The sequence below is a fragment of the Amycolatopsis sp. NPDC051716 genome (assembly GCF_040681595.1).
Lineage (GTDB): Bacteria > Actinomycetota > Actinomycetes > Mycobacteriales > Pseudonocardiaceae > Amycolatopsis.
The window spans coordinates 171260-228930 of the sequence record NZ_JBFAZA010000012.1 but is presented as its reverse complement, the minus strand read 5'-3'; the positions used below and the strand labels follow the sequence as shown (position 1 = coordinate 228930).

Here is a 57671-nt window from a genome sequence, read left to right as displayed (position 1 = left end):
CCGGCCGGACGATCAGCCAGGCCGCCCAGGTCGCAACGGCGAGCGTCAGGCCGGCCGCGCCGATCGCGACCGACGCGATCGCCAGGCCACGGCCGGGCCGGGTCGTGGTGGTGGCTTCCCCCGCGTCGAGCTCTGGTTCCCCCATGCCGGGAACATCCCCACAGAGCGGTCGCGCGTTACCGGAATGCCTCGGCATCGCGTGGGTCGTTCCCCGGCGCCGACGACGCCGCCAGCTCGTCGCGCGCGACGATGGCGAACGAGTCGCCGACCGGTGGACCAGGCTCGGCTTCGCCGGAGACCCACCTACCGGCGTGTTCTCCTCGGCTACCATGCCGCGCACCTGACGGTCGCGCTGCTCGTTCAAAACGGCGTGCTCGACCTCGACCAGCAGGTCGCCCGCGGCTGGCCGGAGTTCGGCGCCGCCGGCAAGAGCGGGAGCGCCCAGCAGGAGCTGCTCGCCCCGCAGCGGCCAGGCACCGCGTTCGGGGACCGTGCGCTGGTGATCGGCGCGCCGGAGCCGCTCCTGCGTCCGGGCGGGTTCGGCCACGGCGGCGTGGCCGCCTCACCGGCTTTCGCCGACCCGCGCAGCGGCCTTGCGTACGGCTACAACCCGCCGCCGGTTCGCCGTCCGGGCGGAGCCGCGCCGGAGACCGTCCGCCCAGTCCGCGCCTCGACAGCCCAGTCGTCCACACTGGACACTCCGATCCGCACCTCCGGCCGATTGTCACGGTCCGCATCCGGAGCAACACGTACCTGCAGGCGGTCCGGACGAGGTGCCCCCAGGCGCAGGTATGCACGTCCGTAGTGGACGTCGTTACAGACTTCACTCTTTAGGACGTTCCGATCGAGACGTCTAGCCTGCTCACGCACCATGGACTGACTTTCCGTAGCGAAAACTCTCCCGATCATTGCTCCGATGTGAAACTATTGGGCCGTTCGCGGGGAGAGGGCCTCGCGACAGGGGGACTCACCGTCACGGCAGCGTCCCCATGAAGATCCCCAGGGGAGAGGAGATCGACCATGTCGACGCCCACGGATGTCAAGCCCGAGGAAGCTCCGGAGCCGGTCGAGCCGACCGGGCCCACGGTCCAGTGGACCGACTCGGACGGCAAGATCCACACCGAGCACCCGGTCCACACCGAGTGCGTGGGTGGTTGCTACCAGAAGGTCACGGCCTGAGAGCAACCCGCGTGTTCAACGCCCGCCTGCTGATCTTTGACCGGTAGGCGGGCTTCTTTCTGCCATCGGCTGTGCTGTCATAAGAGGGTGCCTGTGACAAACCTGGACCCCCCGGAAGTCATCGAGTCGGTCCGCGCTCTTCAGCAAGCCGCCGCCGATGCGTCTTGCCTGGGGCGTTTCCACCAGGGGGTCAAGCACCTGCGGCGGGGGATGAGCCTGCTGGACTCGATCCACCCGGTCGCCGACCAGCACCGCACCGACTGGCTGGTCACGCGGATCAAAGTGGCCAGCACCCTGGCCGGGATGTCGTCGGAGATCACGGGAGATGTCGCGGCCGGGCTGGCCGGCCTGGATGACGTGCGGCTGCTCATCAACGCCGTGGCCGACCCGGTCCTGCGGGCCGAGCTGAACGGCGTGTTGAACCACAACTACGCCATGCGTCTCATGACGGTCGGGCGCAACGAGGAGAGTCTCGCCTCCTTCGACGCCTCGCTCGAGCACAAGGAGTTCCTGCTCACCCGGAAGGGTGATCCGGCGTCGGAGATGCGCGGCTTCGTCGTCACGCTCTATTCGCGCGGCTGGGTGCACACCAAGCTCGGCAACGTGAGCCAGGCCCGCGCGGACTTGAACCGGGCGCTGGAGCTTTCGGAAAAATACGAATTGCGGGGACAGGCCGCCGATGTCCGGCGCATCCTCGGGACGTTGTCGCTTCGGACCGGCGATGTGCCGGAAGCTCTACGGCTGTACGAGGAGAGCGAGCGGGTGTATCGCGCGCTGGATCTCGAGGCGCCCGCCCTCCTTTCGATGGAACAGGCCCAAGCCCTGCTGACCGCCGGGCTGGCCGACGAGGCGGGGAGCCACCTCGACGACCTGATCGCCCGGATGAGCGCGGAACCCAGCATCGCCAACCACCTCGGCAACGCGGAGCTGCTGCGGGCTTCGGCCGCCCTGCTGAACGACGACATCGAATTCGCCCGGCAGACGGCCTCGTCCGCTCGCCGGCTCCTGCTGCGCGTGGGCTGCCAGACCTGTGTGGCCAACGCGACCGTCCTCGGCTTGCACGCCGACGTGCGTGAGGCGGTGGCCAAGGGGACGCCACCCTCGGCACTGCCGGTGCGGGCCCTGCGGACCGCGGACAAGATGCAGCTGCCCCGCCTGGGCGAGCAGGCCGCCACCGCGCGGATGCTCGCCGTGCGGCTGGACATCCGGCGCGGCAACCTCAAGCGGGCCGTCGAGACCCTCGGAAAGGTCCCGCGCCCCGGCCAGCTGACCCCCATCGACTACCGGATGCTCCGGCGGCTCTGCCGGGCCGAACTGGCCGTGGCCCAGGGCGACCGGGTCAAGGCGCTCACCGAGATCCGGTCGGGGCTCACCGAACTGGACGCCGTCCGGGATCGGATGGGTGGGTTGGATCTCGTCTCCGGGACCGCTCTGCACGGGCAGGAGCTCGCCGATCTCGCCGTCAAGCTGGTGCTCGAGCGCCATGATGCCCGGCGGCTGTTCGTCTGGCTCGAACGGACCCGGGCCCAGACCTACCGCTACGAACCGCTCTCCGCCGGGACCGATCCCGAACTGGCCGCGCGCGTGGCCGAGGTGCGGGGGCTCGGGCAGGCCATCCAGGAGGCCCAGCACGATGGGCACCCCATCGCCGGCCTGCGGGCGAAGTACAACGAACGGCTGCGGGAAGCCCAGCGGCTCGGCTGGCACACCGGGCGGTGGGGCCGCCCGCGGCCTGTTGCCGGGCTGGCCGAGGTCGTGGCGCGGCTCGGTGAGCGGGCCATGGTCAGCTTCGCCGCTTCGGGGGACGAGCTCGTCGCCGTCGTCGTGGCCGGGGGTGAATGCCGGCTCGTGCGGCTCGGGTCCGCCGGGGCCGCCGCCGAGTCCGCGCGCGTGCTGAACGTCGACCTCGATGCCCTTGCTCCCGACAACCTGCCCGAACGGCTGGCCGAGGTCGTCATGGCCTCGGCGCACAAGCAGGCCGACAAGCTCGACGTCCAGCTCATCCAGCCCCTCGCCGACCTCATCGGCGATCGCGACCTGGTCATCGTCCCGACCGGGCCGCTCTACGCCGTGCCGTGGGGCGTGCTGCCCGGCCTGCGGGGGCGGCCCACCGTCGTCGCGCCGTCGGCGACCGCCTGGCTCGCCGCCGAGCTGACGAAGTCGTCGCGGGCGCGCAAGATCGTGCTCGTCCGCGGGCCCGGGCTGGCCGGCGCCCGTGGCGAGCTCGAGAAGCTCACCACGCACTACCGCACCGCGACGACCATGACCGGCGCCAAGGCCACCGTGAAGTCCGTGCTGCGCGCGATGGACGGCGCCAAGCTCGCGCACTTCGCCGCGCACGGCGCGCACGAGCCGGAGAACGCGTTGTTCTCCCGGCTCGAACTCGCCGACGGCGCCCTGTTCGGCCACGAGATGGCCGGGTTGCGGCAACCGCCGCGGCAGGTCGTGTTCGCCGCGTGCGAGCTCGCGATGAACCGGATCCGGCCCGGCGACGAAGCCCTCGGCTTCGCCAGCGCGCTGCTGGCCAGCGGCTCCCGGACGGTGATCGCGCCGCTTTCGCGCGTCGGCGACCTCGCCTCGGCCGCCGCGATGGACGACTACTACCGGGCGCTGGCCGTCCGGGAGAGCCCGGCGCTCGCGCTGGCCGACGCGATCGCCGTCGACCCGTTCCGCCGCCCGTTCGTCTGTCTCGGCGCCGGGTAAAACCGGCTAGGGCAGCTGGGCCGGCGGTGACCACACCAGCCGCGGGTCGGTCTGGACGAAGCTGCCGAGCAGCTGGTCGATCCGGGTCAGCACGTCGAGGTCGAGCCGGACGCCGGCGGCCTTGGCGTTCTCCGTGACCTGCTCCGGCGTGCTCGCGCCGGTCACCGCCGAGGCGACCGTCTCGTGCTGCAACGTCCACGCCAGCGCGAGCTGGGCCATCGTCAGGCCGGCGTCGTCCGCGACGCCGCGCAGCAGCTCCACCCGCTCCAGCAGTTCCGGCATGAGCAACGGCCGGGTGTGCGACGGCCCGGCCGCGCGCGAACCCGCCGGGATCCGGCCGTCCCGGTACTTGCCGGTCAGCACGCCCTGGGCGAGCGGCACCGAGGCGAACTGCCCGACGCCGATCCGCGCGCCCACCGGCATCACCTGCGCCTCGGGCACCCGCCACAGCATCGAGTAGTGCGGCTGGTTGGCGATCAGCGGCACGTCGTACCGCGCGGCGGCCTCGTGGGCCTGCAGCAGCTGTTCGGCCGTCCACTCCGACGTCCCGGCGTACCGGATCTTCCCCTGGCGCACCAGGTCCGAGAGCGCGAGGAACGTCTCCGCGACCGGGGTGTGGTAGTCGAAGCGCAGCAGCTGGTAGACGTCGACGTAGTCGGTGCGCAGCCGCCGCAGCGAGCCTTCCAGGGACGCGATCACGTGCTTGCGGCTCAAGCCCGCGTCGTTCGGGCCCGGCCCTTCCGGCCAGAACACGCCGGTGCACAGGACGAGGTCGTCGCGGCGCACGCCGGCGAACGCCGCGCCGAACGCCGCCTCCGCGCCGCCACCGTCCCACGCCGCCGCGGTGTGGAACGTCGTGACGCCGGCGTCCAGCGCCGCGGCGACGCAGCCGGGTGCGCCGTGCGTCAGCCAGTTACCGTAGGCGATCTCGCTGACGGCGAGCCCGCTCGCGCCGACCCTGCGGTATTCCACTTCAGCCTCCCACGGCCATCTCGTCGATCCACGCGTCGACCGCGCCGGCCTTGCGGGCGAAGGACTCCCGCACCGATTCGTGCGGCAGGATCAGGAATTCCTCTTCGCCGAGCCCGCGCACGACGGCTTCGGCGACGTCCTCGGGGTCGAGGAGCGGCGCCGCCGCGGCGATGGCCAGCGCGGCCGGGTGGCCGGCGGCGATCCCGGGTTCCAGCAGCGCCGTCCGGACGCCGAGCGGGCACAGCGCGCTGACCCGCACCCCGCGCGGCCGGTAGGTGATCGCCAGCCACTCGGCGAGGCCCACCGCCGCGTGCTTGGTGACCGAGTACGGCGCGTCGCCCGGGATGCCGAGCAGGCCGGCGCCCGACGCCGTGATCAGCAGGTAGCCGTCGCCGCGGGCCAGCATCGGGGGCAGCACGACCTGCGCGGCGTGGACGTGCTGCATGACGTTGATCTCCCAGGACTTCTGCCACTGTTCGTCGGCCGCGTGCACGCCGGTGCCGAACGCGGCGCCCGCGTTGGCGCAGAACAGGTCGACCGGGCCGAACTCGGCGCGCGCCGTCGCGACCAGGGCCTTCAGGTCCTTTTTGGACGTCGCGTCGGCGGCCACCGCGACGGCCCGCCCGCCCGCGGCCGCGATCTCCGCCGCCACCCGGGCGGCGCCCGCGGCGTCCACGTCGGACACGACCACCCCCGCCGCGCCTTCCGCGGCGAAGCGGCGGGCCATCGCGGCCCCGATTCCGTGTGCCGCGCCGGTCAGCACGACCACGCGTCCAGTCAGTTCCACGCGGGCTCCAGATATTTCAGCGTCGAATTGTCACTTGTGTGCGGGAAAGGTATTCGGTGGTTGCGATGTCGGTGATAAAAGTCCTGGTCAGTGCCATGATCGTGGGTTGTTCCACGGTTTTGCACGTTAGCATGACTATTGCGTTTCCGGTGCCTCGTGCGTTATTCCTGAAGATCGCCACAGCCCGCGCACAGGAGGTCCGCCGATGGCCGAGTTCGTCCCGCCGTCGCACGCTCGCCGGCTCCGGTGCCTCGGGGTCGGCGATCCCGGCGTGGTCGCCGCGGTCGCGCGGAACGGCGGCCTCGGCGTCCTCGACGGCGCCGACCCGGAAGACCTGCGGCTGGTCGCGGCCCGGGTCCGGGTGCCGTACGCCGTGCGGACGGACGGCCCGCTGCCCGAAGGCGCGGCCTTCGCCGTCCGCACGCGAGCGCCGTGGACCGGGGCGCTGGCCGAAGTCGCGGACGTCGAGACGGCGGCCGAGGCCGTTCGCGGTGGTGCCCGAGGACTCGTCGCCCGTGGTGGTGCGTTGAGCGACTTCGTTTTGCTGCAACAGCTCCTGACCACGTTCGACGTCCCGGTCTGGGGCAGCGTGGCCGGGCCGCGGACGGCGGTGGGCGCGCTCGCCGGCGGTGCGGCGGGTGTCCTCGTCAAGTCCACTGTGGACGTAAGCCGGATCGTGGGTGCGAAGGTGCCCGAGGCCGAACTCGGCAGCCGGCTGTGCCGGACGCTGGGCAGCGCGCTGCCGGTCGTCCAGGGCCCGATGACGCGGGTGAGCGACCAGCCGGGCTTCGCGGCCGCGGTCGCCGACGCGGGCGGATTCCCCTTCATCGCGGTGGCCACGGCGAACGGCGCGCGCACCACCGAGCTGCTCGCCCGGACCGCCGCCCGCCTGGGCGACCGGCCGTGGGGCGCGGGCATCCTCGGCTTCGTGCCGGACGACCTGCGCGTCGCCCAGCTCGCCGCGATCCGGGCGGCGCGGCCGCGGTGCGTGCTGGTCGCCGGCGGAAAACCGGGGCAGGCCAAGGCGCTGGAGGCCGACGGGATCGCGACGTTCCTGCACGTGCCCTCGCCGGTCCTGCTGCGCCAGTACCTCGACGCCGGGGTCCGGCGGTTCGTCTTCGAGGGCGCCGAGTGCGGCGGGCATGTCGGCCCGCGGCCGAGTTTCGAGCTGTGGGAGGAACAACTGGCCGTCCTCGACGCCGCGAAGGACGTCGAGGTGCTCTTCGCGGGTGGCATCCACGACGCCCGCTCGGCGGCCATGGTCGCCGCGATGGCCGCGCCGCTCGACGCCGCCGGCGTCCTGATGGGCACCGCGTACCTCTTCACCGAAGAAGCCGTGACGCACGGCGCGATCACCGGGCTGTTCCAGGAACGCGCGCTCGCCGCGGACGCCACCGTGACGCTGGAAACCGCGCCGGGCCACCGCACGCGGTGCTTGCCGAGCCCGTACACGGCGGAATTCGAGCAGGTCAAAGCCGGTCTGGGTGCCACGCCCGAAGCGTGGCAGCGGCTGGAGGAGCTGAACACCGGACGGCTGCGCGTCGCCAGCAAGGGCGTGCGCCGTGACGGCGAGGCCCTGGACGCCGCCACCCAGCTGGCCGAGGGGATGTTCATGGCGGGCGAGGTGGCCGTGCTGCGGGACCGCCGGACGACGATCGCCGAGCTGCACCGCGAGGTGACCGCCGGGAAATCGTTCGTCCGCCCCGAGGCACCGGTGACGGACTCCGGCGACATCGCGATCATCGGCATGGCCTGCACGTTCCCCGGGGCGCGCGACCTGCCGGCGTTCTGGTCGAACATCCTCCGGGGCGAAGACGCCGTCACCGAAGTCGCGCGCGACCGCTGGGACCCGGACGTCTACTTCGGACAGTCGACGTCGAAGTGGGGCGGCTTCCTGCCCGCGCTGGACGTCGACCCGCTGGCGTACGGCATCCCGCCGTCGGCGATGGGCAGCATCGACCCGGCGCAGCTGGTGTCCCTGGAAACCGCGCGTCGCGCCCTCGCCGACGCCGGGTACGCGAACCGGGACTTCGACCGCAAGCACACGAGCGTGGTGTTCGGCGCGGAGGCGGGCGGCGACCTGGCGAACGCGGGCACGCTGCGGTCCCTGCTCGACGGCTACCTCGAGGAGGTGCCGCCCGAGCTGCTCGCCCAGCTGCCCGAGCCGACCGAGGACACCTTCCCGGGCACGCTGGCCAACGTCATTTCCGGCCGCATCGCGAACCGGCTCGACCTCGGCGGCGCGAACTACACGGTGGACGCCGCGTGCGGTTCGTCGCTGGCCGCGCTCGACCTTGCGGCGAAGGAGCTGCGCGCGGGAACGAGCTCGCTGGTCCTGTGCGGCGCGGTCGACCTGCACAACGGGATCCACGACTACCTGATGTTCACCTCGGCGGGGGCCCTGTCCCCGACGGGCCGCTGCCGCCCGTTCGACGCGGCGGCCGACGGCATCGCGCTGGGCGAAGGGGTGGCGTGCCTGGTGCTCAAACGCCTTTCCGACGCCGAGCGCGACGGCGACCGGATCTACGCGGTGGTGAAGGGCGTGGGCGCGGCCAGCGACGGCAAGGCGCTCGGCTTGACGGCGCCCCGCCCGGAAGGCCAGCGCCGCGCGCTGGAGCGCGCCTACCGGGACGCGGGAGTGTCCCCTGTGGACGTCGGGCTGGTCGAGGCCCACGGCACGGGAACGGTGGTGGGCGACGCAACGGAGCTGCGGACGCTGACCGGCTTCTTCACCGAGGCCGGCGCCGAGGCGGGTTCGTGCGTGCTCGGCTCGGTGAAGAGCCAGATCGGCCACACGAAGTGCGCGGCGGGACTGGCGGGGCTGATCAAGGCGGCGCTGGCGCTGTGGCACGAGGTGGTGCCGCCGACGCTGCAGTTGACCAGGCCGAACGACGCTTGGGACCCGGCGGCGAGCCCGTTCACGTTCACGACGGCGGCACGGCCGTGGGCGAACCCGGCCCGGCTGGCGGGGGTGAGCGCGTTCGGCTTCGGCGGGACGAACTTCCACGCGGTCCTGGGCGCGGCACCGGTGGCCCCGGACCGCGGGCACGGTTTGCGCGACTGGGCGCCGGAGGCGGAGAAGGCGCTGGCGGAGCTCGAACGCGCGGTGGCGCCGGGGCGGGCCGGTGCCGCCGCGGCTGCGCCCGGCGGGCTTCGCGAGGGTGGGCTCGGACAGCCGGTGTCCAGGCGCACCGACGCGAGCTCGGCCGATCCCGGCAAGATCGCCTTCCTCTTCCCCGGTCAGGGCAGCCAGCGCACCGGCATGCTCGCCGAGCTCTTCGTGCACTTCCCCGGACTCGCCGAAGTCCTCCGCCTCGCGCCGGACATCGCCGCCACGGCTTTTCCGCCGAAAGCCTTCACCGCCGAGGCCGTCGAGGCGCAAGAAGCCGCCCTCACCGACACCCGCGTGGCGCAGCCCGCGCTCGGGCTGGTCGAAATCGCCGTCGCGAAGCTGCTGGCCGAGCTCAACGTCCGCCCGGACTTCCTGGCCGGGCACAGCTATGGCGAACTCGTCGCCCTCTCGGTCGCCGGCGCCTTCGACACCGAGACCCTCCTGCGCCTCAGCCGGGCCCGCGCACACGCCATCGCGCAGGTCGCCCGGCCCGGGACCATGGCGGCCGTCAAAGCGAAGCGGGACATTCTCACCGCCACGCTCATCGGCCCCGATGTCGTCGTCGCCAACCACAACGCTCCCGAGCAGGTCGTCCTCTCCGGGCCCGTGCCCGCGATCGAACGCGCCATCCGGCGGCTCCGGGAAACCGGCATCACCGCCCAGCGGATCCCGGTCGCCTGTGCCTTCCACAGCCCGCTCGTCGCCGGCGCGGGGGACGACTTCGCCCGGGAACTCGCCCGCGAAACAGTGACCACGCCGCAAAAGCCGGTGTGGGCCAACCGGACGGCGAAGCCGTACCAAGACGACGTCCGCGATGAACTGGCCGCGCAAATCGGTGCCCCGGTGCGGTTTCTCGACCAGATCGAGGCCATGTACGCGGCCGGGGCGCGGACCTTCGTCGAAGCCGGACCCGGACGCGTCCTGTCGCGGCTGGTGAAAGACATCCTCGGCGACCGGCCGCACACCGTCGTCGCCTGCGGGCCCGACCTCGAGGGCTTCCTGGCCGCTCTGCAAAAACTCGCCGAAGCCGGCGTCGACGTCCGGACCGAACGGCTGGCCCGGCCGAAGCCGCCCGGTCCGGCTCCGACCGCTTGGGCCGTCGACGGGCGGTCCGTCCGCGCGCCCGGCTCCGGCACGCCCGTCCTGCCCCCGGCCCGACGAATCCGGAGTACCGCCATGACCCAGCCCGCGCCCGGCCGTGACCAGGCGATCGTGGACTTCCTGCGCACCACCCGCGAGCTCGTCGCCGCCCAGCGGGAGGTGATGCTCGGCTACCTCGGCCGCGCGCCCGGGCCGGCGCCCGCTCCGGTTCCGGTGGTGCTCGAAGAACCACAGCCACAGCCGGAACCCGAACCGGTCGCCGCAACCCCGGTCGAAACCCCGGCCGATGTCCTCGGCACGGTGATCGGCGTGATCAGCGAGCGCACCGGCTACCCGGCCGAGATGATCGCCGGCGACCTCGACCTCGAAGCCGACCTGTCGATCGACTCGATCAAGCGCACCGAGATCGCGGGCACACTGCTGGCGCGGCTGGGGCTCCCGGCCGACGACCGCACCGACCAGCTCAGCCGCGACCGGACGGCGAACTCCCTCACCGCGCACCTCGAAAGCTGGCTGAACCCCACGCCGGCCGCGGAAGTGCCCACCCGGTACCGGCTCGAGCGGGTACCGGTGCCACTCGACCCGGATCCCACGCGGCTGCGCGGGAAGTCCGTGGCCGCGCCGGACGACGCCGTGCGCGCCGCCTTCGCCGCGGCCGGGGCGGAGGTCGTCACCGGGGACGCGGACATCACCGTCCTGTTCGCCCGCGACCTCACGGACGTGTTCACCCGGCTCAAGGCGCTGCGGGGGACCGTCCTCGTGGCGGCGGAGCCGGACACCGTGCCCGGCCTCCGGGGCCTGGTGCGGTCGGCCGCACTGGAGCGCGAAGGCGTGACGCGGCTCGTCGAAGTCACGCAGGACGTCGCCAAGGTGCTGGTCGACGAAGCCCTCAGCGCCGGGCCGTCCGTGGTCGGGCACGACGAGGGTGGCCGCTTCACCGTCGAGCCGCGGCCGGCCGGCCTGCCGTCGATCGCCTACGCCGGGGCCGGTCCGGGCGGTGGTGAGCTCGCCGCGCTCGGGCTCGGCCCGGAGTCGGTGGTGCTGCTGATCGGCGGGGCCCGCGGGATCACCGCGCACGCGGCGGTCGCGTTCGCCGCTTCCGGCGCCCGGATCGAACTCGCCGGGCGCACGCCGTGGCCCGACGAACCCGACGACCTGCCCGCCGATCCCGCCGCGATGCGGGCGGTGCTCGCCGGCCGGGGCGGCGCGGTGGCCGACATCGAACGCCGGGTGCGGACCGTGCTGGCCCAGCGCGAGATCGGCCGGACCATCGACCAGATCCGCGCCGCCGGCGGTGACCCGGCCTACCACCCGCTCGACGTGCGTGACGCGGATGCGGTCCACCAGCTGATCAAGAGCCTCGACGGCCGGCTCGACGGTGTCGTCTTCGCCGCCGGCGTCCTCGACGACAAGCTGATGGCGGACAAGGACGAGCAGTCGTTCCGGACCGTCGTCGAGACCAAAGTGGAGGGTGCGAGCGCCCTCCTGGGTGCGTTGGCGGGCAGTGAACCGCGGTTCGTCGCGTTCTTCGGCAGCATCGCCGCGGTGCTCGGCAACCGCGGCCAGACCGACTACGCCGCCGCCAACGACGCCCTCGAGACCCTCGGGACGACCTGGCCGGGCCGGGCCGTGACCGTCCACTGGGGACCGTGGGCGCCGGCCGGCGACCACGGCGGCATGGTGTCGCCGGAGCTGGCCCGCGAGTACGAACGCCGGGCCGTCGCCCTGCTCGACCCGGCCGAGGCCACCGCGGCCCTGCTGCGCGAACTCGCCTACGGCACGGACCGCTCGGTGCTGTACACGGCGTCGTTGTGGTGAGCCAGGAGCCGGTCGCGATCGTCGGCATGGGCGTGTTCCTGCCCGGCGCGTCCACAGTGGACCAGTACTGGCGCAACCTGGTGGACGGCGCCGACGCCGTCACCGAAGTGCCGCCGCACCGCCGGGACGCCGGCTTCCACGGCCGGGACGGCACCGCGCCGGACCGGACCCACGGCCGCCGCGGCGGCTTCACCCCGGACACCCTGGAGTTCGACCCGGTCGCCCACGGCGTCCCGCCGACTTCCATCCAGGGCACCGAACCGGACCAGCTGACGGCGCTGGCGGTCGCCGTCGGCGCGGTCGCGGACGCCGGTGGCCTCGGCCGGCTCGGCGACCCCGAGCGGATCGGCGTCGTGCTCGGTCGCGGCGGGTACCTCTCGCCCGGGCTGCAGGGCTTCGACCAGCGGGTCCGCACCGTCCGGCAGATCACCTGCACGGTCGGCGAGCTGCTGCCGTCGGCCGGTCCGGCCGTGCTCGACCGGCTGCGGACCGCGCTGCTCGAACCGCTGGGGGAGTTCCGGCCCGAGACCGCCGCCGGGCTGGTGCCGAACCTCGCCGCGGCCCGCGTGGCGAACCGGCTCGACCTCGGCGGCCCGGCGTACACAGTGGACGCCGCCTGCGCGTCTTCGCTGGTCGCCGTCGACCACGCGATCGGCGAACTGACCCGCGGCCGCTGCGACGCCGTCCTCGCCGGTGGCGCGCACCAGACGCAGGACGACACGCTGTGGTCGCTGTTCACCCAGCTCGGCGCGCTGTCGCCGAGCCAGCGGATCAGCCCGCTGTCCCGCGGCGCGGACGGCATGCTCATCGGCGAGGGCACCGCGATCGTCGTGCTCAAGCGGCTCGCCGACGCCCGCCGCGACGGCGACCGCGTGTACGCGGTGATCCGCGGCAGCGGCACGTCGAGCGACGGGCGCGGCGCGAGCCTGCTCAGCCCGTCCGTGGCCGGGCAGACCCTCGCCCTGCGCCGGGCCTGGGCGGGTCGCGACCCCGCGGAAATCGGCCTGCTGGAGGCCCACGGCACGGCCACGCCCGCCGGGGACGCCGCCGAGCTGACCACCGTCGCCGACGTCTTCGGCCCGGCGAACGGGCCGCGCGCGGTGATCGGCTCGGTCAAGTCGATGATCGGGCACACCCTGCCGACCGCCGGCGTCGCCGGGCTGATCAAGGTGGCCCTCGCGCTGCACCACGGCGTCCTGCCGCCGACGCTGCACTGCGCCGACCCGAACCCGCTGCTGGACAAGACGCGCTTCCGGGTGCTGGCCGAGGCCGAGCCGTGGGGCGCGCTGCCCCGCGTGGCCGCGGTCAACGCGTTCGGCTTCGGCGGGGTGAACGCCCACGTCGTGCTCGAAGCCGGCGATCCGGCACCGAAGCGGCGTGTGCGCGTCGACGAGCCGGAACGCGTGCTGCGCCTGGCGGCAGCCACTCCGGAAGCGCTCCTGGAGCAGCTCGACCGGCCCGGCGACGGCGACGGTCCGTGCCGGCTCGGGATCGTCGGCGCGGACGAGCGCAAGCTGGCGACGGCCCGCCGGGTGCTCGCGAAGGTGGCGGCCGGAGGCCGGTCGTGGCACGGCGGTGGCGACATCTGGTGCTCGGCCGACCCGCTGCTGCCCGGCGGCAAGACCGCGTTCCTCTACCCGGGCTTGGAGGCCGACGCCGAGCCGCGCCTCGAGGACGTGGCCCGGCACTTCGGCCTCGACCGTCCACAGTGGTCGACGGCGACCGTGCCCGCGCGCGCCACGAGCGTGTCTTCGGCCGGGCTGTTGCTCGACCACGCCCTGCGGCAGCTGGGGATCCGCCCGGACGCGCTCGCCGGGCACAGCGCCGGCGAGTGGACCGCGATGCAGGCCGCCGGGATGTACCGGGCCGAACCGGACCTGCTGGAGCGGTACTGGCCCGGCGGGTTCGCCCTGCCCGAAGCGGACTACCTCGTGCTGGGCTGTCCCGCCGCGCCGGTGACCGAGCTGCTCACCGGTGAGGTGGTGATCTCCCACGAAAACGCCGCGCGGCAGACCATCGTGTGCGGCCCGCCGGCCGCCGTCGCGGAGTTCGCGGTGACCTGCCGCGGCCTCGGCATCGTGGCCCGGACGCTGCCGTTCCGGTCCGGCTTCCACACCCCGCTGATGGAACCGCACCTCGCGCCCTTCGCGCGGCTCGTCGCGGACCTGGACCTGCGCGCACCGGCGCTGCCGGTGTGGTCGGCGACGACCGCGCGGCCGTACCCGTCGGCCGCGGACGACGTCCGCCGGCTCTACCTGGACCACCTGCTGCGGCCGGTCCGGTTCCGGGCGCTGACCGAGGCCCTGCACGACGCCGGGTTCCGGGTGTTCGTGCAGGCCGGCGCCGGTCAGCTCGGCTCGTTCGTCACCGACACGCTCGGCGAGCGGCGGCACCTGGTCGTCGCGGCCGCGTCCGGCAGCCGGCCCGGGCTCGCGCAGCTGCGCCGCGTCGCGACCGCGTTGTGGGTCGAAGGCGGCAGCCCGGACTTCGCCGCGCTCGAACCACGGCGGATCCGGCTCACCACCGGGAACTCCCTGCTGTCGCTGGGGGAATCGGCCCGCGGCTTGCTCGACGACCGCGTGCTGCCGGAGCTGCCCGCCGGGACGCCGGACGCGATCGTCGCCGAGTTCACCGCGTTGCTCACCGAAACCCGCCAGGCCGCGGCGGACGTCGTCGCGGCCGCCCATCGCCGCGTCGAGTCCACTGTGGACGTCTCGCTGGCGGCGATGCCGTACCTGCGTGACCACCGGTTCTTCCGGCAGCGCGACGGCTGGCCCGACGAGGCCGACTTCCGGCCGGTGGTGCCCGCGACGACCCTGGTCGACCTCGCCTGCCGGGCCGTCGAACGCACCTGGCCGGGCACGACGGCGGTCGCGGTGCGGGACGCCGTGTTCTCGCGCTGGCTGATCGCGGCTCCGGCGCAGCGGGTGCCGCTGTCGATGAGCCGCGACGACGACCACGTGACCGTCGAGATCGGTCCGTACGCGCTGATGACCGTCGAGCTGGGGGCGTTCGGGCCGCCGCCGGCGCGGGCCGCGGTGCCCGGGCCGGAGACCGCGCCACCGCTGAGCGCGGCCGAGATCTACGCCCGGCGCGAGATGTTCCACGGCCCGGCCTACCAGGGCCTGGCCCGGCTGACCGGCCTCGGCGAGCAGCACATCCGCGGCGAACTGGTCGTCCCGTCCGCGCCGGGCGGGCTGCTCGACAACGTCGGCCAGCTGCTCGGCTGCTGGCTGATGGCGACCCGGTCCGACGACCTGCTCGCCTTCCCGCGCTCGATCGGCCGGCTGACCTGGTACGGCCCGGAACCGGCGCCGGGCACGCGCGTCACCTGCCAGGTGCGGGTCCGGCTGCCGCGGCCCGACGTCCTCGAGATGGACGCCGAGCTGGTGCGGGACGGCCGGGTGCTGGCCCGCATCGAAGGCTGGCGGGACGTCCGGTTCCCGTGCGACCGCGCGGCCCACCGCGTCTACGCGTTCCCGGCTGAGCACTTGCTGGGAGAACTTCGGGACGACGGCTCGGTAGCCGTCACCGACCGCTGGCCGACGGTCGCCGCGCGGGACATCTACGCCGGGATCTATCTCAGCGCGGCCGAACGCGCCGAATTCGCCGCCGTGCCGCCGCGGCAGCAGCGCGGCTGGCTGCTGAGGCGGATCGCCGTGAAGGACGCCGTCCGGGCCCGGCTCGGCGAACCCGTCTACCCGGCGGAAATCCGCGTCCACGACGACGGCACGGTGTCCGGCCGGCACCGGGACCTGCCGCGCTTCGCCGTCTCGGCCGAGCTGGAAGGCGACACCGCCATCGCACAACTCAGGAGCACGTCATGACCATCGACCACGCGTCCGCCACCTTCGACGTCGTCGCCGAGCTGCTCGCCGAGCTCGTCGGCGACGCCGAAGTCCTCGGCCTCGAGATCACCCCGGAAACGACGTTCCACGAAGACCTCCAGCTGGAGAGCATCGACCTGGTGACCTTCGCGAGCATCCTCACCGAGCACTTCGGCGCCGACGTCAACCTCGCCGAGTACCTGGCGGAGCAGGACCTCGACGACGTCATCGGGCTGACCGTGGGTGACATCGCCCGGTTCGTGGGGGAGCGCACGTGCCCACGATGACCGTCAACGGGCTGCGCACGAACGTGCAGCTCGTGCCCGCCGGCGGCACCGAGACCGTGGTGTTCCTGCACGGCATGGGCACCGACAGCCTGGCGAGCTTCTACCTCACGCTGGCGCCGCCGGTCGCGGCCGCCGGTATCGACGTGATCAGCTACGACCTGCGCGGACACGGCAAGACCGAGCGGCCGGAGCGCGGGTACACCCTCGGGGACTTCGTCGCCGACCTCGACGACCTGCTGCGGCAGCTCGGCGTCGACCGGCCGGTGCACCTGGTGGGCAACAGCTTCGGCGGCACGCTGGCCTACAGCTACGCCGTCGCCTGCCCCGATCGCGTCCGCAGCATCGTGTGCATCGAATCCGAGCCCGCGACCGAGGTCTGGGCGGAAAAGATGAGCGCGATCCTCGCGCACACCGTGCGGTTCCTGCAGGTCGAGGAGAGCTTCGACTGGATCGAAGCGAACTTCAGCGCGCACCACCGGCGGCTCGCGCGAATGGCTGCCGAGCGGATCACGTCGACGAAGATGGCCGAGGAGGTGCCGCTCGGGCCGTTGCTCACCTGGGAACAGGTGGCGGCGATCGGCTGTCCGGTGCTGTCCATTTTGGGCAGTCACGGCTACCAGGCCGACGACCTCGAGGCGCTGACGTCGGTGCTGCCGCACGGCGAGCTGCACGTGTTCGAGGGGCAGGGCCACTCGGTGCTGGTGGAGCAGCACCGCGAGGTGCGCGAGCTGGTGCTGAAGTGGATCGAACGGCACGCGGCGTGAGGTTCTTACTGGTCGTGCCGCCGCTGGCCGGGCACGTGGCGCCGCTGCGCGGGGTGGCTTCGGTACTTTCTTCGCGGGGCCACGAGGTGGCCTGGTGCGGCCCGGAGCCGGCCCTGTCCACTTTGGTCACTGGCCGGGTGTTCCCGGCGGGGGACTCGGCCCCGTTCGCGCCGGAGCTGCGGCCGCCGGGGCTGCGTGGGTTCGCCGCGTTGAAGTACCTGTGGGAGTCGTACCTGGTGCCGCTGGCCGACGCGATGGTGCCGGGGGTGGCGGCCGCCGTGGCGGCCTTCGCGCCGGACGTCGTGGTCGTCGACCAGCAGGCGATGGCGGGGGCGCTGGTGGCCGCGCGGTGCGGGCTGCCGTGGGCGACGTCGGCGTCGACGTCCACCGAGCTGGCCGATCCGCTGGCGGCGTTGCCGAAGATCGCGTCCTGGGTCGGCGACCTCCAAGCGGGCCTGTGCGCCCGGCACGGCGTGCTGCTCGGCGATCTGCGGTTTTCCCCGCACCTGGTGCTGGCGTTCACGACCCGCGCCCTGGCCGGGGACGGCCGGCCGGCGGTTCCGGTGTCCTACGTCGGGCCGGTCCTGCCGGCCGGCCCGGGCGAGTGGTCCGGTGTGGACGGACGCCCGCTGGTCGTGGTGACGCTGGGGACGTCGAATGCGGGGGCCGGGGTGCGGTTCCTGGCCGAGAGCGTCGACGCGCTGGCCGGGATGCCGTCCGTGCAGGGGCTGGTGGTGGACCCCACGGGCGAGCTGGTGAGCGAAAGCGTGCTGCTGGCGCGGCGCATCCCGCAGGTGGCGGTGTTCGCCCGCGCCTCGGTGGTGGTCTGCCACGGCGGCCACAACACGGTGTGCGAAGCCTTGGCGGCCGGGGTGCCGCTGGTGGTCGCCCCGATCCGCGACGACCAGTCGATGCTGGCCCAGCAGGTGGTCGCGGCCTCGGCGGGGGTGCGGCTGCGGTTCGACCGCGCGAAGGCGGGCGACATCCGCGAGGCGATCGAATCGGCCGGGCAGTACCGCCCCGGTGCGGAGAAGATCCGCGAATCGTTCGAAGCGGCGGGTGGGGCGGAAGAGGCCGCGACGCGGCTGGAGTCGCTGGGTTAGCTGCGGTTGCGGAAGGCGTGGGCGGCCAGGGTGGCGCCCGCCACCGCGGCCACCGCCGCGATCAGCAGGGCCATCGGGAGGGACCAGCCGAGCGGGCGGGCCAGGGCCAGCGCGCGGGTGGCGTCGATCGCGTAGGTCAGCGGGTTGACCGCCGAAACCGCGCGGACCCACGCCGGCATCGTGTCCAGGGGCATGTACGCGCTCGAGGAGAACATCAGCGGGAACATCACCACGAACGACGCCGCCTGGAGCGTCTCCGCCTTGCGCAGCCACGTCGTGATCGCCACGAACACCCAGCTCAGGCACCAGCCGACGACCAGCGTCAGCGCCAGGGCCAAGCCCAGGCCGAGCACCCCGCCCGCCGGGCGGAAGCCCAGGAAGACCACGCTGGCCACGGCCGTCACCAGCAGCTGGACACCCAGCCGCGCGGAATCCGCCAGGGTGCGGGCCACCAGGACCGAAAACAGCGAGATCGGCAGGCAGCGCAGCCGTCCGGTGAAGCCGCCGTAGATCTCCGCCAGCAGGCCCGCGCCCGAGCTCATCGCCGTCGTCATGGCGATGTTGACCAGCGTCGCCGGCACCAGGAAGTTCACGTAACCCTGGTACGCCGCGACGCCCGGGAGCGCGCCGACGCCGCTGAACACCTGGCTGAACAACAGCAGCAGCACCACCGGCTGCAGCAGGCCGAAGAAGACCAGCCGGCGGTCGCCGAACGCCGTCCGCAGCGACCGGGTGGTCAGCACGCGGACCTGCGTCCAGAAGCCGGATTCCGGCCAGGCCGCGGGATCGCCGAGCGCGGCGACGGCCGCGCGGTGCCGGCTCGGTGTCGTCCAAAACTGGGTCATGACGCCGCCGTCCGGTGCAGTGAAAGGTAGACGTCGTCGAGCGTCGGCTCGGTCACCGTCAGGTCGCGCAGCGGTGCGCCCGCCGCGTCGAGCGCGCGGACCACCACCGGGATGTCACCCGGGCCGGACAACGGCACGCTGAGCACCAGCCCGGCGCGGCCGGCCGCGAAACCCAGGCGCGACAACGCGTCCGCCGCGCGCCACAACGCCAGTTCGGTGCCGAACGTGAGGGTCGCCGTCCGGGTGCCGAGCCGGGCCTTCAGCTGCGCCGGCGTGCCCGACACGGTGATGTGCCCGAAGCCGAGGACGACGACGTGGTCGGCCAGCCGGTCCGCTTCCTCGAGGTACTGGGTGGTGAGCACGACGGTGGTGCCGCGCGCCGCGAGGCCCTCGACGATCGTCCACAACCCGGCCCGGCTCACCGGGTCGAGGCCGGTGGTCGGCTCGTCGAGGAAGAGCACCTGCGGCGCGCCGACCAGGCCCGCGGCCAGGTCCAGCCGCCGGCGCATCCCGCCGGAGTACGTCCCGGCCGGGCGGTCGGCGGCGTCTTCGAGACCGAAGGCCGCGATCAGTTCGGTGGCCCGGGCGAGCGCCTGCCGCGGTCTCGCGCCCAGCAGCCGGGCGATCAGCACGAGGTTCCCGCGGCCGGACAGGGCGTCGTCGACCGCGGCGAACTGCCCGGTCACCCCGATCCGCCGCCGGACCGCGCGACCGCGCTGCACGACGTCGTAGCCGCAGACGCGGGCGGTGCCCGCACTCGGCCGGACGCGCGTGCTGAGGATGTCGATCAAGGTGGTCTTCCCGGCGCCGTTGTGGCCGAGGACCGCCAGCACCGCGCCGCGAGCGACGGTGAGGCTGATCCCGGCGAGCGCGGTGACTTCGCCGTACTGTTTCGCGAGGTCCGTCACGGCGATGACCGGCTGGTGCATGGCCGCTCCTTTCCTGCCCGGGAAAAAGGTATCGGGACCGGGCCGTCGCGATCAAGAAGATCGCCGCCATCCGCCGGACGCGTGACAATTTTCGCGGAATCGGATCGTCCCCACGTGACAACGCCTGACCTGCGTGACCCTTCCGGCGTCGGGCGATCCCCTGCGCGTGACAAAGAATGGGCAGCGGCTTGTTCGCCCGGAAACACGGAGGTAGCTTTGCCGAAATTCCCCCATTTCCCGAGGTGACGACCCGTGAAGTTTTCGTGGAAGTCGAGAAAGCCCGCCTTCGGCCTGGCCGCCGCAACCGCCGCGGCGGTCGCGGCGACCGTCGCGCTCGTCGGCGCGGGTCCGAGCCAGGCCGCACCGGTGAGCCTGGCGATCAACTACAACTGCCCGTTCCCGCTGATCGGCGACCAGGTGCTGTCGGTGAAGATCGACACCAACCTGCCCGACAACGCCGTCGCGGGCGCTTCGTCGACGCCGATCACCTTCGACGTCGACGTCACCGTGCCGGAGACCGCCACCGAGGGCCTCGCCCTGGTCGGCGCCACTTCGCTGGACGGCTCGGCGAAGGCGGCGGCCGTGCTCAAGTACCCGGTGGACAAGACGCTGAACCTGAACCTGCCGCTGACGATCGCGTCGACGCCGGTGCCGCCGTCGGGCGCGTTCCACGTCAAGAGCAGCGGCAAGGCGCCGGCGGTGACGTTCCCCAGCCCCGGCACCGCGTCGGTGACGGTCGGGAACTTCAGCACCACGATGACCCCGCGCACCGCGGACGGCCAGCCGACCGACCTCGGCACGTTCACTTCGGACTGCGTCGCGGTCCCGGGCCAGAACCAGCAGCTGGGCACGTTCGAGATCAAGCCGGCGGGCGGCACGACCACGCCCACCACGCCGACCACACCCACCACGCCCACGACGCCGACGACGCCGACGACGGAGCCCACGACTCCCACGACGGAGCCGACGACTCCGACCACCGAGCCGACGACTCCCACCACCGCACCCACGACTCCGACGACTCCCACGACGGAACCCACGACTCCGACCACCGAGCCAACAACTCCGACGACCGAGCCGACGACCCCCACCACGGAGCCGACGACTCCGACTACCCAGCCCACCACTCCGACGACGGAGCCGACGACTCCCACCACTCAGCCCACCACCCCGACCACGGAACCGACGACTCCGACCACGGAGCCCACGACACCGACGACCCAGCCGACGACGCCGACCACCCAGCCGACGACCCCGACGACCCCGACCACCCAGCCCACGAACCCGCCGGGCGGTATCGAGGTCAAGTACTCCGTGCAGGGCAAGTCGGTCCTCAAGCAGCTGCACGCCACGCTGCCCCTCGGCCCCGGCACCTTGGACGCGAAGCTCGACGCGGCGTCCGGCAAGTTCGGTGCCCAGCTCGCGCTGCCGAAGTCGGACGTCTACTTCCGCGTGCTCGGCTTCATCCCGGCGTCCGCGACCGTGAAGCTCGACCAGGTCGGCGCGATCAACGGCACGCTCACCGCCGGTGCGGTCAAGGCGAACGCCCAAATGGACGTGCAGCTCACCAAGGTCCGCGTGTTCGGCTTCCCGATCCTGTCGTCGAAGTCGTGCCACACGGTCAAGCCCGCCGACGTGCCGCTGACCTCGGCACCGGGCTTCGACCCGCTCAAGGGCGGCAAGCTGACCGCGACCTACGACATCCCGCGGTTCACCGGCTGCGGCTTCCTGACCGGCCTGATCACCGGCATCACCTCCGGCCCCGGCAACAAGCTGGACGTGACCCTCACCAAGAAGTGAGGTCATGACGCGGAAACGCAGATCCGCGTGACAAGAATGCGAAAACCCTTGTGGCGCAACGAGAATCGTCAGTAGCTTCGAAAGGATCACCTTCGATGAGGAAGTCCGGATGCTGACTCGGTTCTCGCTGCCACTCGTGCTGGTGCTGATCGCGTTCTCGCTGGGCGCGGCGGAAGCCGCGCCCAGCGAGCCGGCGCCACCGCAAGCGGCGGCCACGCAGATCCCCTTCGGGTTCACCCTCGGGGACGCGCAGCAGCCGACCACGAGCCACGTGGCCAAGCTCGGCTCCGACATCGCCTTCCCGCCGGGCACCTTCGACGGCGCTCTGGGCGGCCTCACCAGCACCGTGCCGATCACCGGGAAGCTGGCCATCCCGCCCACCGACGGCTACTTCGTCGCGTTCCGGTTCATGGCCACCACCGGCCGGGTCGAGATCGTCCCGGACGGCGATGCCGCGGGAACGGCCACCGTGCACACCGGCAAGGACAAGGACTGCAAGGCCACCCAGACCAACATCTGCGCCGACACGGACGTGACCGCGAAGGTGTTCATCAAGCTCTCGGACGTCAAAGTGGACGGACGGCCCCTCGACGTCGGGCCGGACTGCCGGACCGCTCAGCCCGCGGCGGTCACCATCAAGGCGCTGGTCCCGATCTCGCTGCCCGCCCCGCCGGTGAAGGTGACGTCGACCTTCACCACGCCCGCGTTCGCCGGGTGCGTCGGGCACGAGGACGTCAGCCGCCTGCTCACCGGCCTGGTTTCGGGGCCGGGCAACACCTTCGTCTCGAACCTGACGCTGCGTTGCTTCAGCACCGGGTGCAAGCAGCCATGACGACTTTCCTCAGCGAAGCGCCGCAGAAGGCCGCGAACGGCCTGCGCGAGTTCGGCCGGATGTGCGCGATGGGCCTCGACGTCCTGCTCGCCATGCTCCGCCGCCCGTACCAGGTGCGGGAGTTCGTCCTGCAGTTCTGGTTCATCGCCAGCGTGTCGATCACCCCGGCGATCCTGGTGTCGATCCCGTTCGGCGCGGTCATTTCGCTGCAGCTCGGCTCGCTCACCAGCCAGATCGGCGCCCAGCAGTTCAACGGCGCGGCGAGCGTGCTGGCCGTCGTGCAGCAGGCCAGCCCGATCGTGACGACGCTGATCATCGCCGGCGCGGGCGGCAGCGCCATCTGCGCCGATCTCGGCGCGCGCAGCATCCGCGAGGAGATCGCCGCGATGGAGGTGCTCGGCGTCTCGCCGATCCACCGGCTGGTCGTGCCGCGCGTGCAGGCCGCCGTCGGGGTGTCCGTGCTACTGAACGGCCTGGTCAGCGTCGTCGGCGTGCTCGGCGGCTACTTCTTCAACGTGATCATCCAGGGCGGCACACCCGGGGCGTACCTGGCCAGTTTCAACGCCCTCGCGCAGCTGCCCGACCTCGTCGTCAGCTCGATCAAAGCCGTCATCTTCGGCTACCTCGCCGGGGTCGTCGCGGCCTACCGCGGCCTGAACCCGAAGGGCGGCCCCAAGGGCGTCGGCGACGTCGTCAACCAGTCCGTCGTCATCACGTTCCTGCTGCTGTTCTTCGTCAACACCGTGCTCACCGCGCTGTACCTGCAGCTCGTCCCCGCGAAGGGAACCTGAGTGGCCATCCTCGGCAAACCCGGCGACCGGCTGTTCGACCTCGGCGACCAGCTGCTGTTCTACGTCCGCGCGCTCGCGGCCGTCCCGCTCGCCGTGACGCGCTATTTCCGCGAAGTCGTGCGGCTGCTGGCCGAAGTGACGTTCGGCAGCGGCGCCCTCGCGGTGATCGGCGGCACGATCGGCGTGATGGTCGGGCTGTGCGTGTTCACCGGCGTCACGGTGGGCCTGCAGGGGTTCAGCGCGCTGAACCAGATCAACATCTCGGCGATGACCGGCTTCCTCACGGCGTACTTCAACACGCGGGAGATCGCGCCGCTGGTCGCCGGGCTGGCCCTCTCGTCCACTGTGGGCAGTGGGTTCACCGCGCAGCTCGGTGCGATGCGGATCTCCGAAGAGATCGACGCCCTCGAAGTGATGGCCGTGCGGAGCATGCCGTACCTGGTCACCACCCGGATCGTCGCCGGCTTCATCGCGATCATCCCGCTGTACGTCATCGGGCTGCTGATCTCCTACCTCGGCTCGCGGCTCACCACGGTCGTCTTCTTCGGACAGTCCGGCGGTACCTACGACCACTACTTCACGCTGTTCCTGCCGCCCGGCGACGTGCTGTGGTCGTTCGGCAAGGTGCTCGTCTTCAGCGTCGGCGTGATCCTGACGCACTGCTTCTACGGCTACCGCGCCAGCGGCGGGCCGGCCGGGGTCGGCGTCGCGGTGGGCCGGGCCGTGCGGACGTCGATCGTGCTGATCAGCGTGCTCGACCTGTTCCTCTCACTGGCCATCTGGGGCGCGACGACCACGGTGAAGGTGTCCGGATGAGCCGGCTCCGCACGCAGCTCGCCGGGGTCGCCTTCCTCGGCGTGCTCGTCCTGCTCGGCTGGCTCGCGGTGGCCATCTACGACAAGGACTTCGACGACGCCGAGCTGGTGACGCTGCGGGCCGACCGCGTCGGCAACCAGCTCGCGCCGACCGCCGAGGTCAAGGTGAAGGGCGTCCCGTTCGGCGAGGTCCGGGCGGTGCGCAGCACCCGCGCGGGTGCCGAGATCGACCTCGCCCTCGACCCGGCCAAGATCGGGCTGCTGCCGGGGAACGTGTCCGCGCGGCTGCTGCCGAAGACGGTGTTCGGCGAGCGGTACGTCAACCTCGTATTGCCGCCCAGTCCACAAGGGAAGCTCCGCGCCGGGGACGTCATCGCGCAGGACCGCTCCACCAACGCCATCGAGCTGGAACGCGTGCTCGGCGACCTGCTGCCGCTGCTGCGCGCGGTCCAGCCGCAGAAGCTCAACAGCTCCCTCGGCGCGATCTCCCAGGCCCTCGACCACCGCGGGAAGCCGCTGGGCGACAGCTTCGTCCAGCTGAAGGACCTCCTCGGGCAGCTGAACCCGCTGATGCCGCAGTTCAAGGCCGACGTCACCGCGCTGGCCGACGCGGCCGACGTCTACACGGGAGCCGCGCCGGACATCCTGCAGGCGCTGAGCGACCTGTCGACGACCGCGAAGACCATCGTGGACACCCGGGCCGACCTCGACAACCTCTACACGAGCGTCACCAGCGCCACCGGCCACCTGAACGAGTTCCTGCGGAAGAACAAGGACAACATCATCGGCGTCTCGGCGGCGAGCCGGCCCACGCTGGAACTGCTTTCGCGCTATTCGCCGGAGTTCCCGTGCCTGCTCGACGCGGTCAACCGGCTCAAGCCGCTGATGGAGAAGGCCCTCGGCAAGGGCACGAACGAGCCGGGCCTGCACGTGACGCTCACCGTCCAGGACCCGCGCGAGAAGTACGTCCCCGGCCGGGACACCCCGCGCTTCGACGCCACCGGCGGGCCGAAGTGCTACGGCGGCGGTGCGGCGGCCGCCGCCGATGGCGACCTGGGACCCGCGAACTCGCCGGGCGAGCGGCAGCTCGTCGCCGAGCTGCTGCGGCCGGCGCTGGGTGACGTGCCGGACTGGAGCAGTGTCCTCATCGGACCGGCGCTGCGCGGGACGGAGGTGACCGTCCGATGAGGAGCGTCGCAGGACCCGCCGTCAAGGGCCTGATCTTCTTCCTGGTCACCGCGGCCGCGACCGCCGTGCTCGCGGTCACGATCGCCAACTCGAACGTGGGGGCGACGATCGGCTACACCGCCCGGTTCACCGACGCGACCTCGGTCAACCCCGGCGACGAAGTGCGGATGGCCGGCGTCCGGATCGGCCAGGTCGACTCGGTGCGGGTCGTCGAACACCGCCTCGCCGACGTCGGGTTCTCGGTCGGGCGCACGCACCGGCTCACCGCGTCGGCTTCGGTCACCATCCGCTACCGCAACCTGGTCGGCCAGCGGTACCTCTCGGTCGACCCCGGCGCCACCGACACGTCCCCGACCCTGGCCGAAGGCGCGCAGATCCCCTTGGAAAAGACCAAACCGGCGCTCGACCTCACCGCGCTGTTCAACGGCTTCAAGCCGCTCTTCCAGGCGCTCTCGCCGAACGACGTCAACCAGCTGTCGTTCGAGATCATCCAGGTCCTGCAGGGGGAGGGCAGCACGATCGACAGCCTGCTGCGGCACACGGCGTCGCTGACCTCCACCCTCGCCGGGAAGGACGCGCTGATCGGCCAGGTGGTCGGCAACCTCAACACCGTCCTCGACACGTTGAACGCCCAGGGCGACCAGTTCGACACGCTCGTCGACACCACCGCCCAGCTGGTCACCGGCCTCGCCGCCGACGCCAAGCCGATCGGGCAGGCCATCGGCGGCCTCGGCGAGCTGACCACGGCGACCGCCGGGCTGCTCGAGCAAGGGCGTCAGCCGCTCAAGGACAGCGTCACCGCCCTCGGCGACCTGTCGAAGAACCTGGCCGACAACACCCCGGTGTTCCAGCAGTTCCTCGACAACCTGCCGAAGAAGCTCGACCGGATCGGCACGCTCTTCTCCTACGGCTCGTGGGCGAACTTCTACCTGTGCGCGGTGGAGTCCGACGCGAAACCGGCGCCGGGCGGACCGCCGCCCGGCATCCCCGTGACGGCTGCGAGGTGCCGGTGAAACCGCCCCGCATCAAGCCGTTCCGCAGCCGCGACCCGATCGCCGTCGGCGCGGTGACCGCGCTGGTCATGGCGCTGATCGGCAGCGCCACGTTCTTCTCCGACGACCTGCCGCTCCTCGGCGGCGGCACCACGTACCGGGCCGAGTTCCACGAGGCCGCCGGGCTGAAGCCGAACGACGAGGTCCGCGTCGCCGGGGTGAAGGTCGGCGAGGTCACCGACGTCCGGCTGGCCGGTGACCACGTCGAGGTGCTGTTCCGGGTCCGCGACACCTGGGTCGGCAACCGCACCACGGCGGCGATCAAGATCAAGACGCTGCTCGGGCAGAAGAACCTGGTGCTGGACCCGGTCGGCAACGGCGAGCTGAACCCCGACCAGCCGATCCCCGCCGAGCGCACGAGCTCGCCCTACGACGTCACCGCCGTCTTCAACGACCTGGCGAGCACGGTCGGGGCGATCGACACCGACCAGCTCGCGCAGGCGTTCCGCGTGCTGTCCGACACACTCGGCGCGTCCGCTCCCAGCGACGTCAAGACGGCGTTCAACGGGATCGCCGCCCTGTCGCAAACGCTGGCGTCCCGCGACGACGAGCTGGTGAAGCTGTTCCAGAACACCAACCAGGTGTCGAAGACGCTCGGGGAGCGCTCCGACCAGATCCAGGCCCTGATCCGCGACGGCAACACGCTGCTCACCGAGCTCAACGCCCGCAAGGACGCCATCGCGAAGCTGTTCACCGGCATCAAGAACCTCTCGATCCAGCTGCGCGGGCTCGTCGCGGAGAACCAGAAAACCCTGGGACCGGCGCTCGACCAGCTCGACCGCGTCGCCGGCGTGCTCCAGCGCAACCAGGGGAAGCTCGAGGACAGCCTCCGCCTGGCCGGCCCGTTCTACCGGCTGCTCGGCAACGCGGTCGGCAACGGCCGGTGGATCGACACCTACATCTGCGGGCTGATCCCCACCGGCACCACGCCGGGCAGCTGCCGGCCGCCGAAGAACGGGGGACGCTGATGGCCCACCACCTCGCCGACCTGGGTGCCCAGGCCCGTCGCCGCACGCGGTTGCGGGCTCTCACCCTCGGCGTCGTCCTCGCGCTCGTGGTCTCGGCCGCCTGGCCCCTGATCACCGCCCCGCGTGAGCGGACGCTGACTGCCTACTTCGCCGCTGCCGTGGGTATTTATCCGAACTCGGACGTTCGTGTCCTCGGCGTCGCGATCGGCTCCGTGTCCGAAGTGGAGCCGAACGGGACCGACGTCAAGGTGACCATGACGTTGCGGCCCGGCGTGCCGCTGCCCGCGGACGCCGGGGCCGTCGTCATCACCCCGAGCCTGGTCGCCGACCGGTACGTGCAGCTCACGCCCGTCTACCGAGGCGGGCCCCAGCTGGCCGACGGCGCGTCGATCCCCCGGGAGCGCACCGCGACGCCGGTCGAGGTCGACGACCTCCTGCACAGCCTCAACCAGCTGATGTCCGCGCTCGGACCGCAGGGCGCCAACAAGGACGGCGCGGTCAGCGACGTCCTGACCCGCTCGGCGGACTACCTCAACGGCACCGGGCAGACCATCGGCACGGCGATCAAGAACCTCGGCGAGTTCGCCCGCACGGCGAGCGACTCGAAGGACGACCTGTTCAATTCCGTCGACAACATCAGCAAGTTCACCGCGATGCTCGCCGCCAACGACGGCCAGGTCAAGCAGGCTATCTCGCAGATCGCCTCGCTCAGCAAGGTGCTGGCCGGCCAGCGAGACCAGTTCTCGGGCGCGCTGACCGAGCTGACCCAGGCGCTGAGCGTCGTGCAGGGGTTCATCAAGGACAACCGCGGCAAGGTCCAGTCCGATGTGGACAAGCTGGCCGACGTCACGAAGGTGCTCGTGAACCAAAAGGATTCCCTCGCCGAGGCGCTCAACGCGGCCCCGAACGCCCTGACGAACCTCTTGGGCGCCTACGACCAGGCCAACGGGACCATCGACGGCCGCGGCAACCTCCTCGAATTCGCGGAGCCGAAATGAAGTCCCTGGTCAAGCTCGCCGCGGTGGTCACCCTCGCGCTGGTCACCACCGGCTGCGGCAGCGGCGTGAGCGTCTACGACATCCCGCTGCCGGGCGGCGCCGCGCTCGGCGACCACCCGATCCACGTGACCGCGAGCTTCACGAACGTGCTGGACCTGGTGCCGCAGTCCGGGGTCAAGGTCAACGACGTTCCGGTCGGGCAGGTCGTCCGGGTCGAGCTGGCGCCCGACGGGCACAGCGCGGTCGTCGACCTGCTGCTCAACGGCGACGTCGACCTGCCGGGCAACGCCGTCGCGCGGCTGCGGCAGGCCAGCATCCTCGGCGAGAAGTTCGTCGAGCTCGCCCCGCCGGACGACGCCACGCCGTCGGGCCGGCTCCTCGACGGCGCGGCCATCCCGCTCGATCGTTCGACGCTGACGCCCGAGATCGAGGAGGTCTTCGGGGCCCTGTCGCTGCTGCTCAACGGCGGCGGCGTCGCGCAGGTCCAGAACATCAGCCACGAGCTGAACGACGCCCTCGGCGGCAAGGAAACCGCGGCGCGCTCGCTCTTGTCCGATTTGGACACCTTCGTGCGGGGCCTCGACGAGCACCGGAACGAGATCACCCGGGCCATCGAAAGCGTCAACAAGCTCGCGGCCACGCTGAACGCGCACACCGATCAGATCACCACGACGCTGAACGGCCTGACGCCCGGCATCGGCGTGCTCAACCAGCAGCGGGAAGCGCTGGTCGGGATGCTCAAGTCGCTGGACGGGCTGACTTCGGTCGCCGTCGACACGGTGAACCGCAGCAAGGACGACCTGGTCGCCGACCTGCGCGCGCTGGAACCGCTGCTGCGGCGGCTGGCCGACTCCGGCGACAAGCTGCCCAAGGCGATGGAGATGATCTTCACCTTCCCGTTCCCGGACGCCGCCCTCGACACGATCCGCGGCGACTACCTCAACGGCTTCCTCAAGGCGGGCCACTGATGCTGACCCGGTTCGTGCGCGTGCAGGTGACGATCTTCGTCGTCATCGCCGTCGTCGGGGTCGCCTACGTGGGCGCCACCTACGCCGGTCTCGACAAGGTGTTCTTCGATCGCGGCTACACCGTCACGGCGCAGTTCCCGACCGGGGGCGGCATCTTCACCAACGCCGAAGTCACCTACCGCGGGGTGCCGATCGGCCGCGTCGGCGAGCTGCGGCTGACCCCTGCCGGGATGGAAGCCGACCTCGAGATCGACTCCGGGACCGCGCCCGTCCCGGCCGACACCGAAGCCGTCGTCGCCGACCGGTCGGCCGTCGGCGAGCAGTACGTCGACCTGCGGCCGCGCACCGACGGCGGCCCGAAGCTGCACGACGGCTCGGTGATCACCCCGGCGGACACGGAGATCCCGCTGCCGGTCGACGTCGTCTTGTCGACAGTGGACTCGTTCGCGAACTCGGTGCCGAAACCCGCGCTGCGCACGGTCGTCGACGAGCTGTACAACGCGACGTCCGACGCCGGCCCGGCACTGGACCAGCTGGTCGGCCGCGGCATCGAGTTCGTGCAGGCGGCGAGCGCGCACGTCGCGCCGCTGACCCGGTTCGTCACCGACGCGCACACGGTGCTCGACACCCAGGTGCAGCAGGCCGGCGCGATCCGCGAGTTCGGTGCCAACGCGAAGCTGCTGGCTTCGACGCTGAAGCAGTCCGACGGCGACCTGCGCACCCTGATCCCGGCGGTGCCCGCGGCCGCGAACGAGGTCAGCGCGCTCATCCGCGACTCCGGCCCGAACCTGGGCGTGCTCCTGGCGAACCTGCTGACCACCGCGGACGTGCTGGAAGCTCGCCGGGACGGCCTCCGCCAGCTGTTGATCACCGCGCCGCAGGCGGTCGCCGCGGCCGGCGCGATCGTCCGGCCGGATGGCGTCCACATCGGACTGTCGCTGACCTTTTTCGACCCACCGCCGTGCACCACCGGGTACACGACGCCGTACCGCGACGGGCTCGACACGTCGGCCCGCCCGCTGAACACGGCCGCGCGCTGCGCGCTGCCGAAGGGTGACCCGACGAACGTGCGGGGCTCGCAGAACGCACCGGGAGGACGGCCGTGAGGATTTTCGCTGCGCTGGCCATGGTCTTGGCGGCCGCCGCGGCCGGGTGGTCGGGGTTCACCTGGTGGCAGGCGGCGCACGACGACGGTGTCGCGCGCGCGGTCGTCCGGGAAGAGGCCCTGCAGGCGGGCCGGGCGGCGGTCGCCGCGCTGACCACTTTGGACTACCGGCAGGCCGCGCCCGGGTATCAGCACTGGCTGGACCTTTCCGGTGGGGCGCTGCACGACGAGCTGGCGGCCGACCGGCAGGGCAGTCTCGACCGGATCGCCCAGGCGAAGACCGTCACCACCGGGAAGGTGACCGACGCCGCGGTGACCGAAGTGGACACCGGCGCGGGCACGGCGAAGCTGATCGCCGCGGTCGAGCTGGTCGTGGCCCCGGACGGCGGGGACGCCGTGACCAAGCGCAACCGGTTCCAGGCCGACCTGACGCGCGGGCCGGGCGGCTGGCGCGTCACCGGCCTCGGCCAGGTTCCCGTGGGGGAGGCACCATGACGGTTCCGACGAAGAAGCGGATCGTGAAGGTCGCGGGACGGCACCACGAGCCGGAACCCGCGCCGGAATCCGCGCCGCCGGCGCCGGTCGCCGAGCCGCGTCGCCGGTGGCCGCTGGTGTTCGCCGCCCTCGCCGTCGTGCTGGCCGGGCTCGCCGGGTGGTTCACCCTCGAAACACGGAGCACGAACGCCGTGGTCGCGCACAACAGCGCGTTGTCCGACGTCGCCGGTACCGCGGACGCCGCCAAGCAGGTCAGTGCGGCGCTGGGCACGGTTTTCTCCTACCGCTTCGACGATCCGGCCAAGAGCGAGCAAGCCGCCAAGGACGTCCTCACCGGGCCCGCGCTCGCGCAGTACGAACAGCTCTTCGGCCAGGTCCGCAAGCTGGCCGCCGAGCAGCGGCTCGTGGTCACCTCCACCGCCGTCGCGTCCGGGGTCAAGCTCCTGGACGGCGACCGCGCGGCGCTGCTGGTGTTCCTCGACCAGACCGGGACGAGAGGGGACGGGCAGCGCAGCACCGGCGCCGCCCAGCTGAGCGTCACGGCCGAGCGCGTCGCCGGGAAGTGGCGCGTCACCGGGATGTCCGCCGCCTGAGAATGCGCGAGGAACCATGACCCTTTCCGAGCTGCTGGCCTTCCGCGCCGCGGTGGCGGGCGAAGCGCCGGCCATGACCTGGTCGTGTCCGGCGGTCACCTTGACCTGGGCCGAGCTGGACCGGCGCGTCACCGCCGTCGCCGCGGCCCTGCGCCGGGTCACCGAGCCGGGGCAGCGGGCGGCGATCCTCATCGCGCCGTCACCCGGCTATATCGTCGCGTTCCTCGGCGCGCTGCGGGCCGGGCTGGTCGCGATCCCCGCCGGACCCGACCGGCGGGCGAGCGTCCTCGCCGACGCCGAGCCGTCGATCGTGCTGGCGACCGCGGCCACCGTGCCCGCGATCCGGCGGTTCCTGGCCACTTTGGACACCTGCGGGCACCGGGTGCTCGCCGTGGACGCCGTCCCGGACGCTCCGGGCTGCGCCGAAGTCCCGGTCGCGCCTGCGGACGTGGCGTACCTGCAGTACCCGGGCGGGGTCATGGTCACGCACGCGAACGTGCTGGCCAATGCCCGGCAGGCGGCCGAGGTGCTGGGCGAATCCGCGGTGGTGACCGGGCTGCCGCCGAGCGATCCGCTGGGGCTGGTGCTCGGGGTGGCGGTGCCGCTCGTCACGGGCCGCCCGGCGGTGCTGGGTGGCGACGCGTCCGCTCCCGAGGCGCTGCGGGCGTGTTACGTCGTCGCCGAGGCGACCGCTCTGGTCGCTTGTGGACAGCCGGCCGGCCAGCTGGTCGCGATCGTCGGCCGCGACGGACGGCGGGTGCCCGCGGGCGACGTCGGCGAGATCTGGGTGAGCGGGCCGAACGTCGCCCGCGGTTACTGGCAGCGGCCCGAGGAGTCCGCGCGGGTGTTCTGCGCCCTCATCACCGGCGACGACGAACCGCGGTGGTGGCTGCGGACCGGTGACCAGGGCTTCCTTAACGTCGCAGGCGAGCTGTGCGTCACCGGCCGGGGCCTCGTCGCCGGATATCGCCCGGAGGACCTCGAAGCCACGGCCGAGGAGGCGCACCCGGCGATCCGGCCGCGTGCGGCGTCGGCTTTCGCCGTCCGCGGTGATCAAGCCGTTGTGGTGCTGGAGCTGGCCGACGGGGTCGTCCCGCCGCGCGGCGAGGTCGAACGGGCGGTGCGGCACGCGGTGTCGGCGCGGCACGGGCTCACGCTGCGCAGAGTCGTCGTCCTGCGGTCGTCGGCAGGGGATGGGCTGTGGTGACCGGGCCGGCGGAGCGGGCGCTGTCGCCGGGCGTCCCGTTCGCCACCTCGTCGTTCGAGGTGACCTGGCCCGAGGTGCCGCTGCCCCCGGTGGCGCCGTCCGGGCCGGGCGCGTGGCTGCTGCTCACCGACGAGCACCCGGCGGCGCTCGGCCGGGCCGTCGCGCTGGCCCTGGCGCTGGCCGCGGCGGGGGACGACGCGCTGTCGCTGCCGCGTGACGACCTCGACGAGCTGCCCGGGTTCCTGGCCGAGCGGCCGGTGCGCGGCGTCGTCTTCCTCACCGGGTCGCCGTACGCCTACCACGATCCCGAAGCCGCGCAGGAGCTGCTGCTTTCGGTGCTGTCGGTGGTCGCCCGCCTCGGGTTCGGCGTCCGGTTCCACCTGGTCACGCAGGCGGGCGGCGAGCCGGGGCTGGCGTTCCTGCGCGGGCTGGTGCGGGTGCTCGCGGTCGAACGGCCGCAGCTGCGGGCGAGCCTGGTCGACTTCGACGCGCGGTCCGACGTCGACGTCCTGGTGCGCGAGCTGCGGTCGGACGCGCCGGACGACGAAGTGCGCTGGCGGCACGACGTCCGATATGCGGCCCGGCTGGCTCGCGTGCCGTTCGCCGTCGAGGTGGCGGCCGGGCCCGGCGCGTACGTGGTCACGGGCGGCCTCGGGCCCGCGACGGCGCGGTGGCTGGCGGGCACGGGAGCCACCCGGATCGTCCTTTGTGGACCCTCCGCGGGAGCGACCGATGCCGTGGTGATCCCCGGCGACATCGCCGAGCCCGGCGTCGCGGAGCGGCTGGTCGCCGCCGCCACGGCGGACGGCCTCCCGCTACGCGGCATCGTGCACGCGGCAGGCGTCCTCACCGACGACCCGTCGGCCGGCTGGCGGCACGGAGTCCTCGGCGCCTGCCGCCTGCACGAGGCCACCGCCGACACCCCACCGGACTGGTGGCTGCTCGGCACGTCGGCCACGGCATTGGCGGGCGCCCCCGGCGAAACGTCCCGCGCAACGGCGGACGCCTGGATCGAGGCCTTCGCCGCCTGGCGCCGCGCCCGCGGCCTCCCCGCGACGATCGTCCAGCTCGGCACCACCCGCCTCCCCGACCTCCCGCGCCCCTACTTCTCCACCCTCTGAAGGGTCGGCCCGCGTACCCAGGCGGTCGGTTTGCGTACCCAGAGGGTCGGTTGGTGTACCTGGAGCGTCGGCTCGCCATCCGACCCTCCAGGTACGCGAGCCGACTGTCCAGGTACGCGAGCCGACCGTCAGGGGAGGGTGGCGCGGAGGGCGAGGATCATCTCGAAGCGGTCGTCCGGGTTGCGGAGGTGGTCCGCGAAGAGGGTTTCGAGCTCCTGGGCGCGGGCTCGGACCGTCTGGGGGTGGATCGCGAGGCGGTCGGCGACCTCGCGGACGTTGCCGCACGTCTCCAGCCACGCGAGCAGCGTGGGGGCCAGGCGGTTGTACTGCTTCGGGGTCAACGCCGTGAGCGGGGCGAGACGGCGGCGGGACACCTCCGTCACGAGGAACGGCTCCTTGCGCAGCCACAGCGTCGCGAGGTGGTCTTCACACCACGTCAGCGGCTCGTCCGGGAGGACCTCCGCCGCCACCAGCCGCAACGCCTCCTGCGCCGTCGCCAGCGAGCGGCCCGCCTGGCGCGGCGGCACCGGCGGCCCCACCGCCGCCCGGTGGCCGGCCAGGGCCGCCGTCAGCGCGTGGCGGTCTTCGGGTGCCGGCAGCAGCAGCCGCGGGGTCCCGTCTTCGAGGTCCTCCAGCGCGTTCAGCCCGGTGACGTCGGCGGTCCCGTCGAGCGCCACCGCGACGAGCCGGTGCGGCAACGGCCACTCCGCCGCCGTCGCGGCTTCCTGCACCATCCGTGACGGCGACGGCGGGTCGGCCAGCAGCAGGTCCAGCAGCCGGCGGCGACGTCGTTCCAGCGCGCCCGCCGCCCGCGCCTGGGCCGCCGCGTGCCCCTCGATCGACAGCGCGGACAACTCGTCGATGTAGGCGAAGATCGCCTCGGCCAGCAGGCACAGCGTCGCCGACGGCACGCCGGCCCGCGTCCCCACCTCCGCCATCCGCCGCCAGGTCACCCGCGCGCCGACCCGGTACGCGGCCTGCAGGACGTCGAGGTTGCGGCCCTGCGCGAGCTCGTGCACGCCGAGCCCGACGAACACCTTGCGGCGTTCGTCCGGCACCGGCCCCGACGCGGCGATCCGGTCGATGAACTGCAGGATCGCCGCCTGGACGCCGGCCCGCAGCGCCTTGCCGAACGCCCCGTCGAGGGGCCGCGCGTAGTCCGGGATGGTCCGCTGGATCTCGCGCAGCACCTCGTCGGCGACGTCCAGCAGCCGCGGCCGGAACACCGCGGCCAGCTCGCGGGGGAGCATGGCCCACAGCTGCCCCGGCCGGCCGTCGCCGCTCAGCATCGGCCCGAAGGCCGTCTCGACGGGCGATCCCGCCATTGACCCACCTCGTCGTTGAAGGGGACTCAGGAACCGAGAAGTGCCTCCGCCCGCAGCGCGATCTCCATGTCGAGCCGGTCGTCGGCGTTGTTGAGCCGGTCGCCGAACAGATCGATGAGCTGGTGCATGCGGTACCGGACGGTCTGCGGGTGCACCTTGAGCTTCTTCGCGATTTCGGGGGCGCTGCCGCGGGACTGCAGCCAGATCAGCAACGTCTCGCCGAGCCGCGCCCGCTGCTTCGGCGTGAGGTCCTCGAACGGCTGCAGGCTGCGCGCGCACAGTTCGCGGACGAGGAACTCGTCGGCGAGCAGCCACAGCGTGGACAGGTGGTCGGTGCAGCGGGTCACCGGCGCGTCCGGCAGCACGCCGCGCTGGAGCAGCTTCAGCGTTCGACGCGCCCAGAGCAGCGAGCGCGGCGCGTCGGTGAGCCGCACGGTCGGGCCGATGACCGCGCGCCAGCCCGGCAGCCGCTCGGCGAGGTTCTTCAGGTGCCGCTCCGGGTCGCCGGTGACCAGGCACGGTTCGCTGCCCTCGAGGTCGACGAGGACGTCGGAGTGCAGGTCCGGCGCGGCCAGGCTGTGTTGATGGCCGAGACCGCGCTGGTCGGGGCGCGGTTCGAGGGCGACGACGGTGACTTCGGCCGGCAGGGGCCATTGCGCCGTGGTGGCCTGCGCGGTGATGGTCTGCGGCGCGGACGGCGGGTCGGCGAGCAGCAGCTCCAGCAGCCGTCTGCGACGGCGGGCGCGGGTGCCCGCGGCGCGCGTCTGCGCCGCCGTGTAGCCCTCGATCGAGAGCGCCGAGATCTCGTCCACGTAGGCGAAAATGGCTTCGGCGCTGGTGCACAGCGTGTCCGCGGAGACGCCGGTGGCCTGCCCGAACTCGCTGATGTGCCGCCACGCGACGCGCCCGCCGACCCGGTAGGCGGTCTGCAGGCAGTCGAGGCTGCGGCCCTCGTTGAACTCGATCTTGCCGAGGTTGCGGAACACGGTCGTCCACGTCTCGAGCGGCACGGCACCGGGCGTGCCGACACTGTCGAGGCACTGGATGATCGACTGCCGGACACCCTGCGTGATGATGTGCCCGAACGCGCCTTCCAGCGGCTGGCGGTACTCGGGCACCGCCCGCTGGACCTCCTGCAGGATGGCGCGGGCGAGCGGGTCGACCCGCGGTTTGAAGCGGACCGCCAGCTCTCGGGGCAGGGACGCCCACAGCCCGATCGCGCCGGAAGCACGTCCGGGCCGGGGATCCGCCGGGGTGCGCGGCGCGGGTGGGTAGGCGGGCCGGGCCCGGTCGGCCGACACGGACTGCTGCCGGTAGGCCGGTCCGGGAGTGCGCTCGCCGGGGTTCGGCCGTCCGCCCCGCCGGGCGGGGGCGGCGAATCCGGTGTCCACGGTGTCCAACTCGGGCATGTGTTTTATCCTTGCTGGCAACAAAATCGGCCTCGTCGGCGGGAACGCCGATCCGGTTTTTGTGGCTCAGGCAACATAATTTCGTGTGAACGGCACTGTCAACGGGTTGTTCGCTGACTTTGCGGTAACCCGTCCGGACTACACCCGAACGGGTGGAACGTCGCGAGAGGACGTGACACTTCCGGCGCGCGCGAATGGTGCGCGCGTGACAACTTTTCAGAAGGGTGGTTCAGGGGTTGTCAGCCGCGTGACGACGTCGTCGAGAGTCAGCCGGGCGGGCGCGGTCTCCGAGAGGAACTCGTTGAGCAGGGCGCAGAACCGGTCCGGGTCGGCCACGTGCGGAAAGTGTTTCACGTTTTCCAGCACGGTCAAGCGGCTGTCCGGCAGCAGCGCGGCCGTCCGGCGCCCGTGCGCCACCGGGATGAGCGGGTCGCGGGCGCCCCAGACCAGCAGCATCGGCACCGCCTCGGCCAGGTAAAGCTTGTCCACGGCGCTGGCGCGCTGGCCCCGCAGGTCGATCAGGCTGCGCGCGATGAACAGGAACGCCCGCCGCCGCGCGGGGTCGGCCAGCGAGCCGAAATGCCGGGCCAGTTCGCGGGTTTCGGGGTCGAGCGAACCGCCGAGCCCCCGGCCGAGCCGGGCCACGGCCCGCGCGAGCGCGAGCGTCACCCGGTTGACGGCGAGGGCCATGGTGGCCGGTGCCCCCGGCAGGGCGGCGGCCCGCAGCACCGGGCTCACCTCCGGGCCGAGGCCGGCGCTGCCGACCAGCACGAGCCGGTCGCACATTTCCGGGAACTGGTAGGCGAACTGCAGGGCGATGCCGCCGCCGAGCGAGTGCCCGACGACGGTCGCGTGCCGGACCCCGGACACGGCGAGGACGTCCCGCACGGTGCTCGCCATCGCGCCGAGACCGTAGTCCGCGCGCGGTGCCTCGGATTCGCCGTGGCCGGGCAGATCGGGCGCCAGCACGCGGCGGCCGAGCGCGCCGCACCGCGCCAGGACGGGGGCCCAGGTTTCGGCGCTGCCGGCGATCCCGTGCAGCAGCACGACCGCTTCGTCGCCGGCGTCCGAGGGCGGCCGGTGCTCGTGCAGCCGGATGCGGCGGCCGTGCAGGGTCAGGGTTTCGACGGTCATGGGCGCCCTTTCTCGCGGACCCGAAATTAGGGCATCCGGCGGCCGCCGCGGATGTGGTGAACGCCACCGCCGGGGAATCACGGACGGGCATGACAAGAAGCATTGCGGAAACGCGGCGGCGCATGCGGGTTTCAGCGACGTCACCGGGAATGCGTATCGACATTCCGGCGGTATCCGGTAATCCTCGGAGCATGGTCGCAATGACGCACCGGACGCGCTGATGTCCTGCCGCGCGAGTTTCCATTTCGTCCCCCAGGGGCCGGGGCCGCGCCCGCGGTGGCCGGGCCGACGGCCGTGGCGGCGGGTGCTGCCGATGCCGGTGCGCGCGCTGGATCGCGTGGTCCGGGCGCAGGGGCACGGCTCGGGCGGGCCGGTGTGGCTCGGTGAGCCCGGGGCGGTGGTGCGGGCGGGCTGACGTCGCCTCCACCCGGCCGGCGCCGTCAGCTCTCGGGAGGCCGGTGGGCGCGCATCAGGCGTTGGGCGCGCAGGGCCAGCTGCATGCCCAGGCGGTCGTCGGCGTCCTTCAAGCGGTCGCCGAACAGCTCCTCCAGCTGGCGCAGGCGGTTGCGGACCGTCTGCGGGTGGACGCCGAGACGCTGCGCGATCTCCGGTGCGCCTCCGCGCGTCTCCAGCCAGGCCAGCAGGGTTTCGCTCAGCCTGTCGCGCTGCTTCTCGCTCAGCGAAGCGAACGGGTCCAGGCTCTGCCGGGCCAGCTCGGCCGCCAGGAAGTCCTCCGCCAGCAGCCAGAGCGTCGCGAGGTGGTCGCGGCACCAGATGATCGGGCCGGGGACGTCGGGGCCGGACAGCAGCAGCGCCCGCCGTGCCGTGCGCAGCGCGGCCGGGGCGTCGGCCAGCGGCACCGTCGGGGAGACCGCCGCGCGCCAGCCGTCGAGCTTGGCGGCGAGGGGGGTCAGGTCGGCGTCCGGATCGCGGGTCAGCAAGTACGGCTCGGGGCCGTCAAGGTCGGCCAGGACGCCGTCGCCGAGCAGGTCGGCGGGGAAGTCCGCCGCGTCGGGGCCGCGTTCGAGGGCCACCATCGCCGCCGTCTCCGGCAGCGGCCAGCCCGCCCCGCCCGCCAAGCCCGCGATGCTGCTCGCCGCGCCTTCCGGGGCGCCGGCGATCAGCTCCAGCAGCCGCCTCCGCCGGACCGGGACGGCGCCCTCGGCCTCGGCCTGCGCCTGCTGGTACCCCTCGATCGCGGTGGCGCACAGCTCGTCGACGTAGGCGAAGATCGCCTCCGCGGCGACCGAGATGACGGCCGGGTCGACGCCGGCGGCGACCACCCCCTGGTGCATCGCGCGCCAGGCCACCCGGGCCCCGATCGTGGCGCTGTCCTGCAGCGCGTCGAGGTTGCGGCCTTCGGTGAACTCGATCCGGCCGCGGCCGCGGTAGAACTCGATCCAGTGCTCGTGGCCCAGCGCCGGCTCGCCCATCGAATCGATGCAGTGCTGCACCGCGAACTCGACGCTCTTCACCAGGACCTTGCCGAACACGCCCTTGAGCGGCTGGCCGTAGGCCGGCACCGTGCGCTGCACCTCCTGGATCATCGACGCCGCCGCGTGCCCGACGTGCGGGCGCAACCCCGCGCCGAGCGCGCGCGGCAGCGAAGCCAGCAGGCGAAAGCTGCGGTACTCGACCACCAATCCCCCTTCGAGTTCTGCGCCGAGCGTATCCGACGCAGGTGTCACTGAAAAATCAACGACTGGTTCCCTGAAAGGGTGACGCGGGTCAGTCCTTTTGACACGGACGGGTGGGCGTCCTACGCTCCGTGTCAGTATTTTTTCGGGGCGCCCATTCCAGCGGAGGACTGAATTCCCCATGCGCCGTTCCGCTGCCTCGGACAGTTCCGTGTGGTCCCGGCTGCCGCACGAGCTCGGCGACGCGGTGCGCCCGCGGATCCCGGAGATCGCCCGCGCCTGCGTCGACGCGATCGCCGCCGAGATTCCGGAATATTCCGCGAGATTCACCGGCGGCTCCGGCCGCGCGGCCGCGATCGAGCTGGCGCGGCGCGGGATCGAGCGGGACGTCGACCGCGTCGGCACACCCGCGCTGTGGCAGGCCGACCGGCTGGCCGGGTTCCGCGGCCACGGGCGCGACGCGTTCCACAGTGGTCTCAGCCGCGAAGCCGTGCAGGCGGCCGTGCGCGTGTCGAGCCGGGTCACCTGGCGGTGGATCGCCGACATCGCGCGGGAAGCCGGCCTCTCCGGCGACGTCCTGTACGGCGCCGCCGAAGGGATGTTCGCCGACGTCGAGACTTCGATGGCGGCCGTCGCGGAAGGCTACAGCGCCGCGGAGGCCGCGGTGTCCGGCACGGGCGAGCGGCACCGCCGCCTGCTGCGCGCGCTGCTCGGCGGCCGGACACCGGCCTTCACCACCGAGCCGTTCCCGGCCGAGCCGGGCAAAGAGGTGGACAACCTGGCGGCGGCGTCCGGGCTGCCGCTGCCGGAGCGGCTCGCGGCGGTGGCCTTCCGCGCGCTGCCGGGTGCCCCGGAGTTCCCGCCGGGCCTGCTGCCGGACCACGTCCCGGCCGATCCGGCCGGCGACCCGCCGGCGGCCCTCACCCCGGCCCCGGACGTGGATCTGATCGGCCTGACGGGCTTGCCCCCGGGCTGGACGGCGGCGGTCGGCCCGCTGGTCCCGCCGGCCGAGGCGCCGGAGTCGTTCCGGGTCGCCCGCCGCGCCGTCGACCTGGCCGCCCGCGGCCTCCTCGACGCACCGGGCCCGGTGATCTGGTGCCGCGACCACGTGACGACGTTGCTGCTGCTCGCCGACGAATTCCTGGTCGCCCAGCTGGCCTCGACGACGCTGGAACCGCTGTCGGGGTTGTCCGGACGCCGTCGCGAGCAGCTGGCGGAGACGTTGTTGGCGCTGGTCCGCACCCGCGGCAGCGCACCCGAGCTGGGACGGCTGCTCGACCTGCACCCGCAGACGATCCGGGCGCGCCTCAGGAAGCTGGGCGAGTTGTTCGGGGACAAGCTGGACGACCCGGCCGAGCGGCTGCGGCTGGAGTTGGCACTGCTGGCGGAGCGGGCGCTGCCGGACCGCGGCTGACCTGACCGGCTCGGCCCGGGCGCGTACCTGGACGGACGGCTCGCGTACCTGGAGGGTCGGCTTGCGTGTCTGGAGGGTCGGCTCGCGTGTTTGGAGGGTCGACTCGCGTGATTGGAGGGTCGACTCGCCGGGGCGGTCGGGGGCTGGGCGGGTTCTAAGCTGGCCGGCATGACCGGATTGCTCACCGAGCGGCTGCGGCAAGCCTCCGACAACGCCATTGCGCTGTGGAGCACCCTTGCCCGGGCGCGCGGTGACCACGTTGCCGACCACCCCGACTTCGCCGTGATCGACGGCCGGCGGTTCCGGATCATGCTGCGGACCGCCACGCCCGGTGACGACGCCGTCGAAGAGCTGACCGAGCTCGCCAAGGCGCGGCGGGCGGAGGGGCGGGCCGTCGTCGTCGAAGATCCGTTCGGCGTGCTCGATCTGGGCGCGGCCGGGATGACCGCCGGGCAGCTGCCGGTGATGGCCCGCGAGCCCGGGCCGGTCCCCGCACCCGAGGGGGTGGCGCGCGTCCGGACAGCCGCCGGGCTGGCCGCGGCCGAAGAGCTCGTCGTGCACGGCTTTCCGCTGGAGGAGTACCAGCCCTACCGCCCCGGCACCGTCTTCCCGCCCGGGCTCCTCGAGCAGGCCACCGCGTTCTTCCGCAAGGACAGCCAGGGGGACACCCAGGGCGCCTGCCTCACCATGGCCCACGGCGGGGTCGGCGGCGTCTACTGGGTGACCACCCGGCCCGAACACCGCTCGAAGGGCGTCGGGCGCGCGCTGATGCACGCGGTGCTACGGCACTTCGAGGACGTGCCCGTCACGCTGACCGCCTCGCGGTCCGGCCGGCCGCTCTACGACAAGCTCGGGTTCGTCGGCCTGGGCGAGGCCGGCTGGTGGCGCTGACGGGAACACCCACCGCCGGTAGCCGAACCAGCGGAACGCCGTGCCCGCCAGGGTGCCCAGCAGCATCCCGGCGACGAAGTCCGCGATCTCCTGGGTCAGGTAACCCACGTACGGGACCGACAGGTGCAGCACGTACCGCGACACCAGCGCCGGCACGAGGTTCACGGCCACCGCACCGGCGTTGACCACCACGAAGAGCGTCGCCTCCCGCACCCGGCCCAGGCCGCCGCGGCCCGCGAACGACCAGCGGCGGGACAGCAGGTACGCGAACGCCGTGGAGACGACCGTGGCGATCGCGAGCGCCGTCACCGGCTTCTCACGGAACACGGTGAGCTTCAGGCTGTAGTCGCCCAGTAGGGTGACCCCGTACGCGGCCAGGCCGACGACGGCGAAGCGGAGCAGCTCTCGCGGCTCGGGCATGGTTCCTCCAGGTGACGCCGGACAGGGTGGAGGCTTTCGATGGCACGCACGGGCGGTGAGGGCGATCTGCCCTCCGTCGCCGAACTGGTGAACCTTTCGCAGACGAAGCCGCTGATGATCCGCGGTGAACTCGACGCGAAGCTCGCCGAAGAGGCGGTCTCCGAACCCGAGCCCGCGCCCGATCCGCTGGCCGTGCTCGACGCCGAGCTGGCCGCGGCCGACGAACCCGAAGACGGCCGTCCACAGGACGCGCCGCCCGCCGACCGGTCCCGCCGCGCGAAGCCGTTCGTCCTCGCCGCGGGCGCCGCCGTCGGGCTCGGGCTGGTCGCTGTCGTGCTGCTCCAGCCGCACCAGGTGGGCGGGACCGCCGTGCCGCCGCCCGGCGCCCCCGCCCCGGTCGTGCCGCCGCCGGCCTCCAGCGAAGCCGTGGAGACGATGAGCGCCTCCGCCGCCGCGCCGCCGCTCACCGCCCAGGTCCGGCACACCACGCCCGAGACCACCAGCGCGCCGGCCGGGGCCGGGCGCAAGCCCGCGCCGGCTCAACCGCCGGCGCCCACGGCGACGCCGTCGTCGCCGGAAGACCAGTGGCGCGAGTACGTCAGCTCGGTGATCAGCTCGTGGCAGCAGCACCCCCGCGGCGGCCGGAACCGCTGATCAGCAGCTCGCGGTGGCCGGCTTCCCGGCGATCCGGTCCTTCACGAAGGCCAGGACGTCGGCGTTGCCGGTGTAGACCAGCGTGATGTGGTCGGTGTCGTAGGTCTTCCAGGTCTCCTGGACCCCGGCCGCGCAGTACGTCTTGTGCAGGCTGTCGGCTTGGGCGAACTGCACCAGCTGGTCGCCGGTCGCGTGGTAGAGGAACACCGGTACTCGCGGCGGGGTCCCGCCGAGCTTGTTCTCGGTCAGCCGCGCCACCCACGCGGGCTTGATGTAGCCCGGGCCGGTCGTGTAGTCCGCGATCTTCTGGTTCGCGTACGTCGTGAGCAGCTCGAACGTGCACGCGCTCTGCTTCATCTCGGCCAGCTTCGCGCGGCCGTTGTCGGTGAGGAACGAGTCCAGCTGCAGCTCGGGGTAGGCCTGGTCGAGGCCGAGCAGCGCGTAGGCGAACACGCCGAAGCCGAACTTGCCGTCGAGCTGCAGCGTCACCTGGACCAGGTCGGCCGGCACACCGCCGGCCGCGATGCCGGCGAGGTTCAGTTCCGGGGCGTACGACGGCTGCAGTTCGCCCGCCCACGCCGCGGCGCCGCCACCTTGGGAGTACCCGCGGAAGACGACCTTCGCCGACGCCGACAGCCCGGCCGCGCCGAGCCGCTGGGCCGCGCGGACCGCGTCGATCACCGCCGGACCTTCGGACCGGCCCACGACGTAGGTCGTCTTCGGCGCCGGCTGATAGCCCTCGTAATCCGGGACGGCGACGGCGTACCCCGCGTCGAGCAGGTCGTCGAGGCCGGGCTGCTCGTAGAAGGCGCCGATGTCGATCATCTTCGACGGCGTGCAGGCGAACGCCGGGCCGTGCGTGCCCGGCGCGAACGCGACGATCGGCGCCGTCGCGCGGTCGGCGGTCTTCGGCACCAGGACCGTGCCGGTGACGGCGTCGGGCTGCCCGAGCGCGTTCGTCGACAGGTACATCACCTGCCACGCGTCGACCGAAGCCGCGCGCGGGCCGGCGTGCGACGGCCGCCAGCGGATGACGTCACCGGGTTTGCCCGCCGGCAAGGGGGACGGCGGCACGTAGAAGGCGTCGTCGGAGGGGTCCGGCGCGGGCGCGGTTGCGGCCGCGGCGGGGGCGAAGGCCGTGGCGAGGACCAGTGCCACCAGCGTGGCGAGCACGCGGCGGGCGGTCACGCGCCGGTCCCGTAGACGCGCTTGCAGGTCGCGGACTCGCCGAAGGCCAGGTTCAGCTCGGGATTCGCCTTCAGGTCCTTGATCGGGCCTTCCGGATCGGCGAGCTGGCCCATGGTCGAGTCGGCCTCGGAAATGACCTTGCGCAGGCTGGGCTGGTCGGTCACCCGCGCCTGCTCCATCCGGGTCTTCGTCTCGGCGAGCTTGGTCTTCGTCTCGGTGAGGTTGCCGGTCGCCTTGTCCACAACGGACTGTCCATCCGGGACGGGCGGGACGCCGGCGCCGTGCAGGCCGCCGGCCATGTCGTCGAGGGCCGAGCCCAGGCGGCCCAGGAACTCCACCATCGCGTCCCGGGTCTTCACCGGGTCGGCGTCGTCGACGGACGGCGGCTGCGAGAGCTTCGCCGAGCCCGCGGCCACGCCGGTGCACACCTTGTCGACCCACGCGAGCGCCGCCGGGTCGGCGTGCCGGCCCGGGTCGGGCGGGGTGTCCGAAGCGCACGCGGCGCACGACAGAAGCGCGGCCGCCGACATCACGAGCACCGCGCTGTGCATTCTTTTCATGGGTTTCGAAGCTACGCGCCACGCTCACGCGCGAGCAAGAACAGAATGGCCGGTTGGCACGTGCGTCAACATTCCGGTGCCGGGATTTGTTACGCGTGTCAGCGGTTCGAAGGTGGCGCTGTGCTGGGGAAACCTTCCCCGTCCTGCTAGGAACCCTGGCCGCGTGACGTGCCGGGGTGACAATTTGCGGTGCCGCTGTGACCTTTTTGCCGAAAGGCCTTGATCGGTGCCATCCGCGCTCGTTAGCTTACGGTTCGGACGCGATTGAAGGCTGTGTCTTTCAAAGAATGCGCCGCCGTTTCGTATCACTGTTGATACACGGAAGGACCATCGTGAGTCACCCAAGAGGCAAGAAGAAGACGATCGCGGCCGCCGCGGCCGTGGGTGCGGTGGGGCTCATCGCCACCGCGCTCGTCGCCGGGGCGCAGGCCAGCGCCGCCGACCCGATTTCGCTGACGCTGAACTACCACTGCACCTTCCCGCTGGTGGGGTCCCAGTCGCTGAAGGTGGTGATCAACACCGACCTGCCGGCCACGGTGAACACCGGGCAGCCGACCGGCGCGTTCGACATCAAGGCCGTGTCCACCATCAACGCGGACACCGTCAGCGGCCTGAGCCTGATCGGTGCCACCACCCTGGAAGGCACCGCCACGGCGAGCGCGACCGTCGCCGCGCCGAGCCTCAACCTGCCGGTCAGCGTCCCGATCACGCTGGACAAGACGAACATCCCGGCGTCCGGTGAGATGAACATCAACGCCGCCGGCAAGACGCCGTCGCTGACGTTCACCCAGGCCGGCCAGGCGAAGATCACCGTGGGCGACCTGAACCTCAAGGTCACCCCGCGCAAGGCGGACGGCTCGGTCACCGGCATCACGCCGGACGGCACGATCGACGCGCCCTGCACGCAGGACAGCGGGCAGAACAACACCCTCGCCACGATCACCATCAACGGCGGTGGCGGGACGACGACCCCGCCCACCACCACCCCGCCGGTCACCACGCCGCCGACGACCACGCCGCCGGTGACGACCCCGCCCACGACCACGCCGCCGGGCGGGGGCATCAAGTACTCCTTCGGCATCACCGGGTCGACCGCGCTGAAGTCGCTCGGCAGCACCGCGCCGATCACCGGCTCGTTCGACGCCGACGTCAACCTGTCGGCCAAGACGTTCACCGGGAGCCTGCAGCTGAACCCGACGCACACCGACTTCAAGCTGTTCGGCTTCCTCCAGGGCAGCTCGGACGTCAAGGTCGTGCAGAACGGCCCGCAGACCGGTGAGCTCGTGGGCACCGGCTTCAAGGCCCACATCAAGTTCGACACGTTCCTCACCACGGTCAACCTGTTCGGCATCCCGATCAGCACCGACCCGAAGTGCGGCACGGTCAGCTCCTCGACCAGCGAGATGACCACCGGTCCCGACTTCGACCTGCTCAAGGGCGGCAAGCTGGCGGGCACCTACTCGCTGTCCGCGCTGCAGAACTGCGGTCCGTTCAACGACATCGTCAGCGCGTTCGCCAAGAGCGACGGCAACTCGCTGAACCTGGTGCTCACCAAGAAGTGACCCCGACTACCGGCCCCCGCCGCGCGCCGACCGTGCCGCGGCGGGGGCCGGTGCCATGCCCCTCCAGATGGGAGAGCCCGTGCGGAAAGCCCGGTCGTTGCTCGCGGCGGGTCTCGCCTGCCTGCTCGCGTTCGCCGTCGCCACGCCCGCCCAGGCGTCGACGCCGGTCACCAAGAAGCTGAGCTACACCTGCCCGTTCCCGTTGATCGGGCTGCAGAAGCTGGACGTGGAGATCACCGCGTCGTTCGACGTGCCCGCCGCGCCGGGCGGGACGTTCACGACGGCGGACCTCGCGGTGTCGGTGACCGTGCCGGACAAGCCGGCCCGCGGCCTGGCCCTGGTCGGCGCGGCGAGCATCGAAGGGACGGCGTCCGCAGGGGTGACGCTGACCAACGGCCCGCTGACGCTGCCGCTGAGCCTCCCGCTGACGGTGGCGAAGACCGCGCTGCCGCCTTCGGGGGCGTTCACCACGAAGGCGGCCGGCTCGGTCCCGCCGGTCCGGCTGCCGAACGCGGGCAAGACGACCCTCACGATCGGCGGCTTCAGCACCCGGCTGACGCCGAAGAAGGCCGACGGCTCGTACACCGGGCTGGGCTCGTTCACGTCGGACTGCACGCTCGACGCCGGCCAGGACCCCGTGCTGCTGAGCTTCGACCTCGGCAGCACGCAGACCCAGCACCGCTACGCCGTGGCGGGGTCGACCGCGCTGAAGGCGCTGGGCGCGACCGCGCCGCTCACCGGATCCCTCACGGCCGGGCCGGAGTTCGCCACGGCGTTCGACCAGACCAGCGCGGACTTCAAGGCGTTCGGGTTCGTTCCCGGCCGCGCGGACTTGCGGTTCACCCCGGACGGCCCGCAGACCGGCGAACTCGGCGACGTTGGCTTCGTCGCGCACTCGGCCTTCGCGCTGACCTTGCCGCAGGTGACGCTCTTCGGGCTGCCGGTCGCCGACGCGGGCTGCCGGGCGAGCGCGTCGATCCCGGTCGACCTGCGAACCGGCCCGGGCTTCGCCCTGGCCACGGGCGGTCCGGTCACCGGCACCTACGCGATCCCGCCGCTGACCGGCTGCGGCGTGTTCACCGCGTACCTGAGTTCGCTGGTGCAGGGCGGCGGGAACACGTTCGCCCTGACGTTGTCCGCACGCTGACCGCTGCTCACCTCCCGCCGGTATACCTGGGGGAATGCGCCGAACCACTGTGGGGACTCTGGTCGTTGTCACGCTCATCGCCACCGCCGCGCCCGGGGAGGCGGCCGGCCTGAGCCGGGACCCGGTGGCGGTGATCTACGACCGGGACCACGCGCTGCACGTCCTCGACGCCGGCGCGACCGACGACGAGCTGACGCTGCGGACGCAGGCACTGGCGTCGAACGCGTGGACGTTCTTCCGGGGCACTTCGCCGCTCTACTACCGCGACCTGGGCGAACTGCCGGCGTCCGCCTACGCCACCGCGGGCGGCGACGTGTGGCTGACCGGCGACGCGCACCTGGAGAACACCGGCGCCGACCGCGGGGCCGACAACGAAGAGCAGTTCGCGCTCACCGACACCGACGACGCCTGGCGCGGGTCGTGGACGTGGGAACTGCGCCGCGAAGCCGTGTCGATCGTGCTCGCCGGCCGGGCGGACGGCCGCAGCGCGAGCAAGATCGCCACCGACGTCGACACCTTCGTCGCCGAGTACGCCCAGTGGATCGCGAAGTTCCACGGGAACAACGACGAAGCGAGCTGGCGGCTGACGTCGGCCAACACCTCCGACCTCGTCGCCTCGCTCATCGACGACGCGGCGGCGGACAAGCGGGCCGACCTGCTCGCGAAGTGGACCACCGGCGGCCACTTCAAGGCCGACCCGCAGCTCCAGACCGTCCCGGCGGCGACACGCACCCAGCTCGTCGACGCGATCGCGGCGTACCGGACCACCGCGGGCGAGCCGCTGTCCGCGGCCGAGGCCGTCGTCAAGGACGTCCGGCGGCGGACCGGCGCGGGCACCGGCAGCCTGGGCCGCTTCCGCTGGTACGTGCTCGTCGAGGGCGACACGACCTCGGCGTCGGACGACCGGATCCTCGAGCTCAAGCAGGAGGTCGACCCGGCACCGAAGCCGCTCGCGCCGAACGCCACGACCCTCACCGGCGGGCAGCGTCCGGCGCTGGCCCTGCGCTGGCTGGCCAACGAGTCGGACCCGCTGGCCGGCTGGGCGAGCGTCGGGAGCACGCCGGTGCTGGTCAAGGAGAAGTCCCCGTTCGCCGAGGACCTGAAGATCGGCGATCTGACGACGTCGGCGAGCTGGGACGACACCGTCCGCGACGTCGGCCGCCTGCTGGCCGCCGCGCACGCCCGCGCCGACCAGGACATCCCCGGCACCGGGCTCGCGTACTCGGCGGACGCGGCGATCGACGGCGCCATCACGAGCGTCTCCGGGCTGCAGGCCGAGACGCGCGCCTTCGCGACAAGCTACGCCGACCAGGTGACCCGCGACTGGCAGGCGTACGTCACCGCCAAGAACAGCGGCCGCCCCCTGTTCTGAGCGTCAGCGTGGCCGGAACGTCAGCGCGAAGCCGGCGCCGGAAGGGACCAGCGCGGCCAGGAAGAAGCCGCCGGGCACGCCGGACGGGCGCCCTTCAAGCTGCGGTAGGCCATGTGGACGAGCGCGGCCCACAGCCCGCGCAGATGGCGAACACGAGCAGACGACCGAGAGGGGACGGCTCCGGTGAGCGCGGTTCGGCGGCCGGCGAGCGTCCCGGGGGTGTCATCCGAACCGTTATCGACCCGGTGTCACATCGGGGTGCTATAAAACGCTACCCCGATGGGACCGGTTTCACCGCTGTAGGCGGCCGTCACCGGTGCCGCTAGGGTTGATCGTCTGGATTGCTGGCTCAAGAGCAGCCGAACGGGAGACGCCGGTGACCGCCGCGCTCGACTCATCGTGGGATCCCCGCACGCGCCTGCGGGTGCTCCTGATCGAGGACGACGACGGCGACGCGCTGCTGGTCGAAGAGATGCTGGCGGACACGTCCGTGCCGTACGCGCTGGAGCGCGTCCAAACGCTCACCGCCGCGCTCGACGGCCCGCTCACCGCCGACTGCGTCGTGCTCGACCTGCAGCTGCCCGACGCGATGGGGCTGAGCGGGCTGACCAAGCTCGGGCAGCACGCGCCGGGGGTCGCGGTGGTCGTCCTGACCGGGCAGCACGACCAGGCCACCGGGGTCGCCGCGGTCGCCGCCGGCGCGCAGGACTACCTCGTCAAGGACCAGGTCGACGGCCCGCTGCTGGTGAAAGCGCTCCGCTTCGCCCGCGAACGCAAGCGCGCCGAGCAGGTCGAGCAGCAGTTCCTCCAGCAGCAGCTGCTCGCGCGGGAGAACGCGCGGCTCGAACGCGGCCTGCTGCCCAGCCCGCTGCTGCGCGACCCCCACCTCGAACTCGCCGCCCGCTACCGGCCCGGCCGCAACGGCTCCCTGCTCGGCGGCGACTTCTACGACGCGATCGAGCTCGACGACGGCACGGTCCACATGATGATCGGCGACGTCTGCGGCCACGGCCCGGACGAAGCCGCGCTCGGCGTCGCGCTGCGGATCGCGTGGCGCTCGCTCGTGATGGCCGGCCTGCCGATGCCCGACGTGCTGAGCATGGTCGAGCGGGTCCTGGTGCACGAGCGGATCGAGCCGCTGTTCGCCACCGTCTGCATGGTCGTCGTCGCGCCGGACCGAAGATCCCTGCGCCTGTCGCTGGCCGGGCACCTGCCGCCGCTGCTGCTCACCCCCGGCGACGGGCACCTGCTCTCCGGCGAGCGCCTCGGCGTCCCGCTCGGCGTCGTCGAGGGCGCCAAGTGGGACTCGCTGGAAGTGCCCCTGGAGCCGGGGTGGTCACTGCTGCTGTACACCGACGGCGTGTTCGAGGGCCGCGTCGGCGCCGGCTCCGAACGGCTGGGCCACGAGCGGATGGCCGCGCTGGTGCTCGACATCAAGCACGCGACCGGGCTGCACCACCGGGAACTGCTCGACGAGCTGATCGCCCGCGCCGAACGGCTCAACGCCGGCCCGCTCGACGACGACGTCGCCCTCGCCCTGCTCAGCCACAACCCGGAAGCCGAGGTCCATGAGCGTTGACGCACGCGGCTGGCCGATCCGCCGCCGGCTGGCGCTGCTCGCCGCCGTCGAGGCCGTGCTGCTGGTGGCCGCGCTGGTCGCCGGCGGGATCGCGCTGCACAGTCTCACCGGGGCCCGCACCCGGCTGCTCGACGTGATCGCGCCCCAGCGCCTGGCCGCGATCCAGCTGTCCACCGCGCTGCTGAACCAGGAGAGCGGGGTCCGCGGCTACCAGCTCGGCCGTCAGCCGGCGTTCCTGGTGCCCTACACCGACGGGGTCCGGTCGCAGGCCGACGCGGTCACCCAGCTGCGGCAGCTCGGCGCGGCGCCGGGCACCGGGATCGGCGACGACCTCGAGGCCGTGCTGCGGGCGGCCGGCACCTGGCAGGCCGCGGCCGCGCCGACCATCGCCCCGGACGCGCCACCGGTCACCGCGGACCAGGTCGAGCGCGGCCGGACGCTGTTCATCGACGTGCGCCGGGCGCTCGACGCCCAGCTCGACCACCTGACCGGGATGCGCGACGCCGGCCGCGCCGAGCTGGACGCGGCGGCGCGCTTCCTGAACGCGATGTTCGTGGTCGTCGCCGCGCTCGTCCTGCTGTTGTTCGCGATGCTGTTCTTCGGCCTGCGGCAGGTCGTCACCCGGCCGATCCTGCGGCTGGCCGGCGAGGTCCGCCGGGTCGCCGACGCGGACGTCCACAGCCCGGTGCACGGGACCGGGCCGCGCGAGATCGCCCAGCTCGGCGCCGACGTCGAGGCGATGCGGCAGCGCATCCTCGACGAGGTCGCCGAGCTCGAGCAGGCGCACGCCATGCTGGACCGGCGCACGCAGGAGCTGGACCGGCGCACGCGGGAGGCGGAGCGGTCCAACGTCATGCTGGACCGGCGCACGCGCGAGCTGGAGCGGTCCAACGCCGATCTGGAGCAGTTCGCCTACGTCGCTTCGCACGACCTGCAGGAGCCGCTGCGGAAGGTGGCCAGCTTCTGCCAGCTGCTCCAGCGGCGGTACCAGGGGCTGCTCGACGAGCGCGGCGAGCAGTACATCGAGTACGCCGTCGACGGCGCGAAGCGGATGCAGATCCTGATCAACGACCTGCTGGCGTTCTCCCGGGTCGGCCGGAAGCCGGGCGAGCACGTCGTCGCCGACGCGGGTGCGCTGGCCGACGACGCGATCGCGAACCTGGAGGTCGCCCTCTCGCTCAGCGGCGGCAAGGTCTCCCGCGGGGACCTGCCCGAGGTGCGCGTCGAGCCGGCCCTGATGACGGCGGTGTTCCAGAACCTCATCGGCAACGCGCTGAAGTTCAAGGGCGAGTCACCGCCGGAAGTGCGGGTCACCGCCGAGCGCGACGGCGACGAGTGGGTGTTCTCCGTGGTGGACAACGGCATCGGCATCGACGCGGAGTACGCCGAGCGGGTGTTCGCGCTGTTCCAGCGGCTGCACACGCGGTCGGCGTACCCGGGCACCGGGATCGGGCTGGCCCTGTGCCGCCGGATCGTCGAGCACCACGGCGGCCGGATCTGGCTCGACACCGAGGCCGCGGAGACGACGTTCCGCTTCACCCTGCCGGTTCGCGAGGACCCGGCGCTCGAGGCTGTGGCTCACGAAAGCGGGGCCCACGAAAGCGGGGCCCACGAAAGCGGGGCTCACGAAAACAAGGCTCACGAACTCGAGGGGACCGCATGACCCAGGCGCCGGTCCCGATCGACATCCTGCTCGTCGAGGACGACCCCGGTGACGTGCTGATGACCCGGGAAGCGTTCGCGCACCACAAGATCCGCAACCCGCTGCACGTCGCGGAGGACGGCGTCGAAGCGCTGCGGTTCCTGAAGCGCGAAGGGCCGTTCGGCGCGGCGCCGCGGCCGGGGCTGATCCTGCTCGACCTCAACCTGCCCCGCAAGGACGGCCGGGAACTACTCGGCGAGATCAAGCAGGACCCGGGCCTGCGCACGATCCCGGTGGTCGTGCTGACCACGTCCGAAGCGGAGGAGGACATCCTGCGCAGCTACGAACTGCACGCCAACGCCTACGTCACCAAGCCGGTCGACTTCGAGAAGTTCGTCGAGGTGGTCCGGAAGATCGACGACTTCTGGGTCACCGTCGTGCAACTCCCGCACCGGTAGCCGATTGGCGGGGAGTCGGGCACCATGGGAGGCCGTGACCCCTTCGATGCCGGATCTGCCCGCCACCGAGCTGGCGGTGACGCTCGACTGGCGGGGCCGCGCCGCGGTGCTGGCCGTCGCGGGCGAGATCGACCTGGTCAGCGCGCCGGAGTTCGGGGAAGTCGTCGACGTGGTGCTGGCCCGCGGGCCGGAGAAGCTGGTGGTCGATCTGCGCGAGGTGACGTTCTTCTGCTCGGCGGGGCTGCAGGTGCTCGCGGCGGCCCACCGCAAGCTGGCCGAGCGCGCGTTGTGCGTGGTGAGCGATTCCCCGGTGACGTCGGGCCCGCTGAAGACGACCGGGCTCGACACGTGGATCGGTGTCCACCCGACCGTCGACGAAGCACTCCGGTGAGGCGGGCGCGGATGCCGGAACCGTTCCGCCGCCACGGCGTGGCCGCCGCCCCCGGCGCCCTCCGCCGCCTGCGGCACGACCTGATGGCGTGGGTGCTGGCGTCAGGGGTCGACGAGGCCCGGGCGGCCGACATCGTGCTGGCCAGTTACGAGGCGCTGGCGAACGTGGCCGACCACGCCTATGACGGCGGGGAGCCCGGCGTGGTCGACGTCGACGCGGCGGCGCACCCCGACCGGCTCGAGGTGGTGATCACCGACCACGGCCAGTGGCGGCTGCCGCTCCCGGACACCCAGCCGGTTTCCTTGCGCGGCCGCGGGTTGCTGCTGCTGCGGGCGAGCGCCGACCGCGCGGACATCACCTCGGGCGAGCGGGGGACCGTGGTGACGCTGACCTGGGACCTGGAACCCGTCAAGCCCTGACCCCCGCCCCAAGCGCCCCAATGTGGCCTTCGGTGCGTTCAACGCACCGAAGGCCACCTTGGGGCGCTAGTTCTTGACGACGGCTCCGGTCTTCGGGTCGAGGGTGACCTTCCGGGCCTTCGGCCACCAGAAGTCGAACATCCCGGTGAGCGAATTGGCGCGCGTGTCGAACGACGAGTCGCCGATGCGGCCGGTGAACCAGTTGTCCTCGATGAACTTCAGCACCGAGGTCTGGTCTGTCAGCGTGTGGTCGACGTGGTTCACCTTGCTGAACGGCGAAACCACCAGCAGCGGCAGCCGCGGGCCGTAGCCGCAGCGGTCGGCGTACGTGCCCACCGTCGTCGGCTTCGCCGTGCAGACCGCCTGGTCCTGCGCAGCGTCGTGCGAGCCGTTGATGATCGGGGACTTCTGGTGGTCGTACCAGCCGTCCGAGTCGTCGTACGCCAGCACGATCGCCGTCGACTTCCAGTCCGGGGACTGCTGGATCTTGTTGATCTCGCCGACCACGAACTGCTGCTCGTCCAGCGGGTCCGAGTACCCCGCGTGGCCGTCCTGGTACTCCGGCGCCTTCAGGAAGCTCACCGCGGGCATCGAGCCGGCCTGCAGCGCGTCGTTGAAGTCGGAAATGTCGTACTGGTGGTTGGCGCGGTCGGTCTGGCCGATCGCCTGCACCGACGACGGCGGGAGGTGCTTCGGGTTCGCCGTCGACGGGTAGTACTGGAACGGCTCGTGGTGCGGGCTGTAGTCGACGACCGCGTTGCCGCCGACGTTCGTGTGGGTCTGGCCGCAGACCGCGTACCCGTTGGCCGAACCGGTCGGGCGGAAGCCGCCCTGGAACCAGCCCCAGGTCACGCGCCGCTGGTTGAGCAGGTCACCGACGTTGCGGCCGTGCATGGTGGCCAGGTTGTCCTTGCTCGTGTGGTTCTTGCCCGAGCAGTCGTCCCACGCCGGGTCCGGGTCGTTGATCATCGTGCCGACGCCGTTCGCGTCCGGCGACTGCACGGCGTAGGCGTCTTTGACCGGCTCGTGCGTGACCGGGTCGACGGCCTGGACGCCGTGGGTGTTGCCCGAGATCAGGTCGATCGCGCCCGGGCTGGACGGGCCGAACACCGTGTTGAACGAGTTGTCGTTCAGCGCGTAGTGCTGGGCGTAGTTCCACATGCCGGTGACGGTGTTGCCGTCGTAGTAGTCCATGACCAGGCCCGGCTCGCCGAACAGGATCGGCTGCCCGGTGCACTTGTCCGTCTCGGTCTTCTCGACGAACTTGTCCATCTTGCCGCCGTTGAAGGCGGCCTGCTCGGCGCCGTAGTTGTGGTTCTGGTCGCAGGTCATCGCCTGCTGGGGCGTGAGCCGCTTCGGGTTGTAGGCGTTCGGGTTGTCGGTCAGCAGTTTGTGGTCCAGGCCGTTGACCTTCGGGGTGCCGTGCGCGGCGGTGAACGGCGTGCCGTCGGTGTTGGCCGCGTCCGGGTAGGTGCCGAAGTAGTGGTCGAACGAGATGTTCTCGCCGAAGATGACGACGACGTGCTTGATCGGCGTCGACGTCGGGATCCAGTGCGCGGGGAACAGGTTCAGCGGCTGGGCTTCCGCGGTGGTCGCCGCGGAGCCGGTGACGACGGCCAGCGTGGCGACCGAGGCGAGGGCCCCGGCACCGAGCAGGCCGCGCCGTCGCCGGCGGGTCTTTCTGTCCACAGTGGATTCCTTTCGTGGTGGGATTCGCTTACGCGAGCAGGGAGCGCCCGAAGTGGTCGTCCGGGCCGGAGACGCCCGGCAGCGCGAAGAAGTAGCCGCCGCCGAACGGGGAGATGTAGTCGGTCAGGGGTTCGCCGGCCAGGCGCGTCTGGACGGCCTCGAACTGGCGCTCCAGGTCCTGCTGGTAGCAGACGAAGAGGAGACCCATGTCCAGGTTGCCGTTGCTGTCGACGCCGCGGTCGTAGTTCACCGCGCGGCGGAGGATCCGGCTCGCGTCGGTCTCCGGCGTGCGCGGGTTCGCCTTCCGGATATGGCTGGTCAGCGGGATGACCGTGCCGACCGGGTCGTCGGAGTAGCGGGGGACGTCGGTTTCCGCGGTACCGTCGAGCGGGGCACCGGTGTCGCGGCGGCGGCCGAACATGTTCTCCTGCTCGGCCAGCGAAACGCGGTCCCAGAACTCCACCAGCATCCGGATCAGCCGGACGACCTGGTAGCTGCCGCCGGCGGTCCACGCGGGCTCGCCCGGCGTCCACACCAGACTGTCCACTTCGGATCCGATGGGATTGGCGGTGCCGTCCTTGAAGCCCATCAGGTTGCGTGGCGTGCCTTCGGGCCGGGGTGGTGAGCAGAAGCCGTTGAGCTTCCAGCGCAGCTGCATGCCCCCGCGTGTGGCGCGCGCGATGTCCCGCAGGGCGTGCAGGACGGTGTCGGTGTCGTTCGCGGAGAGGATCAGGCTCAGGTCGCCGTGGCACTGGGCGGGGTCGAGGGCGTCGTCGGGGAACGTCGTCATCGGCTTCAGCTTGGCGGGCTTGAGGTTCGCGAGCCCGTACCGGTCGTCGAAGAGGCTCGCGCCGACGCCGAGGATGACGCCGAGGTCGCTGCCGGGCACGACGGGCCCGAGGACGCCGGAGTCGGCGGGCGGCGCGGTGATCCCGAGCGCGGCGGGCGCCCCGCCGGCGGTGAGGAACCGGGCCCGGTCGGTGACGGCGCGGAAGAGCTCGGTGAGTTCGGCCTTGGACTCGGCGACGGCGTCGAAGGAGGCGACGATGGTCTGCGCCGGCGGTTTGCGGAGGATGGCGGCCTGGTGGGGGCCGTGGAAGGGAACGGGCGAGGTGCCGTCCGGGACGGTCGCGGAGGAGGCACCGAGCCCGGCTCCGGCGGCCACGGTGAGCCCGGCGCCCATCGCGGCCCGGCGGAGGAAGGACCGGCGGGGGAGCCCGGAACCCGGGGCCGGTCCGTGCGGCGAGTTCGTCACGAGACCCTCCTCGGCTCGGCGATCGCCGCGATCGGGGCCAGCAGCTCCGTCAGCTCGCTCACGTCCGCATTGACCTTCTGCCGCTGCTCCCGGCTCAGGTCCGCCGGCCGGAACCACGTGCCGTCCGGGCGGTGGGCCGCGTCCAGCGCCTTCTGCGTGCGGTCGAGCCAGCTGTCCACCTCGGACAGCGCCGGGTAGCGCGGCGTCAGCAGCGGCCGCAGGACGTCCAGGACCGCGCGGGTGCCGTCGAGGTTCGCGCGGGCCGTGGCGAGGTTCGTGCCGCTGCCGTAGTCGGTGCGGCCGGTCAGTTCGAACTGCAGCGTGTTCTCCATGATCTCGTGCGCGCGCAGCCCGAGGTCGTTCCCGTCGACCTGGCTGTCGGCGAAGGACGTCTGCAGCGCGCGGGCGTCGGTGTCGAGCTGGTCGGCGACGGCGGCGAGCGCGCCCAGGTCTTCGCCGTGCCAAAGGCCCTGCTCCAGGCGGTGGAAGCCGGTGAAACCGGGGTCCGCCGGGCCGCTCGGCAGGCCGTCGGCCGTGCCGTTGAGCGCGCCGTCGGAGTCGCCGAACGCGTCGTAGGCCGCACCCAGCCGCTCGTACGCCAGGTGGGCGGTCAGCCACGCCGCCTGGCTCGCCGCGCGGTCGCCGCCGTGGACGGTGTTCTTCAGCGCGGCCGTGTCCGCGACCAGCTCGCCCAGCCCCGTCGAGACGTGCTGCTGGTAGGCCTTGAGCGGGCCGAGCAGGTCGTCGTGCGTCACCGGGGCGACGCCGGGCCCGGTCCGCTCGGCGCCGCCGGTGATCCGCACGGCCGGACCGACGATCGCCCCCGCGTCCTCGGGCAGGCAGCGGAACGCGTAGCTGCCGTTGCCCAGGTTGACCTGCAACGGCCGGGTCGTCGCCGCGCCGAGGCCCTCGACCTCGCCGTAGATCACGCCGGTCGCCGGGTCGATCAGGTCCACCTCGGCCGTCACCGACCCGGTGTTGTGCAGGCGGAACGTCTGCGGTCCGGGCTTCGGATCCGTCCAACCGGTGCCGCACGCCGAGCGCGAGACCGCGATCTCGGGGTCGACGGCGGCCGCGTCGCCCGGCCAGAACGCCACGACGGCGCCCGCCGCGGCGGCCACGACCACGGCCACCACGATCCAGCGGGTACGCACTGACCCCGGCACGCGCACTCTCCCGTCACTCGATCGGACCATCACCGGTCACGGATTATGCGAGCCTAACGCCCCGAAAACCGCATCGGATGGCGTTGCGCGAGCGAAGTTCACCCGGACTTCAGCCGGGCGCCCACGAAACGGGGAGGATTCAGACGTATCAGCGTGCCAGATCTGTCTGGTTCGGGAAATTAGCCCGGTTGATCAGGCTTGGGGCAGCGGTGAGCCGGTCTCCAGCAGCGTCTTCAGGCTGGACAGCAGCGCGGGCCAGCCTTGGCTGCACATCTCCAGCGTCGTGCTGCCGGGGTCGAAACCGTCGTGGAGCACGGTCAGCTTGACCATTTTCCCGTGCGGTTCGATGGTGAACGTGACTTTGCTCCGGCTTTCCCGCTGCAGTTTCCCCAGTGTTTCTTCGTCGATGCCGTTGGCTTTCGCCCATTCCGCGGTGAAGGTGTGCCAGGTGTAGGAAAGCCGCCGGTGCGGTTCCGATTCGAGCACGACCTGTCCGGGATCGCTCGTTTTCGCGCCCCGCTCGGCCCACGTCATCGGCGAGCCCTGTTTCCAGTCGGTTTCGAAGGAAACGCCCCAATACCGGCTCGTGAACGCCGGATCGGTAAGCGCTTGCCAGAGTTTCTCGGGCGTGGTGTCGATGTAGGTGGTGTAGGCGAAATCGTTCATCGGTGCGGACTCCAGTGCTCGTTTGAGATCGGCCAGCGCGCCGGCCCGCCGCCGGTCGTAGCGGGTCATCCAGCGCTCGGCGATCGCGTTGATCGGGCCTGCGTCGAGGTGGTGCAGCTTTTCGCGGCCGCGCCAGGTGGTCGTGATCAGCCCGGCCGCCTCGAGCACGGCCAGGTGCTTGCTCACCGACTGGCGGGCCATGTCCAGGCCCGCGCACAGTTCGCGCAGGGTCTGGCCGTTGCGGTCGTTGAGCACGTCCAGCAGCTGCCGGCGGCTGGGATCGGCCAGCGCCTTGAAGACCTCGTCCATCGCGCCTTCCGGGTGACATGCAGC

The 57671-nt window shown here is 72.3% G+C and carries 49 protein-coding genes (1 of these 49 cut by a window edge); 33 read left to right on the top strand and 16 right to left on the bottom strand.

Features of this window, described 5'->3' with window-relative positions; genetic code table 11:
• A protein-coding gene (locus AB0M30_RS19115) for a hypothetical protein (protein ID WP_364585321.1) crosses the window boundary here: on the bottom strand, positions 1-145 show its beginning. Its footprint begins 281 nt before the window's first position; the window shows 145 of its 426 coding nt (coding positions 1-145); its start codon is at positions 143-145; its stop codon lies off the left edge, out of view.
• A gap of 126 nt (positions 146-271) precedes the next feature.
• On the opposite strand from AB0M30_RS19115, the gene AB0M30_RS19110 reads away from it, so the two are divergent.
• From AB0M30_RS19110 to AB0M30_RS19100, 3 genes are all read left to right on the top strand, one after another.
• Positions 272-805, top strand: coding sequence for a hypothetical protein (locus AB0M30_RS19110; RefSeq protein ID WP_364585320.1), 534 nt, complete (start codon positions 272-274; stop codon positions 803-805).
• A 215-nt stretch (positions 806-1020) separates the two neighbouring features.
• Positions 1021-1179, top strand: coding sequence for a hypothetical protein (locus AB0M30_RS19105; RefSeq protein ID WP_199191289.1), 159 nt, complete (start codon positions 1021-1023; stop codon positions 1177-1179).
• 93 nt (positions 1180-1272) lie between these two features.
• On the top strand, positions 1273-3882 hold the full coding sequence (locus AB0M30_RS19100; protein ID WP_364585354.1) for a CHAT domain-containing protein: 2610 nt from the start codon (positions 1273-1275) through the stop codon (positions 3880-3882).
• A gap of 6 nt (positions 3883-3888) precedes the next feature.
• On the opposite strand, the gene AB0M30_RS19095 is transcribed toward AB0M30_RS19100, so the two are convergent.
• Both AB0M30_RS19095 and AB0M30_RS19090 read right to left on the bottom strand, forming a co-directional pair.
• Positions 3889-4854 carry an aldo/keto reductase gene (locus AB0M30_RS19095; RefSeq protein ID WP_364585319.1) on the bottom strand — a complete coding sequence of 322 codons (966 nt, stop codon included), beginning with the start codon at positions 4852-4854 and terminating at the stop codon, positions 3889-3891.
• Between the two features lies 1 nt (position 4855).
• Positions 4856-5641 (bottom strand): SDR family oxidoreductase, encoded by a 786-nt coding sequence (locus AB0M30_RS19090; RefSeq protein WP_364585318.1) that lies wholly within the window; start codon positions 5639-5641, stop codon positions 4856-4858.
• A gap of 205 nt (positions 5642-5846) precedes the next feature.
• Here AB0M30_RS19090 and AB0M30_RS19085 point away from each other — a divergent pair, with 205 nt between their 5' ends.
• Genes AB0M30_RS19085 through AB0M30_RS19065 form a run of 5 tightly spaced genes read left to right on the top strand, consistent with a single transcriptional unit; the run spans position 5847 to position 17653 of the window.
• Positions 5847-11672, top strand: coding sequence for a beta-ketoacyl synthase N-terminal-like domain-containing protein (locus AB0M30_RS19085; protein WP_364585317.1), 5826 nt, complete (start codon positions 5847-5849; stop codon positions 11670-11672).
• Complete coding sequence (locus tag AB0M30_RS19080) at positions 11669-15499, top strand: type I polyketide synthase (RefSeq protein ID WP_364585316.1); 3831 nt, start codon at positions 11669-11671, stop codon at positions 15497-15499. The genes AB0M30_RS19085 and AB0M30_RS19080 overlap by 4 nt, the downstream gene beginning before the upstream one ends.
• Positions 15496-15786, top strand: a complete 291-nt coding sequence (locus tag AB0M30_RS19075) for a phosphopantetheine-binding protein (RefSeq protein ID WP_364585315.1) — start codon at positions 15496-15498, stop codon at positions 15784-15786. Before AB0M30_RS19080 ends, AB0M30_RS19075 begins: the two co-directional genes overlap by 4 nt.
• Entirely contained in the window at positions 15774-16550 is a 777-nt protein-coding gene (locus AB0M30_RS19070) for an alpha/beta hydrolase (protein ID WP_103338422.1), read from the top strand. Before AB0M30_RS19075 ends, AB0M30_RS19070 begins: the two co-directional genes overlap by 13 nt.
• On the top strand, positions 16547-17653 hold the full coding sequence (locus AB0M30_RS19065) for a nucleotide disphospho-sugar-binding domain-containing protein (protein ID WP_364585314.1): 1107 nt from the start codon (positions 16547-16549) through the stop codon (positions 17651-17653). The genes AB0M30_RS19070 and AB0M30_RS19065 overlap by 4 nt, the downstream gene beginning before the upstream one ends.
• On the opposite strand, the gene AB0M30_RS19060 is transcribed toward AB0M30_RS19065, so the two are convergent.
• Both AB0M30_RS19060 and AB0M30_RS19055 read right to left on the bottom strand, forming a co-directional pair.
• Complete coding sequence (locus AB0M30_RS19060; RefSeq protein ID WP_364585313.1) at positions 17650-18498, bottom strand: ABC transporter permease; 849 nt, start codon at positions 18496-18498, stop codon at positions 17650-17652. The two genes, AB0M30_RS19065 and AB0M30_RS19060, sit on opposite strands and share 4 nt — an antisense overlap.
• On the bottom strand, positions 18495-19427 hold the full coding sequence (locus AB0M30_RS19055; RefSeq protein WP_364585312.1) for an ATP-binding cassette domain-containing protein: 933 nt from the start codon (positions 19425-19427) through the stop codon (positions 18495-18497). The genes AB0M30_RS19060 and AB0M30_RS19055 overlap by 4 nt, the downstream gene beginning before the upstream one ends.
• A 252-nt stretch (positions 19428-19679) precedes the next feature.
• Between AB0M30_RS19055 and AB0M30_RS19050 the strand changes: the two genes are divergently transcribed.
• The 14 genes from AB0M30_RS19050 to AB0M30_RS18985 all read left to right on the top strand — a co-directional run bounded on the left by AB0M30_RS19050 (position 19680) and on the right by AB0M30_RS18985 (position 33360).
• Entirely contained in the window at positions 19680-21227 is a 1548-nt protein-coding gene (locus AB0M30_RS19050; RefSeq protein WP_364585311.1) for a DUF6801 domain-containing protein, read from the top strand.
• 109 nt (positions 21228-21336) lie between these two features.
• Positions 21337-22059 (top strand): hypothetical protein, encoded by a 723-nt coding sequence (locus AB0M30_RS19045; RefSeq protein WP_364585310.1) that lies wholly within the window; start codon positions 21337-21339, stop codon positions 22057-22059.
• On the top strand, positions 22056-22850 hold the full coding sequence (locus AB0M30_RS19040) for an ABC transporter permease (protein ID WP_103338417.1): 795 nt from the start codon (positions 22056-22058) through the stop codon (positions 22848-22850). Before AB0M30_RS19045 ends, AB0M30_RS19040 begins: the two co-directional genes overlap by 4 nt.
• Positions 22851-23666: an ABC transporter permease gene (locus tag AB0M30_RS19035; protein ID WP_013229372.1), complete on the top strand. Its 816-nt coding sequence runs from the start codon at positions 22851-22853 to the stop codon at positions 23664-23666.
• The gene (locus AB0M30_RS19030) at positions 23663-24853 is read left to right on the top strand and encodes an MCE family protein (protein WP_364585309.1); all 1191 of its coding nucleotides are present in this window, start codon (positions 23663-23665) and stop codon (positions 24851-24853) included. Before AB0M30_RS19035 ends, AB0M30_RS19030 begins: the two co-directional genes overlap by 4 nt.
• Positions 24850-25866 (top strand): MCE family protein, encoded by a 1017-nt coding sequence (locus AB0M30_RS19025; RefSeq protein WP_364585308.1) that lies wholly within the window; start codon positions 24850-24852, stop codon positions 25864-25866. The genes AB0M30_RS19030 and AB0M30_RS19025 overlap by 4 nt, the downstream gene beginning before the upstream one ends.
• A gap of 11 nt (positions 25867-25877) precedes the next feature.
• Complete coding sequence (locus AB0M30_RS19020) at positions 25878-26873, top strand: MCE family protein (RefSeq protein ID WP_364585353.1); 996 nt, start codon at positions 25878-25880, stop codon at positions 26871-26873.
• Entirely contained in the window at positions 26873-27871 is a 999-nt protein-coding gene (locus AB0M30_RS19015) for an MCE family protein (protein WP_364585307.1), read from the top strand. The genes AB0M30_RS19020 and AB0M30_RS19015 overlap by 1 nt, the downstream gene beginning before the upstream one ends.
• Positions 27868-28839, top strand: coding sequence for an MCE family protein (locus AB0M30_RS19010; RefSeq protein ID WP_364585306.1), 972 nt, complete (start codon positions 27868-27870; stop codon positions 28837-28839). The genes AB0M30_RS19015 and AB0M30_RS19010 overlap by 4 nt, the downstream gene beginning before the upstream one ends.
• The gene (locus AB0M30_RS19005; RefSeq protein WP_364585305.1) at positions 28839-29945 is read left to right on the top strand and encodes an MlaD family protein; all 1107 of its coding nucleotides are present in this window, start codon (positions 28839-28841) and stop codon (positions 29943-29945) included. Before AB0M30_RS19010 ends, AB0M30_RS19005 begins: the two co-directional genes overlap by 1 nt.
• Positions 29942-30439, top strand: coding sequence for a hypothetical protein (locus AB0M30_RS19000; protein WP_364585304.1), 498 nt, complete (start codon positions 29942-29944; stop codon positions 30437-30439). The genes AB0M30_RS19005 and AB0M30_RS19000 overlap by 4 nt, the downstream gene beginning before the upstream one ends.
• Complete coding sequence (locus tag AB0M30_RS18995) at positions 30436-31032, top strand: hypothetical protein (protein WP_364585303.1); 597 nt, start codon at positions 30436-30438, stop codon at positions 31030-31032. The genes AB0M30_RS19000 and AB0M30_RS18995 overlap by 4 nt, the downstream gene beginning before the upstream one ends.
• A gap of 16 nt (positions 31033-31048) precedes the next feature.
• Positions 31049-32239, top strand: coding sequence for an AMP-binding protein (locus AB0M30_RS18990; RefSeq protein ID WP_364585302.1), 1191 nt, complete (start codon positions 31049-31051; stop codon positions 32237-32239).
• A complete protein-coding gene (locus tag AB0M30_RS18985; protein WP_364585301.1) occupies positions 32236-33360 on the top strand; it encodes a KR domain-containing protein in 1125 nt (374 codons plus the stop codon). The genes AB0M30_RS18990 and AB0M30_RS18985 overlap by 4 nt, the downstream gene beginning before the upstream one ends.
• A gap of 128 nt (positions 33361-33488) precedes the next feature.
• On the opposite strand, the gene AB0M30_RS18980 is transcribed toward AB0M30_RS18985, so the two are convergent.
• From AB0M30_RS18980 to AB0M30_RS18965, 4 genes are all read right to left on the bottom strand, one after another.
• Complete coding sequence (locus AB0M30_RS18980; protein WP_364585300.1) at positions 33489-34685, bottom strand: helix-turn-helix domain-containing protein; 1197 nt, start codon at positions 34683-34685, stop codon at positions 33489-33491.
• Positions 34686-34711: 26 nt separating this feature from the next.
• Complete coding sequence (locus AB0M30_RS18975; RefSeq protein ID WP_364585299.1) at positions 34712-36094, bottom strand: helix-turn-helix domain-containing protein; 1383 nt, start codon at positions 36092-36094, stop codon at positions 34712-34714.
• Positions 36095-36310: 216 nt separating this feature from the next.
• Entirely contained in the window at positions 36311-37228 is a 918-nt protein-coding gene (locus AB0M30_RS18970) for an alpha/beta fold hydrolase (RefSeq protein WP_364585298.1), read from the bottom strand.
• A 440-nt stretch (positions 37229-37668) separates the two neighbouring features.
• Positions 37669-38871 (bottom strand): helix-turn-helix domain-containing protein, encoded by a 1203-nt coding sequence (locus AB0M30_RS18965; RefSeq protein ID WP_360179403.1) that lies wholly within the window; start codon positions 38869-38871, stop codon positions 37669-37671.
• A gap of 175 nt (positions 38872-39046) precedes the next feature.
• Here AB0M30_RS18965 and AB0M30_RS18960 point away from each other — a divergent pair, with 175 nt between their 5' ends.
• Positions 39047-40279 (top strand): helix-turn-helix domain-containing protein, encoded by a 1233-nt coding sequence (locus AB0M30_RS18960; protein ID WP_364585297.1) that lies wholly within the window; start codon positions 39047-39049, stop codon positions 40277-40279.
• 168 nt (positions 40280-40447) lie between these two features.
• Positions 40448-41170, top strand: coding sequence for a GNAT family N-acetyltransferase (locus AB0M30_RS18955; RefSeq protein ID WP_364585296.1), 723 nt, complete (start codon positions 40448-40450; stop codon positions 41168-41170).
• Here AB0M30_RS18955 and AB0M30_RS18950 read toward each other — a convergent pair.
• Positions 41060-41590, bottom strand: a complete 531-nt coding sequence (locus tag AB0M30_RS18950; protein WP_364585295.1) for a GtrA family protein — start codon at positions 41588-41590, stop codon at positions 41060-41062. The genes AB0M30_RS18955 and AB0M30_RS18950 overlap by 111 nt on opposite strands.
• Before the next feature lie 39 nt (positions 41591-41629).
• Here AB0M30_RS18950 and AB0M30_RS18945 point away from each other — a divergent pair, with 39 nt between their 5' ends.
• The gene (locus AB0M30_RS18945; protein WP_364585294.1) at positions 41630-42244 is read left to right on the top strand and encodes a hypothetical protein; all 615 of its coding nucleotides are present in this window, start codon (positions 41630-41632) and stop codon (positions 42242-42244) included.
• On the opposite strand, the gene AB0M30_RS18940 is transcribed toward AB0M30_RS18945, so the two are convergent.
• Complete coding sequence (locus AB0M30_RS18940; RefSeq protein ID WP_364585293.1) at positions 42245-43432, bottom strand: lipase family protein; 1188 nt, start codon at positions 43430-43432, stop codon at positions 42245-42247.
• Positions 43429-43992 (bottom strand): hypothetical protein, encoded by a 564-nt coding sequence (locus AB0M30_RS18935; protein ID WP_364585292.1) that lies wholly within the window; start codon positions 43990-43992, stop codon positions 43429-43431. The genes AB0M30_RS18940 and AB0M30_RS18935 overlap by 4 nt, the downstream gene beginning before the upstream one ends.
• A 332-nt stretch (positions 43993-44324) precedes the next feature.
• Between AB0M30_RS18935 and AB0M30_RS18930 the strand changes: the two genes are divergently transcribed.
• From AB0M30_RS18930 to AB0M30_RS18895, 8 genes are all read left to right on the top strand, one after another.
• On the top strand, positions 44325-45554 hold the full coding sequence (locus AB0M30_RS18930) for a DUF6801 domain-containing protein (RefSeq protein ID WP_364585291.1): 1230 nt from the start codon (positions 44325-44327) through the stop codon (positions 45552-45554).
• A gap of 79 nt (positions 45555-45633) precedes the next feature.
• Entirely contained in the window at positions 45634-46701 is a 1068-nt protein-coding gene (locus AB0M30_RS18925) for a DUF6801 domain-containing protein (RefSeq protein ID WP_364585290.1), read from the top strand.
• Between the two features lie 34 nt (positions 46702-46735).
• A complete protein-coding gene (locus AB0M30_RS18920) occupies positions 46736-48073 on the top strand; it encodes a DUF2252 family protein (protein ID WP_364585289.1) in 1338 nt (445 codons plus the stop codon).
• A gap of 376 nt (positions 48074-48449) precedes the next feature.
• Positions 48450-49652, top strand: coding sequence for a SpoIIE family protein phosphatase (locus AB0M30_RS18915; protein WP_364585288.1), 1203 nt, complete (start codon positions 48450-48452; stop codon positions 49650-49652).
• Positions 49642-51315 carry an ATP-binding protein gene (locus AB0M30_RS18910; RefSeq protein WP_364585287.1) on the top strand — a complete coding sequence of 558 codons (1674 nt, stop codon included), beginning with the start codon at positions 49642-49644 and terminating at the stop codon, positions 51313-51315. Before AB0M30_RS18915 ends, AB0M30_RS18910 begins: the two co-directional genes overlap by 11 nt.
• On the top strand, positions 51312-51752 hold the full coding sequence (locus AB0M30_RS18905; protein WP_103338392.1) for a response regulator: 441 nt from the start codon (positions 51312-51314) through the stop codon (positions 51750-51752). The genes AB0M30_RS18910 and AB0M30_RS18905 overlap by 4 nt, the downstream gene beginning before the upstream one ends.
• A gap of 34 nt (positions 51753-51786) precedes the next feature.
• Positions 51787-52143, top strand: a complete 357-nt coding sequence (locus AB0M30_RS18900) for an STAS domain-containing protein (RefSeq protein ID WP_364585286.1) — start codon at positions 51787-51789, stop codon at positions 52141-52143.
• Between the two features lie 11 nt (positions 52144-52154).
• Positions 52155-52562, top strand: a complete 408-nt coding sequence (locus tag AB0M30_RS18895) for an ATP-binding protein (RefSeq protein ID WP_364585285.1) — start codon at positions 52155-52157, stop codon at positions 52560-52562.
• Between the two features lie 66 nt (positions 52563-52628).
• On the opposite strand, the gene AB0M30_RS18890 is transcribed toward AB0M30_RS18895, so the two are convergent.
• The 4 genes from AB0M30_RS18890 to AB0M30_RS18875 all read right to left on the bottom strand — a co-directional run bounded on the left by AB0M30_RS18890 (position 52629) and on the right by AB0M30_RS18875 (position 57647).
• A complete protein-coding gene (locus AB0M30_RS18890; protein WP_364585284.1) occupies positions 52629-54251 on the bottom strand; it encodes an alkaline phosphatase family protein in 1623 nt (540 codons plus the stop codon).
• A gap of 28 nt (positions 54252-54279) precedes the next feature.
• Positions 54280-55506, bottom strand: coding sequence for a Dyp-type peroxidase (locus AB0M30_RS18885; protein ID WP_364585283.1), 1227 nt, complete (start codon positions 55504-55506; stop codon positions 54280-54282).
• Complete coding sequence (locus tag AB0M30_RS18880; RefSeq protein WP_364585352.1) at positions 55503-56660, bottom strand: EfeM/EfeO family lipoprotein; 1158 nt, start codon at positions 56658-56660, stop codon at positions 55503-55505. The genes AB0M30_RS18885 and AB0M30_RS18880 overlap by 4 nt, the downstream gene beginning before the upstream one ends.
• A 204-nt stretch (positions 56661-56864) precedes the next feature.
• A complete protein-coding gene (locus AB0M30_RS18875) occupies positions 56865-57647 on the bottom strand; it encodes a metalloregulator ArsR/SmtB family transcription factor (RefSeq protein ID WP_364585282.1) in 783 nt (260 codons plus the stop codon).
• Between the last annotated feature and the right edge of the window lie 24 nt (positions 57648-57671).

What these genes read in the sequence shown, in the direction of transcription:
- AB0M30_RS19105 (WP_199191289.1), top strand. Translation starts at nt 1,021, where the DNA reads ATGTCGACGCCCACGGATGTCAAGCCCGAGGAAGCTCCGGAGCCGGTC.
- AB0M30_RS19085 (WP_364585317.1), top strand. Translation starts at nt 5,847, where the DNA reads ATGGCCGAGTTCGTCCCGCCGTCGCACGCTCGCCGGCTCCGGTGCCTC.
- AB0M30_RS19075 (WP_364585315.1), top strand. Translation starts at nt 15,496, where the DNA reads ATGACCATCGACCACGCGTCCGCCACCTTCGACGTCGTCGCCGAGCTG.
- AB0M30_RS19060 (WP_364585313.1), bottom strand. Translation starts at nt 18,498, where the DNA reads ATGACCCAGTTTTGGACGACACCGAGCCGGCACCGCGCGGCCGTCGCC.
- AB0M30_RS19055 (WP_364585312.1), bottom strand. Translation starts at nt 19,427, where the DNA reads ATGCACCAGCCGGTCATCGCCGTGACGGACCTCGCGAAACAGTACGGC.
- AB0M30_RS19045 (WP_364585310.1), top strand. Translation starts at nt 21,337, where the DNA reads ATGCTGACTCGGTTCTCGCTGCCACTCGTGCTGGTGCTGATCGCGTTC.
- AB0M30_RS19040 (WP_103338417.1), top strand. Translation starts at nt 22,056, where the DNA reads ATGACGACTTTCCTCAGCGAAGCGCCGCAGAAGGCCGCGAACGGCCTG.
- AB0M30_RS19030 (WP_364585309.1), top strand. Translation starts at nt 23,663, where the DNA reads ATGAGCCGGCTCCGCACGCAGCTCGCCGGGGTCGCCTTCCTCGGCGTG.
- AB0M30_RS19025 (WP_364585308.1), top strand. Translation starts at nt 24,850, where the DNA reads ATGAGGAGCGTCGCAGGACCCGCCGTCAAGGGCCTGATCTTCTTCCTG.
- AB0M30_RS19015 (WP_364585307.1), top strand. Translation starts at nt 26,873, where the DNA reads ATGGCCCACCACCTCGCCGACCTGGGTGCCCAGGCCCGTCGCCGCACG.
- AB0M30_RS19010 (WP_364585306.1), top strand. Translation starts at nt 27,868, where the DNA reads ATGAAGTCCCTGGTCAAGCTCGCCGCGGTGGTCACCCTCGCGCTGGTC.
- AB0M30_RS19005 (WP_364585305.1), top strand. Translation starts at nt 28,839, where the DNA reads ATGCTGACCCGGTTCGTGCGCGTGCAGGTGACGATCTTCGTCGTCATC.
- AB0M30_RS18995 (WP_364585303.1), top strand. Translation starts at nt 30,436, where the DNA reads ATGACGGTTCCGACGAAGAAGCGGATCGTGAAGGTCGCGGGACGGCAC.
- AB0M30_RS18990 (WP_364585302.1), top strand. Translation starts at nt 31,049, where the DNA reads ATGACCCTTTCCGAGCTGCTGGCCTTCCGCGCCGCGGTGGCGGGCGAA.
- AB0M30_RS18980 (WP_364585300.1), bottom strand. Translation starts at nt 34,685, where the DNA reads ATGGCGGGATCGCCCGTCGAGACGGCCTTCGGGCCGATGCTGAGCGGC.
- AB0M30_RS18975 (WP_364585299.1), bottom strand. Translation starts at nt 36,094, where the DNA reads ATGCCCGAGTTGGACACCGTGGACACCGGATTCGCCGCCCCCGCCCGG.
- AB0M30_RS18970 (WP_364585298.1), bottom strand. Translation starts at nt 37,228, where the DNA reads ATGACCGTCGAAACCCTGACCCTGCACGGCCGCCGCATCCGGCTGCAC.
- AB0M30_RS18960 (WP_364585297.1), top strand. Translation starts at nt 39,047, where the DNA reads ATGCGCCGTTCCGCTGCCTCGGACAGTTCCGTGTGGTCCCGGCTGCCG.
- AB0M30_RS18955 (WP_364585296.1), top strand. Translation starts at nt 40,448, where the DNA reads ATGACCGGATTGCTCACCGAGCGGCTGCGGCAAGCCTCCGACAACGCC.
- AB0M30_RS18950 (WP_364585295.1), bottom strand. Translation starts at nt 41,590, where the DNA reads ATGCCCGAGCCGCGAGAGCTGCTCCGCTTCGCCGTCGTCGGCCTGGCC.
- AB0M30_RS18945 (WP_364585294.1), top strand. Translation starts at nt 41,630, where the DNA reads ATGGCACGCACGGGCGGTGAGGGCGATCTGCCCTCCGTCGCCGAACTG.
- AB0M30_RS18935 (WP_364585292.1), bottom strand. Translation starts at nt 43,992, where the DNA reads ATGAAAAGAATGCACAGCGCGGTGCTCGTGATGTCGGCGGCCGCGCTT.
- AB0M30_RS18920 (WP_364585289.1), top strand. Translation starts at nt 46,736, where the DNA reads ATGCGCCGAACCACTGTGGGGACTCTGGTCGTTGTCACGCTCATCGCC.
- AB0M30_RS18910 (WP_364585287.1), top strand. Translation starts at nt 49,642, where the DNA reads ATGAGCGTTGACGCACGCGGCTGGCCGATCCGCCGCCGGCTGGCGCTG.
- AB0M30_RS18905 (WP_103338392.1), top strand. Translation starts at nt 51,312, where the DNA reads ATGACCCAGGCGCCGGTCCCGATCGACATCCTGCTCGTCGAGGACGAC.
- AB0M30_RS18895 (WP_364585285.1), top strand. Translation starts at nt 52,155, where the DNA reads ATGCCGGAACCGTTCCGCCGCCACGGCGTGGCCGCCGCCCCCGGCGCC.
- AB0M30_RS18875 (WP_364585282.1), bottom strand. Translation starts at nt 57,647, where the DNA reads ATGGACGAGGTCTTCAAGGCGCTGGCCGATCCCAGCCGCCGGCAGCTG.